The sequence below is a fragment of the Paracoccus alkanivorans genome (assembly GCF_003697785.1).
GTDB classification, from domain to species: domain Bacteria; phylum Pseudomonadota; class Alphaproteobacteria; order Rhodobacterales; family Rhodobacteraceae; genus Paracoccus; species Paracoccus alkanivorans.
On sequence record NZ_QOKZ01000003.1, the window covers coordinates 340,532 to 396,385 of the forward strand.

A 55,854-nucleotide genomic window follows, 5' to 3' on the forward strand; every position below is an offset into this window, starting at 1 on the left:
GTTTCGCGGTCGCCCGCCTGCTGACCCACTGGCCCGAGATCGCGGGCGAGCAACTGGCGCATGTCACCCGCCCGGTCCGCATCAGCCACAGTCGCGGCGGATTCGGTGCTACTCTCACCCTCCTGACCTCCGGTCCCGCAGCGCCCCTCGTGGAAATGCAGCTTCCGCAACTGCGTGAACGGATCAATGCCTGTTACGGCTATAATGCGATACAGAAGATCATGCTGACCCAGACCGCCGCCACGGGCTTTGCCGAGGGGCAGGCACGGTTCACCGCCGCACCGCTGCGCGAAAGCCCGGCCCCTGACCCGCAGGCACAGGCCAGAGCCCGTCAGGTCGCCGCGCAGTTCCAGGACCCGCAGCTGGCCGAGGCGATGGCCCGGCTGGCACTCAATCTCTCTTCCCGAACAAACCGAAAGGACCCTTGATGTTGATCCGCTCTGTTGCCGCCGCCCTGGCGCTATCGCTGGCCACACCTGCTCTGGCGCAGGACACTGCGGCGACCGAAGGCGCCGAATCCGAGGCCAGCGAAGCGCAAACCGTGCCCGATATCGCCCTCGGGGCCGAGGATGCGCCGCTGACCGTCATCGAATATGCCAGCTTCACCTGCGGGCATTGCGCCAATTTCCACGATCAGAACTGGCCGAAACTGAAATCCGAATATGTGGATACCGGCAGGGTCCGCTTCATCCAGCGCGACGTGTATTTCGATGCGGTCGGGCTTTGGGCGGGGATCCTCGCCCGCTGCGGCGGCGACGACAAGTATTACGCTGTCTCGGACATGCTGTTCGACGAACAGAAGAAATGGCTGGAGGGCGATTCGGGCGACCAGATCGCTGCTAACCTGCGCAAGATCGGCCTGAAGGCGGGCATGACCGAAGACCAGATGACCGCTTGCTGGGACGACAAAGCCAAGGCCGAAAGCCTGATCGCAACCTTCCAGCAGAACGCCACTGCGGATGAAATCGAGGCTACCCCAACCTTTATCATCGGCGGTGAAAAGGTGATGAACCAGCCTTGGGAAGATCTGAAGAAGATCATCGACGACAAGCTCGCCGAGGCGGAATAGCCTGAACAGGCCGGGTATCGTATTCACCGGCCCGAACAACTGACGTGACAGGAAAACGATCCGGCCGGCGCGGCGATAAGATGCCGCGCCGGTTTTCGTGCCTACACCGGGTTCCCCAAATCCCCGGCCATTGCGGATCACAATACTTGACAATTTTAATCACAATGATTAGCCGGCGGAGCAACTCATTCGGCGAAGCTCGGACAACGTCTGTTTTGCCAATTATTTCAAGGGAACCGCCCCATGAACCGATCCTTGATCGCCTGCCTGATGGCCAGCGCCTCTGTTCTGCCCGCCTTTGCACAAGACGCGCCTTTCGTGCTGCCCGAAATCACGCTGGAGGCAGAAAGCAATACTACGCTGGTCCAGGAGGGTTACGTCGCCCAGGTCAGCCGCGAAGCGACCAAGCTGGACACCCCGATCGGCAAGATCCCGCAGGCGCTGACGGTGATCACGCAGGACCAGATCGAGGATCAGGCGCCGCGGACGCTGAATGAGACGTTAAGCTATACCGCCACCGCGAACCCGAACAATTTCGGCTACGATACCCGCTTCGACGCTTTCACGCTGCGCGGCTTTCCGGCCTATTACAACGGCATGTTCCGCGACGGGCTGCGCCAGTACAATTCGCCGACGGCATTGTTCAAGACCGAGCCCTACGGGCTGGAAGGCATCGCCGTTCTGAAAGGGCCGAACTCGTCGCTTTACGGGGTCAGCGGGCCGGGCGGTATCATCAATCTCGTCACCAAGCGCCCAAAGGACGAAGCTTATCGCGAAATCGAGGCGACGACCGGTTCCAACGACCGGGCCCAGATCGCGGGTGACATTTCCGGGCCGCTCGGCGACAGCGGCGAATTCAGCTATCGCCTGACGGGGCTGGTGCGGCGCGCGAACACCGATCTGCCCGGCTATGCCGACGACAAGACCTATTTCGCCCCGGCATTGACATGGGATAACGGGGTCACCCGGATCACGGTGCTGGGCGAAGTCTCGAATTCGCTGACCGGGGGCACGGCGATTTACTACAATCCGGCCCCGGGAGAAATCTCGGACATCTACGAGGGTGATCCGGAGTATAACGATTTCGAGCAGGACCAGTGGCGTATCGGCTATGAAATCGAGCATGACCTGAACGACTCGGTAACACTGCGCCAGAATTTCCGTGCCGCCAGTGTGGATGTCGATCTGGAATATAGCGGTCACTACCCGCTGGGCACGGATCTGGCCCGTTACTGGGGACATTATCTGGAAAGCGTCGATACGCTGACATTGGATAACGGTCTGCGCTGGAACGTCGCGACCGGTCCGGTCGCACATGAGATTCTGGCCGGCATCGACATGACCCATGCCGATTACGATTCCCACAGCCTTGTTGCCTATGGCTCGGCCGAGGAAACCGCAAATACCCCCGTACCGTTCGCCGGAGCACAGAAAACCCGGCAGCTCGGGGTTTACCTGCACGACCAGATAAGCTGGGACAACTGGCAGGCCTTTGCCAGTGCGCGCTGGGATCATGTCGAAACCACCTCGACCGCGGCGAACGGCGACAAGAGCAGCCAGACCGATACAGGCAGGTCCGGGCGCCTCGCGCTCAGCTATGACTGGGGCGGCGGGGTTATGACCTATGGCAGTGTCTCTACCTCGTTCTCGCCAAATATCGGCTTTGTCTATGACAGTCCCGAGGATACCGAAGGCAGCCCGGCTCAGCCCACGCAATCGACCCAACGCGAAATTGGCATAAAATATGCGCCTGAAGGCACGAATCTGCTGCTGTCAGCCGCGCTGTTCGATATCGACCAGCGTGACGGCATCGTCCTGGACGCCACCTCTGGCGAGAACCAGCAGCGTCAGCTGGATCTGAACAGCCAGGGCATCGAGCTTGAAGCGCAGGCCAACTGGGACAATGGCTGGAGCATGATCGCCAGCTATGCCCATCAGCACGTCAAGATCGAGAAGGGACTTTCTGGGACCGATGGGAACGAACTGAACGCCACCCCGAACGATACCCTTTCATTATGGGGCAAATACCAGGTGCAATCAGGCCCGATGGAAGGCTTGGGGCTGGGTGCCGGGCTGCGCTATGTCGGCGAAAGCTATGGCGATGACCAGAACAGCATCCGAAATGACGACCGGACATTCGTCGATCTGGAGGTAAGCTATGATCTGCCACAGGCACCGGGCGTTCAGTTCCAGCTCAACGTGAAAAACGCCTTCAATCAGGAAAAGACAACCTGCACCGCCGGCCATTGCTACCGTGACGAGGGCCGCGTCTGGACCGCCAGCCTGCGTCGCCGCTTCTGATGTCAGGGGCGCCGAAAGGACAGTTCTCGATATTGTCCGGGCTTTGGGCAGCCTATGTCGCGCAAAGCGTCATCGGCGGCCTGACCTGGGGCGGACTGCCCGCAGTCTTGCGCGATCAGGGACTGCCGCTGGACCGGATCGGGCTGCTGTCGCTGCTGGTTGCGCCATGGGCGCTGAAATTCCTGTGGTCTCCGGCAGTCGAGCGCTGGCGATTGCCGCCGGGCCACCCTCCACGCAGCGCCGCGCTTGCCCTGTGTTTCGGCGCGGTTTCCGTTGCGGGACTTGTCGCCACAGGAGCGATCGGGCTGGTCCCGCTGATGCCCGTTCTGGCCTGCCTGATGCTTGTCGCCATCGCGACGGCCACGGTCGATATCGCAGTCGACGGTCATGCCGTTGGCGCCCTGGCCCGAAGCCAGCACGGTTGGGGCAATGCTGCGCAGGTCGGCGGCGCCTATGTCGGATCGGCGATCGGAGCCGGGTTGCTGCTGGTGATCGTCGCGCGATTCGGATGGGCTGGCGGTGTCTGGGTCATGGCCGGGCTGGTCGCGCTGATGCTGGCCTGGTTTTCCCTGACCGCATATGGCGGCGAACCCTCGCCCGCAGCAGCGCCTCAGCCCAGTCTGCGGCGCGCGTTGGCGCGGCCCGAGATCCGGCAAGGACTCATGCTCACGGCATTATTCGTGGTCGCGCAGAAGGCCGCATTGGGAATGCTGGGGCCTTTCCTGATCGATCTGGGCGTGCCCTTGGCAAAGGTTGGCCTGCTCAATGGCCTGGGCAGCCTCGGGCTTGGCCTGCTCGGGGCGCTTGCAGGCGGGGCCTCCGTGCGCCGGTGGGGAGTGCGCGCCACGCTGACCGGATCGCTGATCGCGCAGGCACTGCTCATCCTGCCGCTGGCCATCGGCGGAGCAGGAATACCGCTGCCCTTGCCATTGCTCATCGCTTCGGCCCTGCTGGCCGGATCGGGTTTGATGGCGATCGGCTTCACGGCACTCTATGCGCAGTTCATGCGCTGGTCGGATGTTGCGCAGGGAGGCGTGGACTTCACACTTTTCCAGTGCCTCGACGGAGCGATCAGCATGGGGCTCGGCATTGCCGCCGGCATCATTGCGGAACATGCGGGCTTTGGAGCCTTCTTTGCAATCTGCGCCGCCCTGCCGTTGATCTCCGCCGCTGCACTTGAACGGTTTTTCGGTGGCAGGACCCGACAGGCCGCGGGATAGACATCCGGTTCGAAGCGCGCCTATCCAAAAGCTATTGCAGACTATTTATCCGCGCCAATTCCCTTCTTCTTTGCACAAATACCTTGAAAGCAGCCTATCGCGCCGACGCCCGCTCCCGGTGAAAAACATAGACGCCGGAGCCAAGGATGATCGCGGTTCCCAGCCATGTAAGCGCATCGGGGAAGTCGCCGAAAACAAGCAATCCGACGACGGTCGCGCCAACGATTTCAAGATATTGGAACGGTGCCAGCAGGCTGGCCTCTACCTTGCTGAAGGCATGGGTGATCAGCAGGAAGGTCAGCGCCAGAAGTCCGCCCGCACAGATCAGTGCGGGAAACACCCACCGGGGAGCATCGGTCACGGATACGGCTTCACGCCCCAGCATGATGCTTCCGATGTTCAGGATCAGAAGCCCGATCGCCGCACAGAAAGTCGCCCCGATCTGCAATGTCAGCGCCGACCGGCGACGGCTGGCGCGGCGCAGCACGATCATGTTCAGCGCATAGGCAATGGCGGCCCCCACCGGAAACAGCGCGACAGGACCGAAAACCGCGAAATTCGGGCGGATTACGATCAGCGCACCGATCAGGCCCACGGCAACGGCCGCTATCCGGCGCGGTCCGGGACGTTCACCCAAAAACGGCCAGGCAAGCAGGCTCAGCACCAGGGGTTCAATGAAGAAGATTGCGATGGCGGTCGCGATGGGCATTTTCTGAAAGGCGCTGACCAGACAGATCATGACAGCGGCAAAGAGGGCGCCCGATATCACGGCGGGCCATGAAAGCAGGGATCCCGTCAGCCGATGCCTCCATATCACCGCGATGGGCAGGAAAAACAATGCCTGCATCGCGATGCGCCAGACGGTGACATCAAAGGGCGACGCGACCCCGGTCAACAACTTGGCGATGGCGTCGCCTACCGGCAACAATCCCATCGCGGCGATCATGGCCAGCATCCCGCCACGGGTATCCTCCGCGTTGCTGCTTGTTCTCATCCCGGTCATGAACCCTCCATGCCCGAGCGATAGCACAGGTATGCGGGAAGGTCAGGATCTACCTGACCCCATGATTTACACATTATAATCAATAGCATGAATTACATCGGGCGAATTTTCCCTTGCCGCGACGCAGCGCGGTCCGGTTGCCTTCCCCGCTCCCTCGTGCTACTCGGCAAATAATGGCCGAGAGAGATCATAGCAGCTCTCAAGTGCTCCAAGGCGCTTTCGCGCGGCAAGCTGCCGCGCCGGGTCTTGTGATATCCTCTTCCGACTGTTTCCACCGACCGGATCGCGGCAAGCCGCTCATGTCCGGCCATCAATATCACGACAAGCTGAAGGACTGATCATGCTCAGAATGACCTCGATCGCCGCGATTGCCGCGGCCGGATGCTTTTTCTCGTTGCCCGCCAATGCACAGGAGGGCGACAGCCAGTGTGGCGACGTATCCATTGCGCAAATGAACTGGGCGGCTGCCGAAATAACGACAGAAGTCGCCAAGTTCATGCTGGAGCAGGGCTATGGCTGCAAGGTCTCGCTGGTGAAGTCCGACACGATCCCCGCAATCACCTCGGTCGCAGAAAATGGCGAGCCCGACGTCGTCACCAATCTTTGGCTGAACTCGGCCGGCGACGCTTACAAGAAGCTTGAAGACGAGGGCAAGATGGAGCGTCTGGCCAGCGTTCTGGACCCCGGCGGAATCGAAGGCTGGTGGATCACCACCGCACTGGCCGAGGAACATCCCGAACTGACCACCATCGAAGGGATCATGGAGAATCCCGACCTGGTTGGCGGACGCTTCAACAACTGTCCGGATGGATGGGGTTGCCGCGTAGTGAGCGACAATCTGGTGCGCGCACTTAAACTTGAGGATGCGGGTATCGAAATATTCAATCACGGCTCGGGCGAGACGCTGGCATCCTCGATGGGTGCCGCCGCAACCGATGGCGAGCCCTGGTTCGGTTATTACTGGGGTCCGACAGTGCCGATGGGCAAATACGACATGACCCGCGTCAAGCTGGGCGAATATGACGAGGAAAAATTCGCCAATCTGCAGAATCCAGAGACACCCGAACCACAGGTTTCCGAGTTTCCTCCCGCGCCGATCCTGACTTCGGCCACGACCGAATTCGTGGAAAGCAATCCGGAAGTCACCGAGTTTTTCCGCAACATGAGCTTCAAGACCGACACCATGAACGCTCTGCTGGGGTGGCAGGACGAGAACTCGGCCACAGCCGAGGAGGTCGCGGTACATTACATTACCGAGAACCCCGACGAATGGCAGGGTTGGCTTTCGGACGCGGCGCGCGAGAAACTGTCGACGCTGCTTGAACAAAACTGATCGGGATCGCCCGGTGAGAAGTAAGGACGGCGCCGGGGGTCGGCGCCGTCCTTTGCAATCAGTCAAGGTGGACGGGCGGGCCGCCCGGGGGGTTCATGGCTACTTATGATGGCATGTTCGACAGTCTGGGACTGCGGGAATGGTGCGATGGTGGCGGAGAAGGCGGAGGGCCGATGTCGATGGCCGACCTGCTGGCCCGCACGAAAGGAGAATCCGGCGGCGGCGGTGGCGCTTCACTGTGGGATCTGCCGTTCCCGTCACTTGATGCATTGCATGACGCCTGCGGGGCAATACCGGAGTCACGAGACCTGACCCTTGGGCTGGAGCGGGGCTTCCTGTCGATCCGCGATGCGTTGCGGGTGGTGATCGATCCGGTGACACAGCCACTCAGCTGGATGCTGCGCGAAAGTCTTGCGGTAATGACCGGTACACCTTGGTGGATCATGATTCCACTGCTGCTGCTGGTCACGTGGCTGGTCAGCAAGTCATGGCGAGTCCTCGTCTTCGTCGCGATCTCTTTGGCATTGCTTGCGTTTGTCGATCACTATGTCGCGGCCATGCAGACGCTGGCCATCATTTTTGTCTGTGCCTTCATCTGCGTGCTGTTCGGCGTGCCCATCGGAATCGCGATGTCGCGCAGCGACCGGCTGCAACGGATCATCATCCCGATCCTCGACATGCTGCAGACGCTGCCGCCATTCGTCTACCTGATCCCGCTGATCTTCCTGTTCTCGGTGACCGAACCAAAGCTCTACGGTATCGCGATCATCCTTTATGCGATCGTGCCGGTTATCCGATTGACCGATCTGGGGATCAGGCTGGTCGACAAGGACGTGATCGAAGCCGCGGACGCCTTCGGCATGACCAATCGGCAGAAGCTGTTCGGCGTGCAGATACCGCTGGCACTGCCCAATATCATGGCGGGCGTAAACCAGACCATCATGATGAGCCTCGCCATGGTCGTCATCGCCTCTCTGGTCTCGGCCCCCGGGCTTGGTGTGCTGGTCCTGCGCGGTATTCGCAGCCTGGAGCTGGGCGTCGGCCTTGTGGCGGGCTTTGGCATCGTGCTGCTGGCAATCATGCTGGACCGGGTGACCAAGGCGTCACTGGCCCGCATCGACGCCAGCCAGGCCAGGCGGTAAGGAGGAATGGATATGAACGGTCAGGTCAAGATTTCCATCCGGAACCTCTACAAAATCTTCGGAGATACGCCACAGGCTGCGCTGACGGACGTGCAGGCGGGAATGGGCAAGCCGGAGTTGCTGGAAAAGCGCAACCACGTGCTGGGCCTCAGCGATATCAATGTTGATATCCACGAAAGCCGGATCACCGTCATCATGGGGCTGTCTGGCTCGGGCAAGTCCACCTTGATCCGACATCTGAACCGGCTGATCGAACCGACGGCAGGCGAGGTGCTGGTTGATGACGAAAATATCCTGGCATGGGACGAGACACGCCTGCGCAGGTTACGGCGCGAAACCATGTCGATGGTGTTCCAGAAATTCGCCCTGCTGCCGCACCGTACGGTGCTGGAGAATGCCGGAATGGCACTGGCCACACGAGGTATCTCGCGCAAGGAGTTCGAGGCCGACGCCAATCGCTGGCTGGATCGCGTCGGGCTGGATGGTTATGGCAACCATTACCCGCATCAGCTTTCCGGCGGGATGCAGCAACGGGTGGGAATCGCCCGCGCCCTGACCTCGAATTCCGGTATCATGCTGATGGACGAGGCGTTCTCGGCGCTCGATCCGCTGATCCGCACGGATATGCAGGATTTGCTGATCGAATTGCAGGCGGAACTGCACAAGACCATCGTCTTCATCACCCATGACCTGGACGAGGCTCTGAAACTGGCCGATCACCTGGTGATCCTGAAGGACGGGGCAGTCGTTCAGCAGGGCGAGCCGCAGCAAATCCTGCTGGAGCCAGCGGATCCCTATATCGAGGATTTCGTCAGCGATATTAACCGCGCACGCGTGCTGCGGGTGCGGTCCATCATGAAGGATGGTCTCGTCGAGGGTGAGTTCTCGGGCGAGATCGACCACAACGACAACCTCGAACACGTCATCGCCATGGCGGAGGGCGCGCTGGACCGGCGATACCGGGTCATGCGGGATGGTGAGCCGGTCGGTTCATTGGAAATGCCTGCAATCATGCGTGCGCTAGTTCCACGGCAAGCCTCGCGCGAGACAGCGCGGAACTGAGTTCGGCAAGCCGACCGCATCCCTGCTGTGACCGGGGGCTCTGCCCCCGGACCCCCGAGGTATTTGGACAAAGAAGAAGAGGCGATGCCTGTCGTTCCGTTTTTCAGGGTTTCCGGGACTTCAGGCTTGCAGGCTTCGGACCCCGACCTCTCCCTCTTCACGCGACTTGATGGCCGCAACCGCGGCGATGCTGCCAGCCGCAGTGGTGAAATAGGGGATTTTGTCATACAGCGCGACAGCGCGGATCTCGCGTGAATCGGCAATGGCCTGCGCGCCCTCGGTCGTGTTCAGGACCATCGCAATGTCACCGTTTTTCAACCGGTCCACGATATTCGGCCGCCCCTCGTAGACCTTGTTCACATTCTGAGCCTCGATGCCGCCGGCGGCGAGGAAATCCGCAGTGCCGCTGGTCGCAACGATCTGGAAGCCCATCGTCACCAGATCACGGGCGGCATTCGCCATTGCCTCGGTCTTGTCGGCATCCTTGATCGAGATAAAGACACGCCCCTCATGCGGCAGGTTGGTGCCCGCACCAAGCTGGGCCTTGAGGAAGGCGCGCGGGAAGTTGCGATCCCAGCCCATCACCTCACCCGTCGAACGCATCTCGGGACCAAGCAGCGTGTCGACGCCGGGGAAGCGGGCGAAGGGCATTACCGCCTCCTTGACCGAAAACCACGGTGTATTCGGATCGGCCAGTGTCAGCGGGTCGGCGAAGGGCAGATCGTCCTCAGGACCGACACCTTCGGGATAGGGGTCGCGGGTCGCAAAGTTCGACATCGGCTCTCCGGCCATCAGCCGGGCAGCGATGGAAGCGATGGCGCTGTCAGTCGCCTTGGCCACGAAAGGCACGGTGCGGGAGGCGCGCGGATTCACCTCCAGCACATAGATTTCGCCGTCCTTCAGCGCGAATTGCACATTCATCAGCCCGACAACATGAAGGGCGCGGGCCATCGCAATGGTCTGGCGTTTCAGCTCGGCAATCGTCGCGGCGTCAAGCGTATGCGGTGGTAGCGAGCAGGCCGAGTCGCCCGAGTGGACCCCGGCCTCTTCGATATGCTCCATGATACCGGCGACATGGACATTCTCGCCATCGCTGAGGGCATCCACATCGACCTCGATCGCGCCGGCCAGGTAACTGTCCAGCAGCACCGGGTTCTTGCCCGAAACCGATACGGCTTCGGTGATGTAGCGATTGAGGTGATCCATGTCCCGCACAATCTCCATGGCGCGGCCGCCAAGAACATAGGAGGGGCGAATCACCAGCGGGAAGCCGATCTTGCCGGCGATCGCGACGGCCTCGGCATCGCTATGTGCGATTCCATTGACGGGCTGCCTGAGGTTCAGATCGTTCAGAAGCCGTTGAAAACGTTCGCGGTCCTCGGCCAGATCGATGGCGTCCGGAGTTGTGCCAAGGATCGGAATCCCCTCGGCCTCCAGCGCATTGGCCAGTTTCAACGGGGTCTGGCCACCGAATTGCACGATCACACCGTGCAGGCTGCCATTCTTCCGCTCGACACGCAGGATTTCAAGAACATGTTCCAGCGTCAGCGGCTCGAAATAGAGGCGGTCCGATGTGTCGTAATCGGTACTGACCGTCTCGGGGTTGCAGTTGATCATGATGGTCTCGTAACCCGCACCGGTCAGCGCGAAACAGGCGTGACAGCAACAGTAATCGAATTCGATCCCCTGACCGATCCGATTCGGGCCGCCGCCAAGGATAACCACCTTCTTTGCCCCGCTCGGACGGGATTCGCACTCCGCCTCGCCCATCGCGGGGGCCTCGTAGGTGGAATACATGTAAGGGGTCTGCGCCTCGAACTCGGCCGCGCAGGTATCGATGCGCTTGAAAACCGGGCGGATATCCAACGCTTCCCGTGCATGACGGATATCGGCCTCGTCCCTGCCCGTCAGAACCCCGAGACGGGCATCGGTGAAGCCCATCATCTTCAGTGATCGCAGATCTTCTGCATCTTTGGGCAGGCCGGACTTGCGGATCGCGCTTTCAGTGTCGACAATCTCGCGCAGGCGCGCCAGGAACCAGGGATCGAAATGGGTGATGCGCTGGATCTCGTCATCTGACAAGCCGAAACGCATTGCCTCGGCGATGACGCGCAGACGATCGGGGGTCTGCCTGGAAAGCGCGGCAATGACGGCGGGTTTACCCTGCTCCGTCACCCCTTCGATGGCGACCTCGTCCAGGCCGGTCAGCCCGTTCTCCATTGAGGTCAATGCCTTTTGCAGTGATTCATGGAAACTGCGGCCGATGGCCATGACTTCGCCTACCGACTTCATCGCGGTGGTGAGTTCGGGCTTGGAACCGGGAAATTTCTCAAAGGCGAAGCGTGGGATCTTCGTCACGACATAATCTATGGAGGGCTCGAAGCTGGCTGGCGTCACCTTGGTGATATCGTTGTCCAGTTCGTCCAGCGTGTAACCAACCGCCAGCTTCGCGGCGATCTTGGCGATCGGAAATCCCGTGGCTTTCGATGCCAGCGCGGATGAGCGGCTGACCCGCGGGTTCATTTCGATCACCACCATTCGGCCATCCGCCGGATTGATCGCCCATTGCACATTGGAGCCGCCGGTCTCGACACCGATTTCGCGCAGCACCGCGATACTGCCGTTCCGCATCCGCTGATATTCACGGTCGGTCAGGGTCAGGGCCGGGGCGACGGTGATCGAGTCCCCGGTATGCACGCCCATCGGATCGACATTCTCGATCGAGCATACGATGATGGCGTTATCGTTGCGGTCGCGCACGACCTCCATCTCGTATTCCTTCCAGCCCAGCAGGCTTTCGTCGATCAGCACCTGAGCAACGGGCGAGGCATCGAGTCCGGACCGCACGATCCGCTCGTAGTCGTCACGATTATAGGCGACACCACCACCCGTGCCGCCCAAGGTATAGGCAGGGCGAATGATCGCAGGCAGGCCTATCTCTTCCAGCGCCTCCATCGCCGAATTGACGCCCGCAGAAACGTCATATTTACCGTTTGCCAGCTTGGGAGCAGCGACAATGGTCGCGCGGGGGTTTTCCAACCCGATCCTGTCCATCGCCTCACGGAACAGCTTGCGATCTTCGGCCATTTCGATGGCCGTTCGCTGCGCACCGATCAATTCGACGCCATAGCGGTTCAGCGCGCCCGAGTCGGCCAGCGCCAATGCCGTGTTCAGCCCGGTTTGCCCGCCCATCGTCGGCAAAAGAGCATCTGGACGTTCCTTGGCAATGATTTTCTCGACGATGTCGGGCGTGATCGGCTCGATATAGGTTGCGTCCGCCATCTCGGGATCTGTCATGATCGTGGCGGGGTTCGAGTTCACCAGGATGACCCGGTAGCCTTCCTCGCGCAGTGCCTTGCAGGCCTGTGCTCCGGAATAGTCGAATTCGCAAGCCTGCCCGATGACGATGGGTCCGGCGCCGATGATCAGGATCGACTTGATATCGGTTCTTTTTGGCATGGTCGTGCCCCCGGGCTTTTCATGGATTGGCGCAAATCGTCCGGGGTTATAGCCATGCGTGGCTCGGGCGCAAGGTCATATCCTTTCAGGTGCAGGGCTGTCCAACCAATCTCCTGTCATTGCGACAGCAGGGCCAATGCGGCACTGAAGCGGTTTTGACCTGTGATCGTGGCTATTTCAGACCGGACCAGAAAGTTGCGGATGAGCTTCTCGGTATTTTCAGGCTCCGCCATTGTTTTGAAGGAACTGCTGCCAATCAGCCGTTCCGCCCCCTTCATCATCTCCTTCAACTGGCGGTCGAGGGGAAGCTTGCCAAACTGGGTTCCATAACCAAAGGCGGTTTCAAATACCTTCCGCAAAGGAGGGCTTCCGAGAACTTCATACCACAGGGTCTTGTCACTCGAATCGCGAGTGCTGAACGATTCTATTTCGCGCTGTGCGTTCAAGGCTAGACGGAGAGATTCATCGCCAAGTCCGACACGGCGCTCGAATTCCCTGTCCAGAAAGGCGCTGGAGATCCGATCGGCGAGATCCGCCTTAGACGCCGGTTTTTTTGCGTCTTCCGGATGCTCTGTTTGTGCATCGCGGTCATGAAAACCAAAAGCTTCGGCAAGGCGGAGATAACGCTTGTCGGTAAGGCGATTTGCAAGGGATTTCCTGTCATCCAGGTCGGATTCCATTACCTTCTTGATGAATGCCTTGTTGCCGATGTCGTCATGCAAGCCAAAGGCCCCCAAAGCGACGCTCAACATCCGATAGTCACCGACAAGCTCCTCGGCTGTGCCGGTGATCTCCAACCGGTCACGGAAATGGTCGGTCTGGCGCTGTATGACTGGATCCTTGGCAAGGATTTCCTTTTGTCGTTCTTCCATACGCTGCAGGACTTTCCATCCCGCGATTCCTCCAAGCCCAAATGATATCGGTAAGGTCATTGTTCACTCGCTGCAAAAAGGCGTGCCTCGCGGGGAAGAAGTTTTTTCAGTTGCCGCAATGCCTGATAAGCATTCCCCGCAATTGCATGTTCGGTAGCCAAAGACAGGATCTTGCGGCTGTCGAAATCTTCAAACACCTGACTCAGCTGTTCGATGGCAAGCAAAAGCTATTTGCGACCCTTTTCGGGTTTCGCATCGCCGGACAGGATTAACTGCGCGATATAGCAGGTGCGGGCGACCGGCGTATTCACCATATCGGGATGGATGGCATCCCTTAGCCGCAACACATGTGCGTTCGGTGTCTTGATCGAGAATTTTGTCCTGCGGTCGCCGTTTTGAATGACCGCACCGTTGATCAGGACGCGTTCGTTCGGGCCAAGTTTCAGGATGAGTCCACTCATGCGCTGACCTCACCGCGTAATCCCTTCATGATGGACATGTTGATGTCGATCAGGGCGTTTGCGGTTGCCTTCTCGGCCAAAACCGCATGACCATGGCGAATAGAAAAAAGTGCCAGGGACAGCAGGCTGGCGCGGGTTTCAGGTAACAAAGCGTTATCTTCGTGAGCAAGATCCGTGGCGAGAATCGTCCAGAGCTTGTTGTTGCTGGATACCGCCTTTATCTCCAAGGTCCGATCCTGACAGCGAAGGGACTGCCGTAGCATCGATGTTACTCGTGAAAAGGCCTCGTATTCCGTATCGCGGGGGGTGCGCAAAGCGTTATCGCCATAAGCAGGTTTTCTGTCGGATACTGCCGCATACATAGAATTTGTGCCCTTATTCGGTGTTTATATCGAGCCGGGGCGGGCGAACCGCCCCGGCTACTGATTGGTCAGGCCGCGATCTTAGCGGAACAGCGACAGAACCGACTGCGGTGCCTGGTTGGCAATCGACAGGGCCTGAATGCCAAGCTGCTGCTGGGTTTGCAGGGCCTGCAGACGGGCCGACGCCTCTTCAAGATCCGCATCAACCATCGCACCGATGGCGGTGGTCAACGAGTCGGCGAGTCGGCCGACAGACTCCGTCTGCGACTGGATCCGAGCCTGCTTGGCACCAAGATAGGCCACCGCTTCCTTTGCAACGGCATGCAGGGATTCGATGGATTTGGAGATCAGGGCGTCACCGGCATATTCCGCTTCGTAGTCGGCGCGTTTTTCGATCTTCGTGCCCAGAACATCGGCACCTTTCACATCGCCAACCGTATATTTTGCTTCAAGCTCGGCTTTCCGCTCTGCGGTTGTGGTTGCGGTTGCGTAGATCGCCTGTTCCGACGCGTAGGTATCGAAATCAACCGGAGCACCGCTCGCGATACCGGTCTTGTCCGAGGTATATTCGGCCTTGAAACCGTCCGCGTCAGTAAAGGTTTTGCCCAGGATATCCTTACCTTTTACATTGCCGATCGTGTATTTTGCCTCGATGGCTGCCTTGGTCTCGTCGGTGGTGTCGGCATGGTTATAGACTGCCACTTCCTTATCGAAATCAGCTTTCACGTACTTGGGAACGTTCGGCACCTCACCCGAGATAAGGGCACGCGCTGCGTCAGAGGTTTCGATGGCTTTCCAAGACTCCAGCAGTTTCAGGACTTTTTCGGAAAGATCCGCAGATTCGACATTGATGACGGTTTGTTCCGTCGTCACCTTGCCATAGCTGCGATCAAGCGAGGCCAGAACGGTATAGGTGTTCTTGCCCGCGCCAATGCCGTCCTTTTTCAGCAGGTTCACCCCGCTGATCTGGGCATTGTTGATCTTGCCCTTGATGCCGTCGACCAGTTCCTTGATTTCATTCCAGTTCGTTTTTGCGTCCTGATCCGGGTTGAACGAGGCGCCAAGCCGTTGCTTGATCTTGTCCAGATCATCGACAATCTCTTTGGCGTTCGCACGCGCGGTGCTGACGACTTCGGTGGCGACGTTCAAGCCGTCCCCGATGACCTTGAACATGTCGCGGTCGGATTCCATGGTCTTGGCCACAGACCAGACTGCCGAACCATCGGCGGCAGTGTTGATTTTCTTGCCGGTCGAGATTTCATTCTGGGTTTTTGCCAGGTACTTGTTGGTCATCTTCAGGGTCTGAAGAGCAATAATCGCGCCGTTATTCGTCAGAATGCTGGTCATATAGACCTCCGTTTGATTGCGGCGGTTTTACGCCGCGGTTTCGTTCGATATGGCCTTCTGACCAGCGGGGAATTTCTATTCATACGCAGGGTTGCGTTCGTCACTTATGCCTGCGTGGAGTTGATAAAACACGAATGCCCAAAGGCTTACAAACAATGTTCGCCTTGCATTTTATTCAACTTGGGCACTTCGCCACGACCAAAGCGCAAGACAGCGTGTTCCTGCCGGTTCGCGGCAAGCAAATACTACCCGCCGCAGGCGCGGCGAGACAACGGTCAACCGTATCGTATCCGAGCGGATTTACAGATCGAAGCTGGCGAATACCGGCGCGTGGTCGCTTGGCTTTTCCCAGCCACGCGCATCGCGCAGCACCCGGCTGCCATGGCCCGCATTGGCAATATCGCTGCTGGCCCAGATATGATCCAGCCGCCGGCCCTTGTCAGCCGCATCCCAATCGCGCGCGCGATAGCTCCACCAGGAATAAAGCTGTCCCTCGGGGATGTCGTTGCGGGTGATATCGACCCATTCGCCCGCAGCCTGCGCATCCAGAAGATGCTCGACCTCGATAGGAGTGTGGCTGACGACCTTCAGCAATTGCTTGTGCGACCAGACGTCGTCCTCGCGGGGGGCGATGTTGAAATCGCCGACCATGATCGAGCGCTTGGGCCGGTCGGCGTGGAAAACATCGCGCATCTCAGCGACGAAATCCAGCTTCTGGCCGAATTTCTCGTTCAGTTCGCGGTCGGGGATGTCACCGCCCGCAGGGATATACATGTTGTGGATGACGATGCCGTTTTCCAGCCGTGCCGCGACATGGCGCGCATGTCCAAGCCTTGCGTAGTCGCGGTCACCCGCATCCTCGATCGGCAGTCGCGACAGGATAGCGACGCCGTTATACCCCTTTTGTCCTCGCGCGACGATATGTTCATAGCCAAGCTCCCGGAATGTCTCCATCGGGATCATCTCGACCGGGGACTTGCATTCCTGCAGGCAGAGGATATCGGGGCTTTCCTCGCGCAGAAGCCGGGCGACAAGGCCCTCGCGCAGGCGGACAGAGTTGATGTTCCAGGTGGCGAGTGTGAACATGGGCAGGCTCCTTTGTGGCGGAGCCTAGCCGCGACATCAGGGCATGTCGAGCCACACCGACCCCATGAAAACGTGTTTTTCGGCAATCCGCCGAATCGTGGAACTGCTGCCCGGATCCGCCTAACGCAAAGCCTCAACCCGATGGCGATCACGCCTCAGCGGCCAAAGCAGACCCAGGGCAAACCCGGCAATGATCCCGCCCAGATGGGCCTGCCACGCGATTTGCGGCACCAGCAGGGTCAGGGCGATATTCAGCCCGCCGACGATCAGCACGGCCCGCCATATCGGCCACATAGACATGCCGCGTACGCGGCGCCACTTGATCGCCTGCCCGAACAAGGCTCCGGCAAGGCCGAAGATCGCCCCCGAAGCCCCGACCATCGGACCCGGAGCCGGAGACATCAGCGCAAACAACAGGCCCGCGGCGATCTGCGATACCAGATAGACGACAAATAGCGGCCAGGGCCGCATGAATCTTGCAAGCTCCCTGCCAACCGCTGCGAGCGAGATCATGTTCATCGCCAAATGCATCAGTCCGCCATGCAACAGGCCATAGGTCAGAAACATCAGCAGGGGCTGGCCGGGATACAGTCCGCCACCGCGCGACAACAATGGCGACCAGAACCCTCCGGTCATGTTCGCCATTGGCCGCAGGACGCCGTATCCGAACATCGGGGCAAGCGAAAGAACCGCTTCGATCAGGCAGCACAGCAGGATCAGCGAGGTCATCCAAAAGGGAAGGCGGGGACGGATCATCGCGCCGTCAGTCCGCCTTGATCTGACGCGCTTCGTCGATCAGCATGATCGGGATACCCGCATGTATCGGAAAGGCGAGCCCGGCGGGTTTCGAAATCAGCTCTTGTCGTTCGGCATCGTAATGCAGCACGGCATGCGTTACCGGGCAAACCAGAGCCTCCAGCATATGGCGGTCGAATTGGGGTGTCGGGGCATCAGTCATTGCAAGGGCTCTTCGTTTTCACCGCCATGCAGCGCGTAGTCGATCAGCCCTTCCAGCAGGACGCGGCGTTCGGTAAGGGTTCGGGCTTCCAGTAAGGCCTGCTTTTCGCCGGATGAAAAGGGCAGCATCATCGAGAATGCGTTGATCAGGATTTCATCCGTGGCCTTGGCTGCCGCTTCCAGATCGGTTGAAAGCTGGTGTGTTTCGATATAGCGGCGCAGCCTGTCCAGAAATGCCGGGCGGTCAAGACCGGGATCGGTTTCCGGCCCCCTGAGATCCCTTTCGAAACCCGTCCAATCCACCTGGGCCTGCTGATAGGGCGCGAAGCCGTCCTCGATTCTGGTCAGGCGAAAGCGCGACACTGCCCGAAGCGAGATCATCATCCGCCCATCCTCACTTTCCGAGAACGCGATGACGCGCCCCGCGCTGCCGATACCGGCCACTGACCCGTCATCAGGCTGGATCATGCCAATCAGACGGTGATCGGTCTTGAGTGCGTCGTCCAGCAACTGCAGGTAACGCGGCTCGAAAATATGCAATGGCAGCTTGGCGCGAGGCAACATCACCACCTCGCACAGCGGAAACAAGGCGATCCGCGAGGGCAGATCGAAGCGGAAGCCCATCAGGCGAAAATCAGCGAGGACAGCCTCCGGCGGCCTTTCTGGCCGATCGGATCATTCGGCTTGAGGCTGTCGAAAATCGTCAGAAGCTGAGCCTTCGCAGCTCCGTCGTTCCAGTCCCGGTCGCGGCGGAAGCTGTCCAGCAGAACCTCGACCGCCGCCTCTACCTGCCCCGCAGCGTGAAGCGCCTGCGCATATTCAAGGCGCGTCTGCTGATCGTCCGGCTTCGCCTCGACCCTGGCCTGCAGATCGTCCAGAGGACCGGCACTCTCCGCCTGTTGGGCAAGTTGCAACTGTGCCCGCGCGGCCTCCACCGGTGCGGCTCCCGTAATCTGAGAAGGCACCTGCTGCAAGGTCGAGGCAGCCGCAGCAGTATCGCCCGCCGCCAGATGGGCGCGGATCAGCCCGCCCCAGGCCTCGGCGTTCTCGGCCTCCTCGCCGACGATAGCGGCAAAGGTTTCGATCGCGTCGGAGGCAGCACCCTCTTCCAGCATCGATTCGGCGGCAGCCAGGGCTTCGGACAGCCCGCCATCATCGCCGCCAAGCGCAACCAGCTTCTCGACGAACTGCTTGATCTGGCTTTGCGGAACCGCGCCCTGAAAGGCGTCCACCGGTCGGCCCTGGAAAAAGGCATAAACCGTGGGAACCGACTGCACCCGCAGCTGCGCCGCGATCATCTGGTTCTGGTCTATGTCGACCTTGGCCATGCGAACACGGCCCTTGTGTCGTGCAACCTCGGCCTCAAGCTGCGGCCCCAATGTCTTGCATGGGCCGCACCAAGGCGCCCAGAAATCCACGATGACCGGAACTTCCATGGATTTCTCGACTACCTCGGCCATGAAATCGGCTTCGGTCACATCACGGATGAAATCGCCAGTCTGCGGCGCATCCTGCGCGCCTTCGAACAGCATTGTCATATTGCCCCCAAACGGCTCGTATCAATTGTTGGTCGCAATATGGGGGGTCAGGCCCGTAAACGAAAGGGTTGATTGCCCCATCGGGTCAGAAGATCGGGTCCAGCGCAAAGGGATCAGGAGGAGTTTGCGTGGCGATGGTGCGTCCTGGCCCGTCAAGCGCGGCGATCTGTTGCGCAAGCTGGCTTATTGCCTGCGACATGGCCCTGGCTATAGCCGACGGCTGATTGCTGCTCATCGGCACGGATATATCGAAACTGCGAGCATGGTTGGTGCCTCCGCCGCTCTCTTCCGAGACAAAATAGCGACCGCTCAACCGATAGATACCGTCCGCCTGTGCCAGCGCCTTCTCTACCCGAACCTCCAACACACGCTGCGGGGGCTCGGCGAGCGGCCATGGTTCTCCGATGACGGTCGCTCCCGAGACATTGGATATCTCGCGCGCCAACGCCATGGTGAAGCCACGTTGAGGACTATCCGCCCATAAATTGTCGGGGTTGGAGCGAACTGCGCCGTCTTCGGTCTGCCACATCACTTCCTGATCCGCAGCATATTCCGGTAGTGATACATCCTTCAGCTCCGCCGTTCCCAGCCGGTTCGGCACCTGCGCCTGCACTGCGGGAGGGTCGATCAGGAAACGCCCGGTCTTTTCCGGGTTCGAACAGGCCGCGAGCGACAGCAACACGCCCAAAAGCAACGCGGCAGGGATTCGTTCGGCGGAAATGCGTTTAATGATCATGTCATCGTCCCAGAATGAAGGCGCGCGGATTACGTTCGATCATCCGTGCGAGCGAACCGAAGGACTCCGTCGCCCGGCGCAGCTCGCGCAGCATGTTGATTGCTTCGCTGTTGAAGGCGGAGCGGTTGCCATATGCGGCCAATACAGCATCGGCGCGCGCAGCGGTCGCCTGTAGCCGCGTGATCAGATCAGGCAGATCCTGCACTGCTTCGGCGATTTCATCCGCCGCTACACTTGCCGAATCCAGTGCGTTGTTCAGGCTGCCCGCCGCGTTGCCCTCACGCAGATCGTTCAACAGGCCGGCCGCCGCCTCCAACGTATCCGACAGGTTGCGCGGCAATGCCTCGGCATCCTCGCTGCCCAGCATCGCACGCAGGTCGGCCACGATACCCTCGACCTGGGTGCCGATTGCGGCAAAATCGATCTCCTTGACGCTGGCGGCAACCTCTTCGATATCGTCAACCATCGCCGGAACATCCTCGGCAGCCACCTGCACCGATTCAAAGGCGGCGGTCGCCTCGTCGATCATCTTACCCATATTGGCACCTGCACCGGATTGCTGGATTTCGGTCGCAAGCGTATCGATCTGTGACGCCGCGCTATCCAGGGTATCGACCAGGGAACTTATCTTGGCGGGCAGGGCCTCTGCCTCCGGCGTTCCGATCACGTCACGCAGATCCTGCAGGGTCGCATCCAGTTGCGCCCCGATCGAGGCGAAATCCACGTCCTGCACCGAGCCGGACGCTTTTTCCAGCGATTCGAGGATCGTGGGCAGGCGGTCTGCCGCCTTGTTCAACTTGTCGGCAATCTCGCTGGCAGATGCCAGCGCGGTGCCCGCGTTTTCGGTCGCGCCGGAATCGCGCAGTTCCTGAACCATCTCGCGGATATCGGTCAGTGTCGTCTGCGCCTCGTCAACCGTCTTGCGCAGACTTTCCGGAAGCGCCCGCGTGTCTTGCGAACTGGTCAAAGCGGTGATGCTGTTCATCATGTCCGTTGCGGATTTCAGCACTTCCTCTATCGGCAGTTCGCCGACACGGCTCATGAATCCCTCCGCCGTCTCGGTGAAATCCGAAATATCGCCTTCGACCGCCGGGATGATCGGATAGGGCTTGGCGTCCATGTCAATCTCCGCCTCGGGGGCGGTCGGAACGTTCACCAGTTCGATCATCAACGCGCTACCGAAGAAGCCAGTGCTGGCAACGCGCGCGCGCAGCCCCGATCTGACCGAATCCTGAAGGAAAGCCAGCGCGTCCTCCGCCGTGGCATCGCTTGCCAGCCCAAGGCGACTTGGGGATATGGCTATCGTCACTTGCTGCAGTGTGACAGGTTCGGGTTCTTCCTCGACGTAAACGGCAAGATCAGTGACGGTGCCGACCTTCAGCCCGAGAAACTCGACATCCGAGCCCTTGGCGAGTCCGCCCACGGAATTGTCGACCAGAACATTCAGGTGCAATTGCTTGGTCTCGTCCTCGACGAAAAGATTGCTCCGGGCCGTCTCCTCGTCCGGCTGAACCGTAAAGACTTGCCCTGTCTCGACCGGCTTGCCCCCGCTGACAAGCGTATCGAAGGCGACACCACCCTGCAGAAGCGATGAAAGAGAGTTCACATTGAAGGAAACCCCGCGCGTTCCGAGTGACAGGGAGAAGCCCGAAGTATCCCAGAACACGGTCGCGCTGCTCAGGCGTTCGTCATGCGGCGCCTCGATAAAGGCATTGGCCAATACCCGGTCTTCGTTCTCGGACAGGCGGATATTGTCCATTCGGCCCACCTGCACGCCGCGATAAAGAACCGGCGCGCCCTCGCTGAGACCGTCGGCGCTGTCCATCTGCAGCACGATCCAGCTTCCCTCGGCATCACTGCGAACAAGGGGGGGGCGTTCCAGCCCGGTGAATTTGGTCTGCTTGCCGCTGACCTCGGCATCCCAATAGCCCTCGATGAAAGCGCCGGTCAGCACCGTGTCCAGCCGTGTCACCCCCTGCGCGGTAACCTGGGGGCGGACAATCCAGAACGTTGCCTCGTTATCGATATATTTCGCAACATCGGGATCGACGCGCAGTTCAACACTGACCCTGGAAAGATCGGAGGTGAACTTCACCGACTCGACCTGTCCGACGGTGATCTCGCGAAAACGCAGTGTTGTTTCGCCCGGTGTGATGCCGGTCGCATCCGCGAATTCAACCTCGATCAGGGCTCCGCGATTGGCATAGGAATTCCATGCGACCGCAAGAGTCACGACCAGTGCCAGAATGGGCACCAGCCAGATCACGTTGACTCCGGCCTGTGCCGCTCTGGTCGCGGTCTTGCGGACTGGACTTGCCGGTTTCAGCGGCGGTTGGGTATCGCTCATTCTGCCTGTGATTCCTGCCCGTCGTTCTTGTTTTCGCGGCTACGCAACGGAAGCCCGCGCCAGATCAGTCTTGGATCGAAACTTTGCGCCGAAAGCATCGTGAAAGCAACTGACAGGGCAAAGGAAACCGCGGCAGGGCCTGGATGAATCGAGGCAACGAAACCCAATTGCACAAGCGCCGACAGGATCGCGACCACGAAAACGTCGATCATCGACCAGCGCCCGATGAATTCGACAACCTCGTAGACCTTCAGCCGGGTATGCGCCTGTTCGGCCGTGGCGGGCTTTCCCGCGACCAGCGCCAGCCAACTGATCGCCACGAACTTGGCTATCGGAACGATGATGGATGCGACGAACACGACTGCCGCGATATCATAGCTGCCGTGATGGATCAGTTCCACCACGCCTTCGAGAATGGTTGCTTCGGAACTACCCTGCAAACCGGCGAAGGTCTGCGTGCTCATCATCGGGAAGATATTGGCCGGGATATAGGTTATGATGCCCGCGCACAGCCAGGCCCAGACATATTGCAGCTTCCTCCGGTCCGGGGGGGACAGATGTTCGCCGCAGCGAGCGCAGGTTTTCTGTTCGGCCGGCCAGACCCGGCCGCAACTGTGGCAGCCAAGCAGTCCGGCGCGATGCGCGGTGAGGACGGGTCCACTGCCGCGCAGATCCGATGCGCCGCTCATGACCGCACCGTTTCGGGCTTCGGGGCCTCGACCAGTTCACGGCCATCCGTCTTGCCGCCGCTATCCTCGATCGCGTCCCAGATTGTCGCCTGGCACATGAATCCACGCGAGGCGAGGTTGACGAATATCAGGGCACAAAAGGCCCAGAATGCGGGACCGAGATGCACACTTGCCAGCCCCGCGACCTTAACCAGCGCAACCGAGGTGCCGATGACGAATATCTCGGCCATCGACCATGGGCGGAGATGTTCAGAGATACGAAAGGCCGTGGCTGCGTGACGATGTGCGGGTCTGCCCTGGGCAAGCGGCACCAGCGTATAAAGCAGCAGGAACGACCGCAGAACCGGCAGGCCGACGATCATGATCAGCACCGCCAGCACCAGCGGCAACAATATGCCTTCTGCAAAGGCCAGCGCTACACCGAACAGCGACGTCGCATTGCCAAAACCCATCCGCGATATTTCAAGGAAAGGGAAAAAGACCGCGCCCAGCATCAGCACCATCGACGTGAATGCCAGCGCGATAAGTTGCACGAATGCCCCGCTGCGCGGATTGGCCAGAACTGTCCCGCACCGGACACAACGCGCGGTTTCGCCTGCTGTGAGCTCTTTCTCGACATGCAGGGCATCGCAGCGCGGACAGGCTATCAGCCCCCTGCCGGTCCGAAGATCGTATGTACCCTCATGATCCATCATACTCATCAAAATAAACTGACCGCGCGCTTGTGCAACCATGCCTTGGGGACCGGGTCAAGTGTTTCCGGAGATGTCAGTGCCGCGCGCCGTCCCGCGCGGCCGACGTCAGCACTATTTTCTTGACATCCGGCTGAATATTCGGCTTGGGCGCCTCGATCCGGAAGGGCAAGCGCATCACGAATGTATTTCCCTCCTCTCCGAAACTGGCTTCACCTTCAAGCTGGGTCGAGAATGCCTCGATCAGCTGGCTGCCAAGGCCGGTTCCCTCGGCCTCGTTCTCTCGCCCGCCGATGGAGTTCACGATTTCCAGAACTCCCCTGTCCCTTTCGACCTTGGTCAGGCTTACCCGCACCCATGCCGCGCTTTCGCCATCGGGCTTGCCGGCATATTTCAGGGCATTTGTAAAAGCCTCGGTCGCCAGTAGCGACAACGGAACCGCCTGATCGGGAAGCAATGTCAGGGGTTCAAGCTTGGTATCGACCCTCAGATTCGATCCGGGTTCGACCGATACATTCACCATCTGGTTGATGATGTCACCCAGAAGCCGGTCTGCCTCGACCGCATCGAGATGCTCGGCCTGGTAGAGATTGCGATAGATCGTGGCAAGCGCCGCCACCCGATCCTGGACCGAGCGCAGAACGCGCTTGGCGTCGTTATCCTCGATAACGCGGCTTTGCATGTTTATGATCGAACCGATCAGCTGAAGATTGTTCTTCACCCGGTGATGAAGCTCTTTCAGCAGCACGGTCTTTTCGGTAACCGCAGCCTCCATCGCTTCTTCGTCGCGGATCAGGATGCGAGCCATGTTGTGGAATGTCTGGCTGACATCGGCGATCTCCGTCGGCGCGTCGGACAGAACCGGCGGGGCGATATTCCGGTTGCCGATCGCAAAACGGCGCATCTGGCCACGAAGCTCGCTGATATGGCGCAGGACGAGGCGGAATACCGCGAAATAGGCAACCGCAAGCGATACCAGCCACAGGGTAACGGGGAACAGAACCGCCCCGAAACGCGACAATTGCAGGACTCCGATCCCGGCTATTTTCGGGCTCCAGCTACCAAGCGCATAGACCAGGCCCGGCACAACCGGAACCACGGTAAAAACCCGTAATTCTCCTGAATTCGAGTAGTCTCGGAAGGTCGTCTCGGTCTTTGACAGCAGGCTGACCAAATCCGTTCCCTGCGGAAGGATGTCGGTGGCGCTGTCGCTAGAGCTGCTGTCTGCGGTCAGGATCTCGCCCCGATGGTTGAAGGTCGCGATCTTCGCGCCCTCCGTGCCGAAGCTGATCGAGTGGGTCGAGCGCAGAAGTTCATGAGTCAATGCTACGGCTATATATCCAAGCAATTCGCGATCGCGGTAAAGCGGCTGCATCACCTGGACCACGGAATAATCGCCGCCCGGTCCCGTATCCAGCGACGTAACCAGCGTTCCCGGTTCTGCAACGAATTTTTCATGGGCCGGGGAAAAACGCAGATCAGTGACGCCGGCGGAACCCGGGTTGGAATTACAGGTGCTAAGCCCGTTCATCGGCACGAAGCCCGCATAAACATAGGTTGCACTGCGTTCAATGAAGTTTCGCATGAGATCGGAGCAGCTTCGCTGCTGATCCATGGCGTCCAGCACGCCCGGACCCAGGGCATCGGCCGATCCCAGGGCACTTTGCAAAAGCGCCCGCTCACCTGCGGCTGCGGAAGCGGTCCGGCCCAGGATTGCGATCTCGGCGCTACGCTCCGCTTCGCGTGACAGGTTCAGGTTCTGGACCAGTGAAATCAGGCCAATCGGAAGAATCGCAACCGAAAGCAGCGTACCAAGGCGAAAGCCAAGCCGCTTGGTGAATTCCAGCCGTTCGGTCAGGCGTCGCAGGAGCACCGCTTGGCCAGCGTCAACGGCGCACGGGTTGATTCGGTGCCATCACGGCAAGAGTGACCTGATCATTCATGCTAAACTCTTCATTCTCTTCCAGATGCAGCAGTTCGGCCAATTTGCGCCGACCGCGATTTGCACGCGACTTCACGGTTCCGATAGCCACCCCGGTCATCTCGGCGACTTCCTCGTAAGAAAAACCCGAAGCACCTACGAGAATCAATGCCTCGCGCTGTTCGTCCGGCAGTTGCTCGAATGCCACACGGAAATCGCGTAGTGCAAGGCGTCCGTCATGTTCCGGGCGCTCCGAAAGCCGCGCAGCATGAATGCCGTCGCTGTCGCTGACCTCCCGCTTGGTCTTGCGGCGCGCGGAATAGAAAGTGTTGCGCAGGATCGTGAAAAGCCAAGCCCGCAGGTTGGTTCCGGCCTGGAATTTATCCATATTTGTCCAAGCCTTGACGATAGTGTCCTGCACAAGATCGTCCGCTGACGCACCTTCGCGGGTCAGCGACAGCGCAAAGGCGCGCAACGCGGGAAGATGATTGACCAGTTCATCGCGCGGATCGGACTGGGCGATGGCGTCTTTGCGCTCACCGCCGGATTTATCGGCAGGTACCATATGTTACTCCTGCTCGCGCAGCTTTTGCAGCAATTCAAGAAAACGATCGGGAATTTCGTCGGAGCTGTCCTGTTCATACACCCGTCGCAAGTTTTCATCGATCTGCTTCTGGATCGCGTCCCTGCGATTGTCTTCTCTCTTAGGTGTCATCTTTTCGTTAGCCCCGGTAATCTTGTGCGCCACCTCTCCAACATGTAGGGGTGGATGATGGTTCCGTGCAACCTGAGAAATTTGAGGATAGACGTCATGTCCGCTGCTAATCTTGCCCAATCCGTCGGGCGCGAGCTTCCGTATCTGCGCCGATATGCACGCGCATTGACCGGCAGTCAGAAGGCAGGCGACAACTATGCCGCCGCGACCCTTGAGGCCATACTTTCCGATCGCTCGGTACTCGACGGCGAGACCGACACGCGGATCGGCCTGTTCCGCGCCTTTCATGCAATCTGGCAGAGCTCCGGCCAGCCGGTCGAGGAAAGCGGGTTGTCGTCGCGGGAAAAAGGCGCCCAGGACCGTCTGCGCAAGCTCACCCCGAACTCCCGGGAAGCCCTGCTTTTGCGGACCATCGAAGAGCTGCGCTACGATCAGATCGCCCATATCATGGATATCGGCCAGCCCGAGGCGGAAGAACTGGTTCAAATCGCCCTGAACGAGATGAGCGATGCGATAGCGGGCCGGGTCATGGTGATCGAGGACGAAACCATCATCGCCATGGATCTCAAGGGCATCGTCCAGGCAATGGGGCATGACGTCACCGGTATCGCCCGCACCCATTCCGCCGCCATCGAACTGGCCGGAAACGAGCGTCCTGACCTGATACTTGCCGATATTCAGCTTGCCGACGGATCCTCGGGGATCGACGCGGTCAATGACCTGCTGCGAGATCTTGGAGAAGTGCCGGTGATCTTCATCACCGCTTTCCCGGATCGTCTGCTGACCGGGGACCGACCCGAGCCTGCTTTCCTTATCTCGAAGCCTTATAGCGAGGAACAGGTCCGCTCGGCCGTCTCCCAGGCAATGTTCTTTGCCACGACGGAAGGGCTGGAGGTCTAGGCGAATACAGGTTCAATCCGCATCGATGGACAGCCGCGCCTCGCGCACGGCAATCAGGCGTTTGCGATGGGCGAGTTCGATGTTGATCACCGCGCCCAGCAGCACTGAAAAGCCCGCGAGATAGAACCACATCAGCAATGCAACCACCGTGCCGATGGAGCCGTAGATTCGGTTATAGCTGTTGAAGCTGCCAAGATAGGCGGAAAAGCCGATGGAGGCCGCCGCCCATAGCAGCGCGGCAAACAACCCGCCCCAGGTCAGCAAAGGTGTTCGCCGCGCTCTCACATTCGGGCCGTAGCGGTAGATGATACCGATCCCCAGAATGACCAGCACAAACATCCCGGCCCAGGGCAATGCAGTCAGCAGCCAGGCCCTGATCGGCGCAAGAACCATGAAATTCAACAGGATCGGTACAATGACGATCGTGGCCATCCCGGCCAGCGATATTCCGACGATCGCCAATGTCAGAAGATATGCCCGGATAAAGGCAAAGATCGTCGAGCGCCGGCGTACGCCATGCGCGGCGTTCAGTCCACGTATCAATGCATCGACACCAGCGCGCGCTGAAATAGTGGCAATCAGGAATGAGATCAGGGAGGTCCATCCGATGGAGGTTCGTCCCGCCGCAGTCAGCGATCTTATCTGCGTGTCGATAATTTCCGCCGCACCATCCGGCAGGAATTCATGCGCGACCTCCACGTAAGTCATGATGACGTTCGGATCGAACCAGAGGCTCCAGAGCGCTATGATCGCGGCCAGACCCGGAAATACCGCGAACATGGCGTAGAAAGCCACTCCTGCAGCGATGAGGCCCATGTGGCTCCTGTCCATACGATCGAAGACCGCTCGCCAGAATAACCAGAACTCTCGGAACACATACAACATTGGCCTTTCCTCAAATTTGCGTCTGATGAGATCCGAAAACGGATCCGACGCGATCTCAATCTGAGTAACGCGCCCAGATCGATGCCTCGCCGAGTTTCGAAACGAATTCGGCATGCGCGGCTGCCTCTGCCTCGGTCAGACGAGAGGGGAGTGGTGCAGGGCGTGATAAAGGACGCGCCGTGATCGTGTCTGTCCGATCCTGGCTTTGCTTTTGGCTCGGTTGATCCAGCACGAGGTCGGGTTGCCGACCACCGATAAGTTCGAGATATACCTCTGCCAGAAGCTCGGAATCGAGCAAGGCACCGTGCAATTCACGCCCGGAATTATCCACGCCAAAGCGCCTGCAAAGCGCGTCCAGGGACGCGGGTGCGCCGGGAAATTTCTCGCGTGCCAGCGCCAGCGAATCGAGCGCCCGGCCCCACGGGAGCACGGGCAGACCTGCGCGTTTCAGCTCGGCATTCAGGAATTTCATGTCGAAGCTGGCGTTATGGATCACCAGTTTGGAATCGTCGCCCACGAAATCCAGAAAATCCTGCGCTATCTCGGAAAATTTCGGCTTGTCGCGCAGGAAGTCATCGCCGAGGCCGTGTACTTCAAAAGCCTCGGTCGGCATGGAGCGTTCCGGATTTATGTAGACGTGAAAGGTCCTGCCCGTGGGCAGGTGATTGAACAGTTCCAGTGCACCGATTTCGACGATGCGGTCGTCCTTTTCGGCGTCGAAGCCGGTGGTTTCGGTATCCAGAACAATCTCACGCATCAGTTACGATCTCGTTGCAAATTCGTTCCACTGCAGCGCGTGCGCTTTCCAGCGTATCGGTCGGGATAATCCAGTCCGCGCGCGCGCGTTTTTCCGCATCAGGCATCTGTCGGGCGTGGATCATCTCGAAATGCTTTTCCGTCATACCCGGCCGGGACAGCACCCGGTTACGTTGGGTATCCGCGTCAGTGGAAACAACCGCCACACCATCGAACTGCCATTCCGACCCTTTTTCGAAAAGCAGCGGAATGTCCAGCACCGCAAGCGGGCTATCACTATGTTTCTGCAAAAAATTTTCACGGTCCTTAGCCACCAGTGGATGAACGACAGCCTCCAGGCGCTCTATTGCTTCGGGGTCGTTGGCCAATGCCAGTTTCAACGCCTTGCGATCTATACCGCCATTATCGAGAGCAGTGGGGAACATCGCGGCTATGGGTGCAACTGCGGCGCCGCCTGACGCATATAGTCGATGCACAGCCTCATCAGCATCCCAGACCGGAAAACCCATATCCCGAAACATTCGGGCCGTCGTGGATTTTCCCATTCCTATGCTTCCTGTCAGACCGAGCTTATACGTCATTCAAGCAAAACCCGGCGTGTTTCGTCATCGATGGCCGGACGCTGGCCAAACCATCGTTCAAAACCCGGTGCGGCCTGATGCAGCAGCATGCCCAAGCCGTCCACCGTGCGGCATCCACGTATCTGCGCCTCAGCCAGAAAAGGCGTGACCAGAGGCGTATATACCAGGTCGGTTACCAGGGCGTCCGCGGACAATGCGTCAAGCGGAATCCGCAAGGGTTGCTTGCCCTGCATCCCCAGGGAAGTCGCGTTGACTACCGTAGTCGCGTTTTCCAGCATGTTGCCTGCCTGCGCCCAGTCATAAACAATCACACGCGCACCGAACTCTGCCCGGATCTGCTCGGAACGGACCCGTGTACGATTGGAGATCCTGAGTTCGGCCACGCCGCTATCCAGCAAGGATGCGACCACGGCACGAGCGGCGCCTCCGGCACCGATCACTGCGGCAGGTCCCTGATCCGGGTTCCATTCCGGGATGGAATGGCGCAGATTCGCAATGAAACCGTAGCCATCGGTATTGTCCGCATGAATCTTGCCATCCGGACGAAAAATCAGGGTATTCGCTGCACCGATCAATGCCGCGCGATCGGTGACCACATCGGCAAGCGTCAGTACCGCCTCCTTATGCGGAATGGTAACATTGACGCCCACAAATCCAAGCCGTGGAAGGGCACGCAAAGTCTCGGCCAGATTCTCCGGCAATACGGGCATCGGTATGTAGTGCCCATCGATGGAATAGCGTTTCAGCCAATACCCGTGAAGGATCGGTGATCTCGAATGCGCGATCGGCCAGCCGATCACACCAGCCAAGGGAGCATGCTGGATCTGGCTGACGGGCGAATCTTCGGTCATTGCTCGCTATGCCTTTGCCATCTGTCAGGGTTGTAACAGAGTATGATCCGATATCCTGGGAGAAAAGATCTTTCGCGAGAGACAGGGCGCCGTTGTGGCATGGCAGACTCACCCCTGTGGATGAAACCTTTGGATATCTTGAGGGGAAGCTGTTCATAGGCTGGGTTCTGCCGCGAACCATCCCTGGTTGCCCTGGGACGAAAGAGGAACGAGGCGGCGTTGTCCACAAGTGGATAACCCTGCTACGTTAACATTAAAATTGTTGATAAATTTAGCCACAGGCAACATTCCTTAAAGTTATTCACATACTAACATAATGTATTTAAATGATTTTTTGTGAAACTGTCGATTTCAAACATACTTGTCCACAGGTATGCGTTTCGTGGAAAAACATGTAGAGAAGCGGATGATCCTGTTCTCCCCAGCCCTTACAACAACAACATTTCTTTTTCTCTTCTTATTATTTAGAGCAGATCGCGCAGGGGAGAACCGATGACTGATCTGCTCACTACGATTTATCCTTACGTGAAGGCATTCCATGTGATGGCCGTGCTGTCCTGGATGGCGGGCCTGTTCTATCTGCCACGCCTGTTCGTCTATCATGCGGAACGAGGAACGGGTGAAGGTGAACCCGGCGACAGTCTTTCAATGATGGAAGACAAGCTTTTTCGTCTGATCATGCGCCCAGCAATGATAGCAACATGGGTCAGCGGAATATGTCTCGTGGTAACACCGGGTATCGTTGACTGGTCTTTACTCTGGCCATGGGTCAAAGCCGTCAGCGTGCTGATGATGACAGGATTTCATGGATGGTGCGCTGGTCAGCGGCGGGCCCTGATGAGGGGGGATGCGCTAAGCGGGCGGCGCTATCGCTTGATGAACGAAGTTCCGACACTACTTATGATCATCATTGTCTTGTCGGTGATTGTCAAATTCTGACCCTGGCGATTGACTCCAAGCCTGTTGGGGCTTATCTGACCCTCAAACCCGGCCGTCCGGTGCGGGATTCTCCATTATATTCTTAACTCCGCCATATCCTTTAGTGACTGGCGTTGACGAGGTCATAAAATGAGCGAAGAGCGTCTCAATCTGTCCGAACTTAAAGCCAAGAGTCCCGCCGATCTGCTGTCGATGGCGGAGGAATGGGAGATCGAAAACGCCTCGACCATGCGAAAGGGCGAGATGATGTTCTCGATCCTCAAGGAGCATGCCGAAGAGGGCTGGGATATCGGCGGTGAGGGTGTTCTTGAGGTCGTGCAGGACGGTTTCGGATTCTTGCGTTCGACCGAGGCTAACTATCTTCCCGGACCTGACGACATCTATGTCAGCCCGGATATGATCCGCCAGTTTTCCCTGCGCACTGGTGACACGGTCGAGGGTGTAATCCGTGCACCGGGTGAGAACGAGCGTTATTTTGCCCTGACAAAGGTCGAGCGGATCAATTTCGAGGATCCGGAGAAGGCCCGACACAAGGTTGCTTTTGACAACCTGACGCCACTGTATCCCAATCAGCGGCTGAATATGGAGATCGAGGATCCAACCATCAAGGATAGGAGCGCCCGGATCATCGATCTGGTTGCGCCGATCGGGAAGGGTCAGCGATCGTTGATCGTGGCACCTCCGCGGACGGGTAAGACGGTGCTGCTGCAAAACATTGCGCATTCCATCGAGCGCAATCATCCGGAATGCTACCTGATCGTTTTGCTGATTGATGAGCGTCCCGAGGAAGTCACGGATATGCAGCGTAGTGTTCGCGGTGAAGTGATTTCTTCGACCTTCGATGAACCTGCCAGCCGGCATGTTGCTGTAAGTGAAATGGTTATTGAAAAAGCTAAGCGTCTTGTCGAGCATAAGCGAGATGTTGTAATTCTTCTGGATTCAATCACAAGACTTGGTAGAGCGTATAATACTACCGTGCCAAGCTCGGGTAAGGTGCTGACAGGTGGCGTGGACGCTAACGCATTGCAGAGACCAAAGCGATTCTTTGGTGCCGCGCGCAACATTGAAGAAGGTGGATCTTTGACTATCATTGCTACTGCGTTGATCGATACTGGGTCGCGCATGGATGAGGTCATCTTTGAAGAATTCAAAGGCACCGGTAACAGCGAGATTGTTCTTGATCGGAAAGTGGCCGACAAGCGCGTATTCCCCGCAATGGACATTCTGAAGTCGGGCACTCGGAAAGAGGAACTTCTTGTTGAGGCGCGTGATTTGCAGAAAACCTATCTTCTGCGTCGGATTCTCAATCCGATGGGCACGACAGATGCTATCGAGTTCCTGATTTCGAAACTCAAGCAGACCAAGACGAATTCCGAATTTTTCGATTCGATGAACGCCTGAAGAGGCTACTATGGATCTCATTTTCGCTGAAGCCACCCCGCCTGGGCGGGGGGGCGTTTCGGTCATTAGATTGAGCGGGCATGGTGCACGAGCGGTGGTGGAGGATCTGGCAGGAAACCTGCCGAGTGCACGCCACGGATATCTGCGTTCCATCCAGGATGATGGAGAGGCATTGGATCAGGCACTGGTGGTCTGGTTCGAAGATGGCCGGAGTTTCACTGGAGAAGAAACCGCAGAGCTTCATTTGCATGGTGCTCCTGTTGTCATAAAGCGCGTAGCGAAAGCCCTGGAAAAACGTGGCGCGAGACAAGCTGTTGCGGGAGAGTTCACGCGCCGGGCATTTCAGTCCGGGCGGATGGATCTGGCCGAGGTTGAAGGTCTTGGCGATTTACTTGAGGCGGAAACGGAAGCGCAACGACAGTTGGCAATCCGAGCTGCCAGCGGAGAGCTGGGGCGAAAAGCGGAGACTTGGCGGGAACTTCTGATTCGAGCCGGTGCTCTTATTGAAGCCAGTGTCGACTTTGCCGATGAAGAGGTGCCGGATGATGTTCCTGACGAAGTGTTTTCCATTTTAGCTCGGCTTCGCAGCTATCTAGATGACGAGATAGGCGGGTTCCCTGCGGCAGAGTCCCTGCGAAAAGGATTCGAAATTGCCGTAATCGGGCCGCCGAACGCGGGCAAGTCGAGTTTGATCAATCGGATAGCACGCAGAGATGTGGCGCTGGTTTCCAACATTGCCGGAACAACGCGCGATGTCATCGAGATTCGCCTCGACCTGAATGGTTTGGCCGTGACATTGTTAGATACGGCTGGTTTACGCGTTTCTGCCGATGAGATCGAACAAATGGGTGTTGATCGCGCCAGGCAGAGGGCTTTGGCCGCAGATTTACGGCTTCATCTGTCAGAGACAGGGGAGACAGAACCAGATCTATGGCGGGATGGCGATATCCGCGTTGTGACCAAAGCTGATTTGGCCCATAAAAGCGCAAGTGAGTTATCTGTATCTTCGCTCACCGGTGATGGAATAGACAGGCTTCTTTCCGAACTCCACGAGCGACTGTCATCGCGCGTAGCCGGAGCGGGCGTGGTCAGTCATGAGCGACAGGTGAAAGCGCTAAGAGAGGCAAGGGAATCTCTGAAGGATATAAAGGAGCTTCCCCCTGAACTTTTGGCAGAGATGATCAGGCAAACTGCGGCTTCCCTGGATAGATTGCTTGGCAGAATCGGTGCGGAAGAGTATCTGGACGTAATCTTTACTTCATATTGTATCGGAAAGTGAGGATGTTTCACGTGAAACATTACGATGTGCTTGTCATCGGCGGAGGTCACGCTGGCATGGAAGCTGCTGCTGCTGCAGCCCGCATGGGTGCAGCAACGGCTTTGGTAACGATGCGCAAGGAGGACATCGGCACACTTTCTTGCAATCCGGCGATTGGAGGGCTTGGCAAAGGGCATTTGGTGCGCGAAATCGATGCACTTGATGGCCTGATGGGAAGATTTGCCGACAAGGCTGGCATACAGTTTCGCCTTTTGAACCGACGTAAGGGCCCGGCCGTCCAAGGGCCACGTGCCCAAATGGATCGCGCTACATACAGATATGTAGCCTATCGGGAACTAGCCACCACACCTGGGCTGGACATGGTTTTCGACAAAGTTCTTGGCCTTCTCGGGGATGCCAGACATGTTTCCGGTGTAAAGCTGGCTGAGGGTGGGCAAATTCATGCATCCGCAGTCATACTTACGACCGGGACGTTTCTGAATGGAGTAATCCATATTGGTGATGTCAACCGCCCAGCTGGCCGTTGGGAAGGCGATGCCTCTAACAGCTTGGCAGAATCGCTCAGGCGCTTTGATTTACCATTGGGACGGCTAAAAACCGGTACACCCCCTCGGATCGATGGAAGATCGATCAACTGGGAAATGTTACAGGAGCAACCGGGCGATGATGATCCGGTCATGTTCTCGTATCTAAGCGACGCGCCCGTTCTTCGGCAGGTATCTTGCTTCATTACGCATACCAATGCCCAAACGCATGACATTATTCGCGGTAATTTGAATCGTTCGGCCATGTATGGCGGTCGGATCTCGGGTAACGGCCCACGTTACTGCCCTTCGATAGAAGATAAAGTTGTGCGATTTTCGGACAAGCAATCGCATCAGATATTTCTCGAACCGGAGGGCTTAACCGATCATACCGTTTATCCGAACGGGATTTCTACATCACTACCAGCAGATATACAGTTGGCCTATGTCCGATCCATCCGCGGTTTGGAAAACGCTGAGATCATACAACCTGGCTATGCTGTCGAATATGATTATGTAGACCCACGCAGCCTTGAACCCAGCTTACGCGTAAAAAACGTCGACGGCCTATACCTCGCTGGACAGATCAACGGGACAACGGGTTATGAAGAAGCAGCGGCGCAAGGCTTGGTTGCGGGCGTTAACGCGGCTCTCGCTGTGGACGGCAGGGACTCCGTTTTGTTCAGCAGAACCGACAGTTATATAGGTGTAATGATTGATGATTTGGTTACTCGCGGGGTGACCGAGCCATATCGCATGTTCACATCGCGAGCGGAGTTCCGCCTGACATTGAGAGCGGATAATGCTGACCAGCGTATGACACCTATTGGCATGGCGATAGGTTGTATCAAAGAAGAGCGCAGCGCTGCTTTTACGGATCGCCAGGAACGCTATACTGCAGCCCGAAAGAGAGCAGAGGAGCAGCACCACTCTCCAACGGAGCTGCAGCGGGCTGGAATAGCGGTCCGTTTAGATGGACAACAACGGTCGGTGTTTTCGTTGCTTGGCATGGCGGATATACCCAAATCTAAGCTCTATGAGCTGGCGTCTTGGCTTGAAGGCTTGGAACCAGACACAATCCAACAGTTGGCCAACGATTCGCTATATCACCGATATATCGATCGCCAGAAACGCGATGCTGAGGCATTGAGGACAGACGAAGCTGTTACATTACCCAAAAATCTCGACTATCAGCGGATAGCTGGGCTTTCTTCTGAGCTACGCGCCAAGCTGTCGCAGAGCCGTCCGGCGACTCTGGCCGCTGCCGCAAAGATTGAAGGAATGACGCCTGCAGCACTTACATTACTGATTGCGACTGCCCGGACCATGGAGCGGAAACTCGCATGATTGGCGATGTTTCACGTGAAACAAAAGATTTGCTGAACGAGTATCAGGAGCTATTGGTTCGCTGGAACAAGAAAATTAACCTTGTGGCTCCTTCAACGATTTCGCAACTGAGAGCCCGCCATATAGACGATTGCCTGCAAATCTCCAGATATGCCGATCCTGAATGCGGGATTTGGGCCGATCTCGGCAGTGGAGGCGGGCTGCCGGGAATTGTTCTTGCGATATTCTTTGCTTCACGGCCGGTCCGTTTCATGCTTGTGGAAAGCGATCAGAGAAAGGCCGCATTCCTACGATCCGTGGCTCGCTCCCTAGACTTGCATAATGTCAATGTTCAGAACGATCGAATTGAAGCTATTAATCCGCTGAATGCTGCTCACATAAGTGCCCGAGCGCTTGCCCCGCTACCACGCCTTATGCCATATCTTGATCGACACATGGCAAAAGACGGGCAGGCATGGCTGATGAAGGGCGAGAAATGGCAGGCCGAAGTGGATGAAGCCCGGAAATACTGGAAATTCAATCTCACATCAATAGCTAGCAGCACTCAACCCGGTGCTGCCATCCTCAAGATAGGCGAGGTTTCGGATGCCTGACCACCACATCGTGGCAATTGCAAACCAGAAAGGTGGTGTCGGTAAAACCACCACAGCAATTAATCTTGGCGCGGCGTTGGCCTTTGGCGGCCATCAGACAATTCTGATAGACTTGGACCCACAGGGCAATGCGTCCACCGGTTTGGGCATAGATGCAGATAAGCGCACGCATACGGTCTATGATCTGTTGGTTGGCCCGGATTCGCTTGAAACGGTAGCGCAAGACACAAATATCGAGAATTTGCAGATTGTTCCGGCGACACCGGATCTCGCATCGGCGGATGTCGAATTGTCAAATGCTGCTGATCGCACCCGGCTTTTGCGTAGCAAGCTTCAAAAGGTGGAGTCGAACAAGATTATTCTCATCGATTGTCCCCCGGCGCTCGGCTTGCTGACCGTCAACGCCATGGTTGCGGCCAACAGTGTGCTTGTTCCGCTCCAGGCGGAGTTTTATGCATTGGAAGGTCTTTCCCAGCTTTTGACTTCGGTTCGCCAGGTCCGCCAGACGGCCAATCCGGGACTTCGTGTCAACGGTGTGCTGTTGACAATGTCCGATTATCGAAACAATTTGTCCCAGCAGGTCGAAGCGGATGCGCGTGCAACCTTGGGCGATTTGATCTATCCAACAGTTATCCCGCGTAACGTGCGCGTGTCTGAAGCACCGTCGCACGCCAAGCCAGTGCTTGTATATGATCCGCATTCGAAAGGCAGCGCTGCCTATCGGCAATTTGCGGTTGAATTCGCCGCTCGTCTCAATCTCAATTTGGAGGCCGCATGATGTCGGACAGCAAAACCGCAAAACGAGGCCTTGGCCGCGGACTTTCGGCGTTGATGGCAGATGTCGATCTCTCTACACCAGATCTCCCGGATCGCTCGATGATCCCCATTGAGCAAATCACGGCGAATCCCGATCAGCCCCGCCGCCAGTTCAAACCTGAAGCGTTAAGCGAGCTGGCCGATTCGCTCAAAAGCCGTGGTGTTCTACAGCCTTTGATCGTGCGGCCACATCCCAAGGACCAAGGGCTTTACCAGATTGTCGCCGGCGAACGTCGCTGGCGCGCGGCACAAATGGCTCAGCTTCATGAACTTCCGGTCATCATTCGGGATCTATCCGATGCGGAGGTATTGGAAGTTGCCATTATCGAAAACATTCAGCGCGCGGATTTGAATGCTATCGAAGAGGCAACATCGTTCCGTCAATTGATGGATCGTTTCGGGCACACTCAGGAAAAGCTCGCCGAGGCGCTCAACAAGAGCCGTAGCCATATCGCGAACCTCCTTCGCTTGCTAAACCTGCCTGATGCGGTGCAAGAACTGGTTAAAGGCGGGCAGCTTAGTGCTGGTCATGCGCGTGCATTGATAACGGCTCCGAATGCCGTGCAACTGGCGCGAAAAGTAGTAGAAAAAGGTCTTTCCGTGCGCGAAACCGAGGAATTGGTTCGCAAGCAAATGGAGACCGCAGAAAAGACCAGCAAGGGGGCATCTCGCAAGCAGGAGAAAGACGCGGATACCCGTGCTCTTGAAGCGGATCTTTCCGCGCATCTGCGCATGAAAGTAGCGATCAAGCATGTTGGGGTAGACGGTGGTCAACTCTCTGTCACCTATAAGGATCTCGACCAACTCGATAAGCTATGTCAGATTCTGGGCGGGAACAGGTAAGATCAATTTGCCCGGCACATGAGCAGAGCTGTGCCGGGCGATGATATCCGAAGGGAATCAGGCGTTCGGTCGCGTCACCACGTAAAGGCCGATCATCGAACAGATCGTCACCTGCATGACGATCAGCCACGTTGGAAGACCAAGCCAAATTGCAGCTGCAATACCAAAGACCATTGCAGCAACTGCCCATAGCTTTGCAATCCTGCCAACGGCACCACGTTCCTGCCATGCTCGAACATGTGGACCATAAACTTCGTGATCGAGGATTTTCTGCCGTAACCGAGGGGAAGACCGGGCAAAAGCCCAAGCGGCGACCAAAAGAAAAGGAACAGTCGGCATCACCGGCAAAGCAATGCCGATTACTGCTAGAGCTAGGGCTGTTATACCGATCACATACCAGATAATGCTCATCTACTAGGCCAGTTCCCTTAAAATAGCGTTTAAGATCGGCCGCCCTGCCGAACTAGTCCGCAACCGGCCCTCTGATCTTTCGATCATGCCCAATTCCTCCAGTCGAGCCACCGACCCCGCATCAAGCGATTTCCCGGCAAGTCTTGCAAATCGCTGCTCGTCCAGACCTTCTTGCAACCGCATCGCCATCAGCAGGTATTCCATCGCCTGTTCCCCTGGCGGCAGCAACGTCCTCGGTAGCTCTCCGGTTCCATCACGCTCTACGGCATCGAGCCAGATACCCGGAGCACGATGAGCCTCGGTTGCCATACGGCCATGGGGCAGGGTGATCCGCCCATGTGCACCGGGGCCCACTGCAGCCCAATCTCCCTGCCGCCAATAGATCAGATTGTGGCGGCTCTCAAACCCTACTGCGGCATGATTGGAAATCTCGTAACCCGGCATCCCGGCGGCCATGCAAACCTCATTGGTTTCCAGATACATGTCGGCAGACAGGTCGTCATCGGGAAGATCATGCAATTTCCCCGCAGCGGCGCGCGCTCCGAAAGCTGTCCCAGGTTCGATAGTCAGTTGGTAGAGCGAGAGGTGATCCACCGCCATTGACAAGGCTTCCCGGAGTTCTGCCCGCCATGCCTCGGCTGTCTGGCCTTGTCGCGCATAGATCAGGTCGAAACTGACCCGATCAAAGCACTCCCGTGCGACGTCGAAAGCTGTCCGGGCCTCAGTTACCGAATGCAGCCGTCCCAAGCGCCGCAAATCATCGTCGTTCAATGCCTGTATGCCCATCGATAACCGATTGACACCCGCATCGGCGTAACCGCGAAAGCGGCCTTTCTCGACGCTGGTCGGGTTTGCTTCCAAGCTGATCTCGATGTCATTGGCAAAGTTCCAGCTTGCTCTCGCCATACGGATTACGGCATCGACAGTCTCGGGAGTCATTAATGAAGGTGTTCCACCGCCAAAGAAAATACTTCCTAGAAGCCGGTCCGGCAGTTCCTCGGACAGCCGAGAGATTTCAGCGCATAGCGCTCTGGCCCAACGCGATTGTTCAACATGTGCAACAACATGGCTGTTGAAATCGCAATAAGGACATTTGGCGGCACAGAATGGCCAGTGAACATAAAGACCAAACCCTCCCGCACGCCAATCTTCTTCTTCACCAAAGGCGGCTCCACTCATGGCTGCATCCAGACCATGAGTGACAAGGAAGTGGATTTTCTATTGAAAACAGTCATTTATCATTTTCTTTACCGCCAGTGCCCGATGGCTGAGACGATTCTTCAGCTCGGGCGGCATCTCTCCCAGCGTCAGGTTGTACCCATCGGGCATGAAGATCGGATCATAACCATGTCCCTCAACGCCGCGAGGCGGCCAGATGACTTGTCCTGGCAGAACCCCCTCGAACACCTCGTCATGTCCATCTGGCCACATCAGCACAAGCGTGCAGCGAAACTGTGCATTGCGCGGCTTGGGAGCTTGCCGCTCCTCCAGGGCCTGCCAGGTTTTCTCCATCGCCAACCTGAAATCGCGGCCATTGCCGGTCTCGGCCCAGTCGGCTGTATAGACGCCGGGGGCACCATCCAGCGCATCGACGCTGATACCGCTGTCATCCGCAAGCACCGGCAGGCCTGTCGCCTCGACGGCGGCGCGAGCCTTGATGCGTGCGTTGCCCAGAAAACTGTCCTCGGTTTCGGCCGGCTCGCCAAGACCTTTTTCCGCTGCGCCTACGACCTCGACGCCATAGGGCGCCAGCAGAGCCCGCATCTCGCCCAGCTTGCCGGCATTATGCGTCGCCACCAACAGATATTTTTCGTCAAATCTCCTCATTTCAGCGCTGCTCTCTGCGCCGCCGTCAGTTCGGCTATACCAGCCTCGGCAAGATCGACGAGCTGTGCCATCTCATCGCGCGAGAAGGTCGCTCCTTCAGCTGACATCTGCACCTCGATAAGGCGACCCGTGCCCGTCATGACGAAGTTCCCGTCCGTGCCCGCCTCGCTGTCTTCGGCATAATCCAGATCAACCACCAATTGACCGGCATAAATTCCGCAACTTACCGCCGCCACGTGATCCACGATCGGATCCCTCGTAAGAGTCCCGGCTTCCAGAAGCTTGTTCACTGCCAGCCGCAGCGCTACCCAGCCCCCGGTAATCGAGGCGCAACGGGTGCCGCCATCCGCCTGGATAACATCGCAGTCTATCGTGATCTGCCGTTCTCCAAGCGCCACCCGATCCACCCCGGCCCGCAGGCTGCGCCCGATAAGCCGCTGAATCTCCTGCGTGCGGCCCGATTGTTTGCCCTGCGTTGCCTCTCGCCGGTTGCGCGTATTGGTGGCGCGCGGCAGCATCCCGTATTCCGCTGTCACCCAGCCAAGCCCCGTACCCTTAAGAAAACGCGGCGGGTTATCCTCGATCGAGGCGCTACACAGCACATGTGTATTACCGCAACGGATCAGGCACGACCCTTCGGCGTGCCGCATCACCCCGGTTTCGATTGAAATCGGGCGCATTTGGCTTAAGTTCCGGCCAGAAGGGCGCATGGGTTATCCTTTCCTTGATGATCAGGCTGCCCAATACCGCCCCGCGCCCCGGTCACGCAAGCCCGTGAAGGTCATGAGTCAGGAAACGCTGCTATCAGAACTGAACGAACGCTCCCGCGAAGTCTTTCGCCGGGTGGTCGAAACCTATCTTGAAACCGGGGAGCCCGTGGGTTCGCGCACTTTAACGCGGGCGATGTCCGAAAAGCTGAGTGCGGCTACCGTTCGCAATGTCATGCAGGATCTTGAATTCATGGGCCTGCTGGACAGTCCGCATGTCTCGGCGGGGCGCTTGCCGTCGCATATGGGTTTGCGGCTTTTTGTTGATGGCATGATGGAGGTCGATGCCGTCGATCCCGACGATCAGGCCATGATGGACCGCACACTCGGTAACGACGACTCGGATACGGGTGCAATGCTGGACCGGGTCAGCACCGCGCTCAGCTCGATCACGCATGGTGCCTCGCTGGTTCTGATGCCCAAGCACGAGGCGCCGATTCGCCATATCGAATTCGTCAGCCTCGCCCCGGACCGTGCTCTCGTGGTGCTGGTTTTTGCCGATGGGCATGTCGAAAATCGCATCTTCATCCCGCCGGAGGGACAGACCCCGTCCTCAATGCGCGAAGCGGGAAACTTTCTTAACGCGATGGCGGAGGGCAAGACCCTTGCGGAATTGCGCAGTCACATGACCCGCCAACTTGCCGAAAGACGCCGTGAACTGGACATCCTCGCTGCCGAGTTGGTGCAGTCCGGCCTGGCGCTCTGGGATACCGAAGCCACGGATCCGCGGCTGATCGTGCGGGGCAGGGCTAACCTTCTGGACAGTGAAGCCGCCGATCTCGATCGTATCCGGGTTCTGTTCGACGATCTCGAACGCAAGCGCGACATCGTCGAATTCCTCGAACTGGCCGAGCAGGGTGATGGTGTGCGTATTTTCATCGGCTCCGAAAACAAGCTTTTTTCACTTTCGGGTTCCGCTCTGGTGGTTTCACCCTATATGAATGCCGACCGAAAGATTGTAGGCGCGGTTGGCGTGATCGGACCGACCCGGTTGAATTATGGCCGCATCGTGCCGATCGTCGATTATACCGCGCAGCTGGTCGGGCGTGTGCTGTCCGGCCGGAAAGGATGAAAGTAGGAATGAACGAGCAGAACGAGCAACCGATCGAAGATGTCGTCGAGGATTCGCTGACCGAAATCGAGGATCAGGCCGAAGAGATTGCGCGCCTCACAGCCGAACGGGATGAATTCCGCGATAAGTTCATGCGCGCGCTTGCCGATGCGGAAAACTCTCGCAAACGTGCCGACAAGGATCGTCGCGATGCCGAACAATATGGCGGCTCGCGCCTGGCCCGAGACCTTCTGCCCGTGCATGACGCGCTGACCCGGGCCCTGAACGCTGTCGGGGAAGAGCAGCGGGCGGCCGCCAAGGCTCTGATCGAGGGTGTGGAACTGACCTTGCGCGAGTTGTCGAATGTGTTCGGCAAGCACGGAATCACCGTTATCACACCCGAACCGGGCGACAGATTCGATCCGACCTGGCATGAGGCGATGTTCGAGGCCGCTGTTCCCGGAACAAAGGCTGGAGAGATCATCCAGGTCATGGATAACGGCTTCCGCCTGCATGATCGCCTGCTCCGCCCTGCCAAGGTGGGCGTTTCCTCGACCCCCGCAAACTGAGGCGGATATCAGTGAAGCAAGGGGATCCGCCTGACTCTCGCCCGGCCTGATCGGCGGCGATCTTGCAGCTTCCCGTCACCGCGATGCTACAACCTTCCGCTGACTTGCCGATTCTTCCCGTCCGCGCGACGGTTGGGAAGGTATTCGGTCATCGGAGGAGGGGACCATGGCAAACACAGCAGGGGTGAAGATTCATCCTGCCGTCGATAACGGCGTCAAATCAGGAAACCCGAACTTTTCCGGTGGTACGCTCAGTTGTCACTGCGCCAGCAATCCGGTCAGGGTCAGGGTGGGCGCTCAGACCGCGCATAACCATGTCTGCGGCTGCACCAAGTGCTGGAAGCCGGACGGCGCTGTTTTCAGCCAGATCGCTGTTGTCTCGCGCGATGCGGTCGAGGTGCTGGAAAACGGCGATAAACTGGAGATCGTCAATGCCGATGCGCCGATCCAGCGCTATCGCTGCAGGGATTGCGGCGTGCACATGTATGGCCGGATCGAGAACAAGGATCATCCATTCTACGGTCTCGACTTCGTGCATACCGAGCTGTCCTCCGAGGACGGCTGGTCAGCACCGGAATTTGCCGCCTTCGTCAGTTCGATTATCGAATCAGGCGTCGATCCGTCGGAGATGGACGCGATCCGGTCGCGTCTGCGCGAGCTTGGGCTGGAACCCTATGACGCATTGTCGCCACCCCTTATGGACGCGATCGCGACCCATGTGGCAAAAAAATCCGGCGCGCTGCCCGCTTGACGGCAGCCCGGCCGGCTGAAAGCGAAACGCGAGAGGGCCGCAAGAGCCGGCCCTCTCGGTCATGACATGAAGCTGTTGAGATTGATAGGAGACTTGCGATGAAAACTCGTGCAGCCGTCGCCCTCGAGGCCGGCAAACCGCTGGAAGTGATGGAGGTCAATCTCGAAGGCCCGAAGGAAGGCGAGGTCATGGTCGAGATCAAGGCGACCGGCATCTGCCATACCGACGAATTCACCCGCTCGGGCGCCGATCCCGAGGGGTTGTTTCCCTCGATCCTGGGCCATGAGGGCGCCGGTATCGTGGTCGAGGTTGGTCCCGGCGTGACCTCCGTGAAACCCGGCGATCACGTGATCCCGCTCTATACCCCGGAATGCCGTGAATGCGCGTCCTGCCTGTCGGGCAAGACCAATCTCTGCACCCGGATCCGCGCGACCCAAGGACAGGGGTTGATGCCCGACGGAACGTCCCGTTTCAGCCTGCCCGACGGCACTCCGATCCATCATTACATGGGCTGCTCGACCTTCTCGAACTACACGGTGCTGCCCGAAATCGCCGTCGCCAAGGTTCGCGAGGACGCGCCTTTCGACAAGATTTGCTATATCGGCTGCGGCGTGACCACCGGGATCGGCGCGGTGATCAATACCGCCAAGGTCGAGATCGGCGCCAAGGCCGTGGTCTTCGGGCTGGGCGGTATCGGCCTGAACGTTATCCAGGGCCTTCGTCTGGCCGGGGCGGACATGATCATCGGCGTCGATCTGAACGACGACAAGAAGGAGATGGCCGAGCGTTTCGGCATGACTCATTTCGTCAACCCCAAGAATGTCGAGAATACCGTGCAGGAAATTGTCGAGCTGACCAAGACGCCCTTCGACCAGATCGGCGGCGCGGATTACAGCTTTGATGCCACCGGCAATGTCAAGGTGATGCGCGATGCGCTGGAATGCACCCATCGCGGTTGGGGCCAGTCGGTCATCATTGGTGTGGCACCTGCGGGTGCCGAGATCAGCACCCGACCGTTCCAGCTTGTCACCGGCCGGGTCTGGAAAGGCACCGCCTTTGGCGGCGCGCGCGGCCGCACCGATGTGCCGAAAATCGTAGACTGGTACATGGATGGCAAGATCGAGATCGACCCGATGATCACCCACACCATGCCGCTTGATGACATCAACAAGGGCTTCGACCTGATGCATCACGGCGAGTCGATTCGTTCGGTCGTGCTTTACTGATCCTTCACGGCTGCTTAGGTAATGGAACGGCGGGGCCACCGGTCCCGCCGTTGCCATGCGAATGAAGGAGAGCAGTCCCATGCGGCACCAATGGCTGGACGATGACGACGACGATCAGGAAGAGGACCAACCGCAAAAGGACGACAAGGAGGGGCTTGGCCTTCCCGAAGGCGACAATATCGGCAAGCTGTATTTCAAGTCGCGCACCGTGATCGTCGCGGGCACGATCACCGACAGGCTGGCGCAGCGCACCGTCGCGCATCTGCTGGCGCTGGCCGAGGATGGCGACGATCCGATAAACATGTTGATCAGTTCTCCCGGCGGGCATGTCGAATCGGGTGATATGATCCATGATGTCATCAAGTTCATCCGCCCCACAGTGCGCACCATCGGCTCTGGTTGGGTGGCAAGCGCCGGGGCGCTGATCTTCGTCGGTGCGCAGAAGGATAACCGTTTTTGCCTTCCCAACACTCGCTTCCTGTTGCATCAGCCTTCAGGCGGTATCGGCGGCACCTCTTCCGACATGATGATCCAGGCCGAGCAGATCCGTCAGATGCGTCAGCGCCTGAACGAGATCTTTGCCGAGGCGACGGGCCAGACGGCAGAGCGGATCGAGCAGGACACCAAGCGCGATTTCTGGCTGAACACGCAGGAGGCGCTTGAATACGGACTGCTGGGCAAGGTCATCCGCAGCGTGGATGAACTGAAATGAGTCCGCGCGGGGAGGTTGCAATCCGCCCCGCGCATGATGCCGATCGCGACGCCATCTGGGCGATCCTGGAACCGGTCTATCGCGCGGGAGAGACCTATTGCATTCCGCGCGACATCAGTCGCGAGGAAGCGCTGATCGATTGGTTCGCGCGGCCCTTTACCGCCTTCGTGGCGGAGATCGATGGCGACATTCTTGGCACCAGCCATATCGGCGCGAATCGGCCCGGAGGTGGAGCGCATGTCGCCAATGCCTCTTTTGCCACGCATCCACGGGCGCGCGGCAGGGGTGTCGCCCGGGCCTTGGCCGAGCATGCCAAGACATGGGCAACAGAGCAGGGTTTCCGTGCCATGCAGTTCAATTTCGTGGTTTCCACCAATGCCGATGCCGTCCATTTGTGGCAGAAAGTCGGATTCGAGATTGTAGGCCGCCTGCCGGGCGCGTTTCTTCACCCGCAGCAGGGACCGGTGGATGCGCTGGTCATGTTCCACGAACTGAAGGGAGAACCTTATGAGCCTTGAGACCGTATCCGAGAACCGCAGTTTTGGTGGCACGCAGGGTGTTTACCGTCATAAATCGCAGGCTACCGGAACCGATATGACCTTCGGCCTGTTCCTGCCGGAAGAGGCGCAACATGGCCGGGTGCCGGTGCTGTGGTATCTGTCGGGCCTGACCTGCACTCATGAGAACGCCATGACCAAGGCAGCGGCGCAGGAATGGTGTGCAGAAGCGGGCATTGCCATTGTCTTTCCAGACACCTCGCCCCGTGGCGACGATGTGGCGGATGACGAGGCCTATGATCTGGGCAAGGGCGCGGGCTTTTACGTGAATGCCACGCAGGATCCATGGAAGCCGCATTTCCAGATGTGGCATTATGTCGTGCATGAACTTCCCGAGCTGCTCAGCGATAATTTTGCCATCGACCGCGATGCGATGGGCATCACCGGTCATTCCATGGGCGGTCATGGTGCGCTGACCATCGCCATGACTCATTCCGAGCGCTACAAGTCCGTCTCGGCTTTTGCTCCGATCGCCAACCCGACCGAGTCGGATTGGGGGAAGAAACAATTGACTGCCTATCTGGGAGATGACCGTGCGGCGTGGCGCGCGCATGATTCGACCATCCTGATGACGGAAAGGGGTTTTCCCGGCGAGATCCTGATCGATCAGGGTAGCAGCGATCAGTTCCTTGATCTGCTCAAGCCCGAATCGCTGGCCCATGCGATGATGGCCCGGCGTCAGCCCGGTCAGTTTCGCATGCAACCCGGCTACGATCACAGTTATTTCTTTGTCCAGAGCTTTATGGCTGACCATGTCATGTGGCACGCCGAGCGGCTGGTCTGAAGGCTTTGTTCCGCGGAATGCGTCCTGACCGGCCTTGATCTCGGTGGAAACCGCCGGGTTACATTCCGCGATAACCTGGGCTTTGCCCGCCGCTGGCCGGTTCTCCAACCAGCGGCGGATCACTCGGTGACCCGGAGGTATTCGCATGAAAGAAGACCCGGATACTGGCCGGGCGTGGAAATAGTCCATGCAGAATTCTGGTAAAAACTGAAGTAACTTATATGATTGCCGATCATTCCCGGCCATTCTGCTAAATAGCCATCAGACTTTAGGGGCAATTGGCAGGGCGGCAGATTGACGCAGGCGGGTGTGCGTCCAAAACTGACTTCTGGACGAGCTGCGGAGGAGGACTTGACCGCAGCGGATGATCCACAAGCGGAGGAACACATCCATGAAGAAACTGTTAAACAGCGCTGCGGTCGCGCTGCTGCTTTCGGGCGCAGCAGCCTATGCGAATGACAGCGTCATTGCCGAGATGGAAAAAACCGGCCAATGGGCGATCCAGACCGGGGATTATGCCAATACCCGGTATTCCGAACTGGACCAGATCAACAAGGACAATGTCGGAGATTTGCGCGTCGCCTGGACCTTCTCGACCGGCGTGCTGCGTGGCCATGAGGGCGGCCCGCTGATCATCGACAATATCATGTATGTCCACACTCCTTTCCCGAACAACGTCTATGCGCTGGACCTGAACGATAACGGAAAGATCCTGTGGAAATACCAGCCTCAGCAGGATCCCGAAGTCATCGCGGTAATGTGCTGCGACACCGTAAGCCGGGGCGTGGCCTATGCCGACGGCCTGATCCTGCATCACCAGGCCGACACCACGCTGGTCGCGCTGGACGCCAAGACCGGCGAGGAAAAGTGGAAGGTCAAGACAGGCGATCCCTCGATCGGCGAAACGAATACCGCAACTGTGATGCCCGTGGGTGACAAGGTCATCGTCGGCGTGTCGGGCGGTGAATACGGTGTGCGCGGCCGGGTGACTGCCTATAGCCTCGCAGACGGCTCCGAAGTCTGGAAGGCCTATTCGACCGGCCCGGACGAGGAAATGCTGGTCGACCCCGAAAAGACCACGCATCTGGGCAAACCCATCGGTGCGGACAGTTCGATCAGCAGCTGGGAAGGCGATCAGTGGAAGATCGGCGGCGGCACGACCTGGGGATGGTATGCCTATGATCCCGAACTGAACCTGGTCTATTACGGCACCGGCAACCCTTCGACCTGGAACCCTTCGCAGCGTCCGGGCGACAACAAATGGTCGATGACCATCATGGCCCGCGATGCCGATACCGGCATGGCCAAGTGGTTCTACCAGATGACGCCGCATGACGAATGGGATTTCGACGGCGTGAACGAGATGATCCTGACCGATCAGGAAGTCGATGGCGAGATGCGCAAGCTTCTGACCCATTTCGACCGGAACGGTCTGGCTTATACCCTCGACCGTGAAACCGGCGAGTTGCTGGTGGCCGAGAAATACGACCCGGTGGTGAACTGGACGACCGGCGTTGACATGGATCCGGAATCCGAGAACTACGGCCGTCCCGCCGTGGTTGCCGAATACTCGACCGAGCAGAACGGCGAGGACACCAACACCACCGGCGTTTGCCCGGCGGCGCTTGGCACCAAGGACCAGCAGCCGGCAGCCTATTCACCGGATACCGGGTTGTTCTATGTGCCGACCAACCACGTTTGCATGGATTACGAGCCGTTCCGTGTGGCCTACACCGCCGGTCAACCCTATGTCGGTGCAACGCTGTCGATGTATCCCGCGCCCGAGAGCCATGGCGGTATGGGTAACTTCATTGCCTGGGATAACATCAACGGCGAGATCAAGTGGTCCCTGCCCGAGCAGTTCTCGGTCTGGTCGGGTGCTCTGGCAACCGCTGGCGGAGTGGTTTTCTACGGTACGCTCGAGGGTTACCTGAAGGCGGTCGATGCCGAGACGGGCGAGGAACTTTACAAGTTCAAGACCCCATCGGGCATCATCGGCAACGTCACGACCTACACGCATAACGACAAGCAATATATCGCCGTGTTGTCAGGTGTCGGCGGTTGGGCCGGGATCGGTCTGGCGGCTGGTCTTACAAACCCGAATGACGGTCTGGGCGCCGTGGGAGGTTATGCCTCGCTCAGCGACTATACCGAGCTTGGCGGTCAGCTGACAGTGTTCGAACTGCCGGGCGACGCTCCGGAAGGTGCGGCGACCGAAGAAGCGTCTGCCGAAGAAGCGCCAGCAGAAGAAGCTCCTGCGGAGGAGGCAGCCACTGAATAATCGAATGAAGGCTAATACTTTCGTTCCGATTGAGCAAAAGTGATCTGTGAAAGGGCCGCCCCAGCGATAGACTGGGGCGGTTCTGTCTGAGGAGAGCAGACATTGAAATGTGGAGGAAGACAGCAATGAAAGCCATCATCAGCCTCACGGCGCTGGTTCTTGGCGCGTCCCTGTCCAGCATGGCCATGGCGCAAGGCAAGGAAACGACCGAGGCCCCGGCCGATACAGGCGCGGAAGCGGCCGAAACTGCGGATGCCCCCGCTGCGGAGGAAGGAGCCGCCGCAGCCGAAACCAGCGATGAGCCGGTGGAACTGGCCGAGGGCGAGACGACGCTGCCCAATGGCATGGACATTACACCATCCGAGATGATGGACGGCCGCTGGTACAACGAAGAGGGGATCCCGACTTTCAAGATAGAGGAGGATGGCACGGTCGATTACGCCACTTTCTCGGGTTTCCGCCGTTATCATGCGGAATGCCATGTCTGCCACGGCCCGGACGGCGAGGGCTCGACCTATGCGCCGGCGCTCAAGAATTCGGTGCTGCGTATGGATTACTACGATTTCCAGGAAATAGCCGCGTCCGGCAAGCAGGAAGTCAGCAATTCGGCAAACCAGGTCATGCCCGCCTTTGGTACCAACAAGAATGTCTGGTGCTATATCGACGACATTTATGTCTATCTGCTTGCGCGCGGAACCGATTCCATTCCGCGTGGACGCCCTGCGAAGAAGGCGGAAAAGTCGGATGAATTCCTTGCGCAGGAAGATTCCTGCATGTCGATGTAGCATGCGGCACGCTGTCTTATCCGCTGTTATCATCTGGTTGTGCGTAACCGGATCGGCCACCTCGCAGGTGGCCGATCTGCGCTCGACTACGGAATTTCGCGTCTGCGCGGATCCCGCGAATGTGCCAATGTCGGTCAAGGATGGTTCCGGCTTTGAAAACCGGCTGGCGAAGCTGTTCGGTCAACTCATGGACAAGCCGGTGACCTACAGCTGGTTTCCTTCTGGCATGGGGTTCATTACCAAGACGCTGCGTGCGGGAACCTGTGACGTGGTGATGGGCTATGCGCAGGGTGATGAACTGGTGCAGAACACCAATCATTATTACACCTCTGTCTATGGGATCGTGACCCGCAAGGATGGTGATCTCGCTTCGGTCGATCAACTGACCGATCCAGCGTTGAAGGATCATCCGATCGGGGTGGTGGCGGGGACACCTCCGGCCACGATCATGGCGCGGGCCGGACTGGCCAAGGACATGAAAGGAGCGGATCTGTTCGTGGATCGTCGCGTCAAGGATCCGGTCGGGGAGTTGCTGGAAGGGGTGCGTGACGGCACCTTGCATGCCGCCGTGCTTTGGGGGCCTCTGGTCGGACCAAGGATCAAGGACGATCCTGCATTGCAATTCACACCGCTTCTTAAGGAAACCTCCGGTCCCAAGATGTTCTATCGCATCACCATGGGTGTGCGTCCGGACGAACAGGAATGGAAACGCGAACTCAACAGCCTGATCCGTCGCCACCAGGACGAGATCAACAAAATTCTGCATGAGGCGGGCGTGCCTCTTGTGGACGATTATGGCAAGGAACTTTTGCAATGATCCACTGGGTGGCCGCATTGATTCTCGTGGCCACCCCGCTTCTGGCCGAGGTGCCCGAGCCGGCGGATTACCGGGGAGAGCCCTACAAGGCCCCGGTTCCCGGAACACTCGCTGGGGCAGAGGTAATCGACGCCGAGCGAGCGATCGAGCTGCATGCGAAAGGGACCGCTTTTATCGACGTTCTGCCCCGCACCCGAAAACCCGCCAATCTGCCCGAGGATGTTATCTGGCGCGAACCAGGACACGACACGATCCCCGGCGCGATCTGGCTATGGGACACGGGATATCAGAACCTGTCACCTGCCGAGGAGGCCCGGCTGACAAAGGGACTGGAGCAGGCAACCGGCGGTGACAAGGCTGTTCCGGTCGTCATCTTCTGCCGCGCCGATTGCTGGATGAGCTGGAACGCGGCGAAACGGGCCGTATCACTCGGCTACAGCCGGGTCATCTGGTTTCCGGGCGGCACGGATGAATGGCTGGCAGCGATGGGCCCCGACCTGATCAGGGCTGAACCTGCCGCCCGGTGAACTGCCCAAAAGCGCGGGGACCCGCCGGCATTTCGACTTCGGCAATGATTTCGAGAGTTTGCGCATTGACCAAGGTAACCGTATCGGAATCCCAGTTGGCGACCACGACACCACCGCCTTCCGGTAAAGTGGCTATACCCTCTGGATAGTCTCCGACCTTTACTTCGCCGATAACCTTAAGGCTTTTGATATCGAATACGGTCAAGGTGCTGTCATACTGATTGGTGACGAAGCCGCGCCCTTCGGTGAAGGCGATACCATAGGGATGGCTGCCCGTTTTGACCTCGCCGACAAGCTGTCCACCGATCGGATCGATGACCGATACGACATCGCTCATCACATCGGCAGTCCATAACCGCCCATCATGGAACTTTACGGCAAAAGGATGCTTGCCCGCAGTTTCGATCCTGCGGATCAGGCGACCTGTCCCGCTGTCGAAAATGCTGACCTGATTATCGTCGCGATCGGCGGTGGCGACCAGCAGGCCGTCGTTGCTGACAGCGACTCCGGCCGGAGCAGCCCCTGTTTCGGCAATCCAGGCCTGATTGAGTTCGCCGTCGAGGCGCATCAGTTTTCCGTTGAACCAGTCGGTGACGAATACTCCGCCATTTGGTGCGACCGCTATGCCAAAGGCACCTTCGCCCAACTCCTTGCGGTTTATGATGCGGGCCTGCTCGTCCAGCACGCTGAGCCGTCCGGTATCGGCGGAAATGACATAGGCGCGCCGGGAGCGCGGATCATAGGCGACCGGGGCTGGAGCGCCGTCCAGAGGTGTCTGGGCGATGATTTCATGGCTGTGCAGATCGAGAATGGAAACGGCGTTGCCGTTTTGCGAGGTGATGAAGGCGAGATCCGCAGCAACAGCGGGGGTGAGCTGCAAAAACGGGGCCAGCAGAAGAAAGAGAGCCTTTCGCATCCACGATATCGACAAGTTGTCCTTTGCGGCAGCCGAAGGCACCTTGCCTCGCCGATCCTCGCCCGAAGCAACACCGCACCAGCCAGAGACAATGGAATGTATTTGCACAAAGAAGAGGAAACGCGGGTAGTTCCAACCTATCCTGTTGGCACGGTTTCGGATATGGCCCAAGCAGACCCGCTGCAACAAACATCCCGGTGCTTGATGCCCAGGTACTGATTGTGCACGTTTTGTGCGCGCGCAATATGCGGATGCCAAAGCCAAATTCCCAACGATTGTCTCTCAAGAACGGTTTGCTAGTGCATCCGCCGCGCGGGCGCAACGCGGGGTGGCGCTGCACCGCCGATGGGATCTACTCGACCTTGCCAAATCTTTCGGCCAATGCGCCGATGCCGGCTTGGTAAATACCCTCGACCGCCGCGATCGCTGCCTCGTCATTCAGCTCGGCCGGAGGGTTGTTGTTCGGAAAACCACGATAGAAACCCGCTTTCCAGATCACCTCGGCCTTGCCGTCCTTGTCCTTGACCTGCAGCGTCGAGGAGTAATTCGTCACCGGCAGAACCTCCACCGCAACATCGGTGATCATGTATTTGTACATGCGCTTTTCGGGATCCAGCCCGATCAACTGTTCGGTAATTGTCGGGTCGCCTTCATCGGCCTTCAGATGCAGCACGCGCGTGGATTCATCAGGAACATCGGCGGGCGCACCCTCGGGCGTCATTTCGGTCGAGGCGACGGCGGGATGCCAGCTCATGTCGTCGAAATGTCCGATCACCTCCCAGACTTCGTCGGGGCTGGCATCCAGCGTCACGCTCATCTGGGTTTTTTGCCGCGATGGACCATGCGCATTTGCCAGCCCCGCGAACGCCAGAACCGCGGCGAGGGCGGCGGCAAACAGTTTCAACTTCATATTTTCTGTTCCTCCCGGAAAAACCCGTGTTTCGAATGGGCGTCTTGATGAAGCAAACATGCCCCGTGCGGCTTTGCCGCGTCTATCAGACGAAAGCTGTAGGCAAATCTTCCCGCCCGGACCGGGAAGATAAACCGGGTTGCCGCGAAGCGTCATGACACTCAACATATGGCTTGGGAGAGGAAAGAAATGTTCAAGAGAATCATAGTACTTTTGGCTGGTATCTGGTTGATCGCCGGTCCGGCGCCCGCGCAGGAACAGCCGGAGCCCACGCTGATCCGTGCCGCCGTTTTGCGGGTGGACAGGCCCGGGCTGCCGCCGATCTCCCGGCTTGAACTGCCGGAGGAGGATCTGGGCTTTGCCGGTGCGCGCCTCGCAATCGAGGATAACGATACGACTGGCCGCTTCATGGGGCAGGATTTCGAGGCCGAAGAGGTTCTCGCAACGCCGGAGACCGCCGCGGATGAACTGGAGCGCCTGATCGGCGAGGAAGTCGAGTTCATCGTGGTTCTGGCCGACGACGCGACCATGCTGGCGCTTGCCGATCAGGCGGGTGATCACGCGATGCTGTTCAATGCCGGTGCCCGGGGTGACAATCTGCGCGGCAAGGATTGCCGGGCGAACACTATTCATGTCGCACCCAGCCATGCCATGCTTGCCGATGGTTTGGCGCAGTTCCTGATGTGGAAGAAGTGGTCCCGCTGGTTTCTGATCGAGGGAAGCCATCCCGAGGATACAGTTTTCGCCAATGCCCTGAAGCGGTCCGCCACGAAATTCGGCGCGAAGATCGTGGAAGAGCGTCTCTATGAGGATACCGGCGGTGCCCGCCGAACCGATTCCGGCCATGTGCAGGTGCAAAAGCAGATGCCGGTCTTTACCCAAAGCGCACCCGACCATGACGTGGTCGTTGCCGCTGACGAGGCGGGTATTTTCGCCGCTTACCTGCCTTACCAGACCTGGGATCCCCGCCCGGTGACCGGTTCGGCGGGCCTGGTGCCGCGCACATGGCATCCGGCGATGGAAGCCTGGGGCGCCAGTCAGTTCCAGAACCGCTTTGAGGATCTGGCCAACCGCCCGATGCGAGAGGAGGATTACCAGACATGGCTGGCGCTGCGCATGATCGGTGAAGCGGCAACGCGCAGCCAATCCGCCGATCCTGAGACCCTTAAGGAATTCATGCTGTCCGAAAATTTCGAGGTGGCGGGCTTCAAGGGGCAGAAACTGACGATGCGTGACTGGGATCATCAGCTTCGCCAGCCCATCCTGCTGACCACGGGGTTGCTGATGGCGTCGGTCAGTCCGCAGGAGCAATATCTGCATCAGGTCAGCCAGCTTGACACCCTGGGGATAGACCGTCCCGAAACCGAGTGTAAATTCTGAGAGGTGCCATGAAACATATCCTGACCATCGCCCTGTGCCTTGCCGCCACGCCCGTTCTGGCCAATCGCGTCTTCGTCAGTAATGAAAAAGGCAATGACGTCACCGTTCTGGACAGCGAGACGCTGGAGGTGATCGGCACCTATCCGGTTGGCAACCGTCCACGCGGCATCACCATCAGTCCCGATGGGAAAGAGCTGTATGTCTGCGCCTCGGATGACGATCTGGTGCGGGTGTTCGATCCCGAAACCATGGAGGAGCTGCACACGCTGCCATCCGGGCCGGACCCGGAACTGTTCGTGCTGCATCCTTCGGGAAATCCACTTTATATCGCCAACGAGGACGACAACCTGGTCACAGTGGTGGATACCGAGACCCATCAGGTGCTGGCCGAGATCCCCGTGGGCGTGGAACCCGAGGGCATGGGTGTCAGTCCTGATGGCAAGGTGGTCATCAACACCTCTGAAACCACCAATATGGCGCATTTCATCGATAGCGAGACCTTCGAGATCTTTGCCAATGTGCTGGTCGATTCGCGTCCGCGCTTTGCCGAATACAACCATGATGGCAGCAAACTTTACGTCAGTTCCGAGATCGGTGGGACCGTCAGCGTGATCGATCCCGCGACGCAGGAGATCGTTCACAAGATCAACTTCGAGATCCCCGGTGTCCTGCCCGAGGCGATCCAGCCCGTCGGGGTGCGCGTAACATCGGATGGAAAAAGGGTCTTCGTGGCTCTCGGCCCTGCGAATCGCGTTGCCGTCATCGATGGCGAGACGGATGAGGTGCTCGATTATCTTCTGGTCGGGCAACGCGTCTGGCAGATGGCCTTCACGCCGGATGAGAAATACCTGTTCACCACGAACGGCAATTCGAACGATGTCTCTGTGATCGATGTCGAGGCCGCCGAAGTGGTGAAATCAGTGCCCGTGGGCCAACAGCCCTGGGGTGTCGTTGTGGCGCCTGAATAAGTGCCGATTTACAGAATTCGAGGAGGAAAGAGATGATTCGTTTGCTGACGATCCTGATGCTTATGGCCGGTATGACCGTGCCCGCTGCCGCGCAAGAGACCGCCACCGACGATGCGGCCAAGTCCGAAGCCGCGGAAACCGAGGCTCCCGCGGCCGAAGAGGATGACGATGAGGAAGAAGAGGAAGCCGGTGGCGGTGAAGGCGTCTATGAAGCTGCGGGCAAGTATGACTACGGATTCGCGGGTGTGCTGGCGCGAGACAACCGGACCGATCTGGCGCCGCTGACGCTGGCCTCTGGCCAGCCCGTCGCGGGCGGCGAATATACACTGAAATCTGGTGGTTATTACCGTATCGACATCAATGCCGACGGCAGTCAGGAGCTTGCGCTGTCCGGGGGCGATTTTTTTCGGGCGGTCTGGATCAACGAGATCGTCATCAATGATATCGAGATTCGGCCCATGGGTGTTCACAGTCTCGAATTCGATGATGCCGGCACCGCCAGCATGAGTTTCATCGCCGTCGTTCCGGGTCGTTACACCTTGTCGGTCCCCGGTTCTTCGGGTGAAACTCAGCAAGCCGTGTTCAACA

Annotated in this window: 56 protein-coding genes and 1 pseudogene (2 of these 57 only partly in view); 29 read left to right on the forward strand and 28 right to left on the reverse strand. The window is 58.6% G+C overall.

The genetic code is table 11. From position 1 onward, the window contains the following. The 4 genes from C9E81_RS09835 to C9E81_RS09850 all read left to right on the forward strand — a co-directional run. Positions 1-428, forward strand: the 3' portion of a protein-coding gene (locus C9E81_RS09835; protein ID WP_122112146.1) for a DUF721 domain-containing protein. The gene continues 112 nt to the left of window position 1, outside the view; the window shows 428 of its 540 coding nt (coding positions 113-540); its start codon lies off the left edge, out of view; its stop codon occupies positions 426-428. Further along, positions 428-1,069, forward strand: coding sequence for a DsbA family protein (locus tag C9E81_RS09840; protein ID WP_122112147.1), 642 nt, complete (start codon positions 428-430; stop codon positions 1,067-1,069). Before C9E81_RS09835 ends, C9E81_RS09840 begins: the two co-directional genes overlap by 1 nt. A gap of 243 nt (positions 1,070-1,312) precedes the next feature. Further along, positions 1,313-3,370 (forward strand): TonB-dependent siderophore receptor, encoded by a 2,058-nt coding sequence (locus tag C9E81_RS09845; RefSeq protein WP_122112148.1) that lies wholly within the window; start codon positions 1,313-1,315, stop codon positions 3,368-3,370. 32 nt (positions 3,371-3,402) lie between these two features. Next, positions 3,403-4,590, forward strand: a complete 1,188-nt coding sequence (locus C9E81_RS09850; protein ID WP_208021146.1) for an MFS transporter — start codon at positions 3,403-3,405, stop codon at positions 4,588-4,590. Between the two features lie 94 nt (positions 4,591-4,684). Here the strand turns inward: C9E81_RS09850 and C9E81_RS09855 are convergent, their stop codons facing one another. Continuing rightward, positions 4,685-5,593: a DMT family transporter gene (locus C9E81_RS09855; RefSeq protein ID WP_243698593.1), complete on the reverse strand. Its 909-nt coding sequence runs from the start codon at positions 5,591-5,593 to the stop codon at positions 4,685-4,687. A 340-nt stretch (positions 5,594-5,933) separates the two neighbouring features. Between C9E81_RS09855 and C9E81_RS09860 the strand changes: the two genes are divergently transcribed. The 3 genes from C9E81_RS09860 to C9E81_RS09870 all read left to right on the forward strand — a co-directional run bounded on the left by C9E81_RS09860 (position 5,934) and on the right by C9E81_RS09870 (position 9,130). Further along, a complete protein-coding gene (locus tag C9E81_RS09860; protein WP_122112150.1) occupies positions 5,934-6,926 on the forward strand; it encodes an ABC transporter substrate-binding protein in 993 nt (330 codons plus the stop codon). A 95-nt stretch (positions 6,927-7,021) separates the two neighbouring features. Then, positions 7,022-8,068 (forward strand): ABC transporter permease, encoded by a 1,047-nt coding sequence (locus C9E81_RS09865; RefSeq protein ID WP_122112151.1) that lies wholly within the window; start codon positions 7,022-7,024, stop codon positions 8,066-8,068. Positions 8,069-8,080: 12 nt separating this feature from the next. Then, on the forward strand, positions 8,081-9,130 hold the full coding sequence (locus C9E81_RS09870; RefSeq protein WP_122112415.1) for a quaternary amine ABC transporter ATP-binding protein: 1,050 nt from the start codon (positions 8,081-8,083) through the stop codon (positions 9,128-9,130). A 120-nt stretch (positions 9,131-9,250) separates the two neighbouring features. Here the strand turns inward: C9E81_RS09870 and carB are convergent, their stop codons facing one another. The 17 genes and pseudogenes from carB to C9E81_RS09955 all read right to left on the reverse strand — a co-directional run bounded on the left by carB (position 9,251) and on the right by C9E81_RS09955 (position 26,345). Beyond that, on the reverse strand, positions 9,251-12,589 hold the full coding sequence (gene carB / locus C9E81_RS09875; protein WP_122112152.1) for a carbamoyl-phosphate synthase large subunit: 3,339 nt from the start codon (positions 12,587-12,589) through the stop codon (positions 9,251-9,253). A 116-nt stretch (positions 12,590-12,705) separates the two neighbouring features. Next, positions 12,706-13,521 carry a DUF1217 domain-containing protein gene (locus C9E81_RS09880; protein WP_122112153.1) on the reverse strand — a complete coding sequence of 272 codons (816 nt, stop codon included), beginning with the start codon at positions 13,519-13,521 and terminating at the stop codon, positions 12,706-12,708. Continuing rightward, positions 13,518-13,922 (reverse strand): annotated as a pseudogene (gene flbT, locus C9E81_RS09885) (flagellar biosynthesis repressor FlbT). Before flbT ends, C9E81_RS09880 begins: the two are co-directional and overlap by 4 nt. Then, a complete protein-coding gene (gene flaF / locus C9E81_RS09890; protein WP_122112154.1) occupies positions 13,919-14,284 on the reverse strand; it encodes a flagellar biosynthesis regulator FlaF in 366 nt (121 codons plus the stop codon). The pseudogene flbT and the gene flaF overlap by 4 nt, the downstream one beginning before the upstream one ends. Positions 14,285-14,365: 81 nt before the next feature. Beyond that, a complete protein-coding gene (locus C9E81_RS23535; RefSeq protein ID WP_122112155.1) occupies positions 14,366-15,631 on the reverse strand; it encodes a flagellin in 1,266 nt (421 codons plus the stop codon). 300 nt (positions 15,632-15,931) lie between these two features. Continuing rightward, the gene (locus C9E81_RS09900) at positions 15,932-16,717 is read right to left on the reverse strand and encodes an exodeoxyribonuclease III (protein ID WP_122112156.1); all 786 of its coding nucleotides are present in this window, start codon (positions 16,715-16,717) and stop codon (positions 15,932-15,934) included. Positions 16,718-16,837: 120 nt separating this feature from the next. Beyond that, a complete protein-coding gene (locus C9E81_RS09905; RefSeq protein WP_122112157.1) occupies positions 16,838-17,473 on the reverse strand; it encodes a rhomboid family intramembrane serine protease in 636 nt (211 codons plus the stop codon). Positions 17,474-17,480: 7 nt separating this feature from the next. Then, on the reverse strand, positions 17,481-17,675 hold the full coding sequence (locus C9E81_RS09910; protein WP_122112158.1) for a Trm112 family protein: 195 nt from the start codon (positions 17,673-17,675) through the stop codon (positions 17,481-17,483). Then, on the reverse strand, positions 17,672-18,298 hold the full coding sequence (locus C9E81_RS09915; protein ID WP_122112159.1) for an LON peptidase substrate-binding domain-containing protein: 627 nt from the start codon (positions 18,296-18,298) through the stop codon (positions 17,672-17,674). The genes C9E81_RS09910 and C9E81_RS09915 overlap by 4 nt, the downstream gene beginning before the upstream one ends. Then, a complete protein-coding gene (locus C9E81_RS09920; protein ID WP_425010635.1) occupies positions 18,298-19,212 on the reverse strand; it encodes a tetratricopeptide repeat protein in 915 nt (304 codons plus the stop codon). Before C9E81_RS09920 ends, C9E81_RS09915 begins: the two co-directional genes overlap by 1 nt. A gap of 85 nt (positions 19,213-19,297) precedes the next feature. Further along, complete coding sequence (locus tag C9E81_RS09925; protein WP_122112161.1) at positions 19,298-19,948, reverse strand: PqiC family protein; 651 nt, start codon at positions 19,946-19,948, stop codon at positions 19,298-19,300. A gap of 1 nt (position 19,949) precedes the next feature. Then, entirely contained in the window at positions 19,950-22,295 is a 2,346-nt protein-coding gene (locus C9E81_RS09930) for an MlaD family protein (RefSeq protein WP_122112162.1), read from the reverse strand. Next, positions 22,292-22,984, reverse strand: coding sequence for a paraquat-inducible protein A (locus C9E81_RS09935; RefSeq protein ID WP_122112163.1), 693 nt, complete (start codon positions 22,982-22,984; stop codon positions 22,292-22,294). The genes C9E81_RS09930 and C9E81_RS09935 overlap by 4 nt, the downstream gene beginning before the upstream one ends. Beyond that, the gene (locus C9E81_RS09940) at positions 22,981-23,676 is read right to left on the reverse strand and encodes a paraquat-inducible protein A (protein WP_122112416.1); all 696 of its coding nucleotides are present in this window, start codon (positions 23,674-23,676) and stop codon (positions 22,981-22,983) included. Before C9E81_RS09940 ends, C9E81_RS09935 begins: the two co-directional genes overlap by 4 nt. Positions 23,677-23,752: 76 nt before the next feature. Beyond that, positions 23,753-25,549 carry a sensor histidine kinase gene (locus C9E81_RS09945; protein ID WP_122112164.1) on the reverse strand — a complete coding sequence of 599 codons (1,797 nt, stop codon included), beginning with the start codon at positions 25,547-25,549 and terminating at the stop codon, positions 23,753-23,755. 13 nt (positions 25,550-25,562) lie between these two features. Continuing rightward, positions 25,563-26,162 (reverse strand): RNA polymerase sigma factor, encoded by a 600-nt coding sequence (locus C9E81_RS09950; protein WP_122112165.1) that lies wholly within the window; start codon positions 26,160-26,162, stop codon positions 25,563-25,565. 3 nt (positions 26,163-26,165) lie between these two features. Next, positions 26,166-26,345: a NepR family anti-sigma factor gene (locus tag C9E81_RS09955; protein ID WP_243698594.1), complete on the reverse strand. Its 180-nt coding sequence runs from the start codon at positions 26,343-26,345 to the stop codon at positions 26,166-26,168. Positions 26,346-26,408: 63 nt separating this feature from the next. Between C9E81_RS09955 and C9E81_RS09960 the strand changes: the two genes are divergently transcribed. Continuing rightward, positions 26,409-27,212 carry a response regulator gene (locus C9E81_RS09960; protein WP_122112166.1) on the forward strand — a complete coding sequence of 268 codons (804 nt, stop codon included), beginning with the start codon at positions 26,409-26,411 and terminating at the stop codon, positions 27,210-27,212. A 12-nt stretch (positions 27,213-27,224) separates the two neighbouring features. Here C9E81_RS09960 and C9E81_RS09965 read toward each other — a convergent pair whose 3' ends face one another. Genes C9E81_RS09965 through C9E81_RS09980 form a run of 4 tightly spaced genes read right to left on the reverse strand, consistent with a single transcriptional unit; the run spans position 27,225 to position 30,285 of the window. Further along, complete coding sequence (locus tag C9E81_RS09965) at positions 27,225-28,097, reverse strand: YihY/virulence factor BrkB family protein (RefSeq protein ID WP_122112167.1); 873 nt, start codon at positions 28,095-28,097, stop codon at positions 27,225-27,227. A gap of 55 nt (positions 28,098-28,152) precedes the next feature. Next, on the reverse strand, positions 28,153-28,854 hold the full coding sequence (gene dnaQ / locus C9E81_RS09970; protein ID WP_122112168.1) for a DNA polymerase III subunit epsilon: 702 nt from the start codon (positions 28,852-28,854) through the stop codon (positions 28,153-28,155). Next, complete coding sequence (coaE, locus tag C9E81_RS09975; RefSeq protein ID WP_122112169.1) at positions 28,847-29,434, reverse strand: dephospho-CoA kinase; 588 nt, start codon at positions 29,432-29,434, stop codon at positions 28,847-28,849. Before coaE ends, dnaQ begins: the two co-directional genes overlap by 8 nt. Continuing rightward, entirely contained in the window at positions 29,431-30,285 is an 855-nt protein-coding gene (locus tag C9E81_RS09980; protein ID WP_122112170.1) for a shikimate dehydrogenase, read from the reverse strand. Before C9E81_RS09980 ends, coaE begins: the two co-directional genes overlap by 4 nt. A gap of 492 nt (positions 30,286-30,777) precedes the next feature. Here C9E81_RS09980 and C9E81_RS09985 point away from each other — a divergent pair, with 492 nt between their 5' ends. The 7 genes from C9E81_RS09985 (at position 30,778) to C9E81_RS10015 (ending at position 38,027) form a co-directional block, all read left to right on the forward strand. After that, positions 30,778-31,224, forward strand: a complete 447-nt coding sequence (locus C9E81_RS09985) for a CopD family protein (RefSeq protein ID WP_122112171.1) — start codon at positions 30,778-30,780, stop codon at positions 31,222-31,224. 129 nt (positions 31,225-31,353) lie between these two features. Then, a complete protein-coding gene (gene rho, locus C9E81_RS09990) occupies positions 31,354-32,625 on the forward strand; it encodes a transcription termination factor Rho (protein ID WP_122112172.1) in 1,272 nt (423 codons plus the stop codon). A gap of 10 nt (positions 32,626-32,635) precedes the next feature. Beyond that, a complete protein-coding gene (gene mnmE / locus C9E81_RS09995) occupies positions 32,636-33,904 on the forward strand; it encodes a tRNA uridine-5-carboxymethylaminomethyl(34) synthesis GTPase MnmE (RefSeq protein WP_122112173.1) in 1,269 nt (422 codons plus the stop codon). A 2-nt stretch (positions 33,905-33,906) separates the two neighbouring features. Next, positions 33,907-35,775 (forward strand): tRNA uridine-5-carboxymethylaminomethyl(34) synthesis enzyme MnmG, encoded by a 1,869-nt coding sequence (gene mnmG / locus C9E81_RS10000; protein ID WP_208021147.1) that lies wholly within the window; start codon positions 33,907-33,909, stop codon positions 35,773-35,775. After that, the gene (gene rsmG, locus C9E81_RS10005; protein WP_122112174.1) at positions 35,772-36,368 is read left to right on the forward strand and encodes a 16S rRNA (guanine(527)-N(7))-methyltransferase RsmG; all 597 of its coding nucleotides are present in this window, start codon (positions 35,772-35,774) and stop codon (positions 36,366-36,368) included. The genes mnmG and rsmG overlap by 4 nt, the downstream gene beginning before the upstream one ends. Next, positions 36,361-37,146, forward strand: a complete 786-nt coding sequence (locus C9E81_RS10010) for a ParA family protein (RefSeq protein ID WP_122112175.1) — start codon at positions 36,361-36,363, stop codon at positions 37,144-37,146. Before rsmG ends, C9E81_RS10010 begins: the two co-directional genes overlap by 8 nt. After that, positions 37,146-38,027 carry a ParB/RepB/Spo0J family partition protein gene (locus C9E81_RS10015; RefSeq protein ID WP_122112176.1) on the forward strand — a complete coding sequence of 294 codons (882 nt, stop codon included), beginning with the start codon at positions 37,146-37,148 and terminating at the stop codon, positions 38,025-38,027. Before C9E81_RS10010 ends, C9E81_RS10015 begins: the two co-directional genes overlap by 1 nt. A gap of 57 nt (positions 38,028-38,084) precedes the next feature. Here the strand turns inward: C9E81_RS10015 and C9E81_RS10020 are convergent, their stop codons facing one another. Genes C9E81_RS10020 through rph form a run of 4 tightly spaced genes read right to left on the reverse strand, consistent with a single transcriptional unit; the run spans position 38,085 to position 40,975 of the window. After that, entirely contained in the window at positions 38,085-38,438 is a 354-nt protein-coding gene (locus C9E81_RS10020) for a YbaN family protein (protein ID WP_122112177.1), read from the reverse strand. 3 nt (positions 38,439-38,441) lie between these two features. Continuing rightward, positions 38,442-39,617, reverse strand: coding sequence for a radical SAM family heme chaperone HemW (gene hemW, locus C9E81_RS10025; RefSeq protein ID WP_122112178.1), 1,176 nt, complete (start codon positions 39,615-39,617; stop codon positions 38,442-38,444). A 39-nt stretch (positions 39,618-39,656) separates the two neighbouring features. Continuing rightward, the gene (gene rdgB, locus C9E81_RS10030) at positions 39,657-40,265 is read right to left on the reverse strand and encodes an RdgB/HAM1 family non-canonical purine NTP pyrophosphatase (RefSeq protein ID WP_122112179.1); all 609 of its coding nucleotides are present in this window, start codon (positions 40,263-40,265) and stop codon (positions 39,657-39,659) included. Beyond that, the gene (rph, locus tag C9E81_RS10035; protein WP_122112180.1) at positions 40,262-40,975 is read right to left on the reverse strand and encodes a ribonuclease PH; all 714 of its coding nucleotides are present in this window, start codon (positions 40,973-40,975) and stop codon (positions 40,262-40,264) included. The genes rdgB and rph overlap by 4 nt, the downstream gene beginning before the upstream one ends. A gap of 73 nt (positions 40,976-41,048) precedes the next feature. Here rph and hrcA point away from each other — a divergent pair, with 73 nt between their 5' ends. From hrcA to C9E81_RS10090, 11 genes are all read left to right on the forward strand, one after another. Next, entirely contained in the window at positions 41,049-42,104 is a 1,056-nt protein-coding gene (gene hrcA / locus C9E81_RS10040; RefSeq protein ID WP_122112418.1) for a heat-inducible transcriptional repressor HrcA, read from the forward strand. An 8-nt stretch (positions 42,105-42,112) separates the two neighbouring features. Next, positions 42,113-42,652, forward strand: coding sequence for a nucleotide exchange factor GrpE (locus C9E81_RS10045; protein ID WP_122112181.1), 540 nt, complete (start codon positions 42,113-42,115; stop codon positions 42,650-42,652). 166 nt (positions 42,653-42,818) lie between these two features. After that, positions 42,819-43,403, forward strand: a complete 585-nt coding sequence (gene gfa, locus C9E81_RS10050; RefSeq protein ID WP_122112182.1) for an S-(hydroxymethyl)glutathione synthase — start codon at positions 42,819-42,821, stop codon at positions 43,401-43,403. Positions 43,404-43,501: 98 nt separating this feature from the next. After that, positions 43,502-44,629 (forward strand): S-(hydroxymethyl)glutathione dehydrogenase/class III alcohol dehydrogenase, encoded by a 1,128-nt coding sequence (locus C9E81_RS10055; protein WP_122112183.1) that lies wholly within the window; start codon positions 43,502-43,504, stop codon positions 44,627-44,629. 79 nt (positions 44,630-44,708) lie between these two features. After that, positions 44,709-45,341: an ATP-dependent Clp protease proteolytic subunit gene (locus C9E81_RS10060; protein WP_122112184.1), complete on the forward strand. Its 633-nt coding sequence runs from the start codon at positions 44,709-44,711 to the stop codon at positions 45,339-45,341. After that, complete coding sequence (locus tag C9E81_RS10065) at positions 45,338-45,859, forward strand: GNAT family N-acetyltransferase (protein WP_122112185.1); 522 nt, start codon at positions 45,338-45,340, stop codon at positions 45,857-45,859. Before C9E81_RS10060 ends, C9E81_RS10065 begins: the two co-directional genes overlap by 4 nt. Further along, a complete protein-coding gene (gene fghA, locus C9E81_RS10070) occupies positions 45,849-46,682 on the forward strand; it encodes an S-formylglutathione hydrolase (RefSeq protein ID WP_122112186.1) in 834 nt (277 codons plus the stop codon). Before C9E81_RS10065 ends, fghA begins: the two co-directional genes overlap by 11 nt. 391 nt (positions 46,683-47,073) lie before the next feature. After that, entirely contained in the window at positions 47,074-48,963 is a 1,890-nt protein-coding gene (locus tag C9E81_RS10075) for a methanol/ethanol family PQQ-dependent dehydrogenase (protein ID WP_122112187.1), read from the forward strand. Between the two features lie 125 nt (positions 48,964-49,088). Further along, positions 49,089-49,748 carry a c-type cytochrome, methanol metabolism-related gene (locus C9E81_RS10080; RefSeq protein WP_243698596.1) on the forward strand — a complete coding sequence of 220 codons (660 nt, stop codon included), beginning with the start codon at positions 49,089-49,091 and terminating at the stop codon, positions 49,746-49,748. Position 49,749: 1 nt separating this feature from the next. Next, a complete protein-coding gene (locus C9E81_RS10085; protein ID WP_122112189.1) occupies positions 49,750-50,565 on the forward strand; it encodes a substrate-binding domain-containing protein in 816 nt (271 codons plus the stop codon). Further along, entirely contained in the window at positions 50,562-51,092 is a 531-nt protein-coding gene (locus C9E81_RS10090) for a PQQ-dependent catabolism-associated CXXCW motif protein (RefSeq protein ID WP_122112190.1), read from the forward strand. The genes C9E81_RS10085 and C9E81_RS10090 overlap by 4 nt, the downstream gene beginning before the upstream one ends. Here C9E81_RS10090 and C9E81_RS10095 read toward each other — a convergent pair. Together C9E81_RS10095 and C9E81_RS10100 are read right to left on the reverse strand one after the other, a co-directional pair. Then, entirely contained in the window at positions 51,067-52,266 is a 1,200-nt protein-coding gene (locus C9E81_RS10095) for a YncE family protein (protein WP_147457584.1), read from the reverse strand. The genes C9E81_RS10090 and C9E81_RS10095 overlap by 26 nt on opposite strands. Before the next feature lie 94 nt (positions 52,267-52,360). Next, the gene (locus C9E81_RS10100; RefSeq protein ID WP_122112192.1) at positions 52,361-52,918 is read right to left on the reverse strand and encodes an SRPBCC family protein; all 558 of its coding nucleotides are present in this window, start codon (positions 52,916-52,918) and stop codon (positions 52,361-52,363) included. Between the two features lie 189 nt (positions 52,919-53,107). On the opposite strand from C9E81_RS10100, the gene C9E81_RS10105 reads away from it, so the two are divergent. The 3 genes in view from C9E81_RS10105 to C9E81_RS10115 are tightly spaced (at most 32 nt apart) and all read left to right on the forward strand, a layout consistent with a single transcriptional unit that may run on beyond the window. Continuing rightward, positions 53,108-54,298 (forward strand): ABC transporter substrate-binding protein, encoded by a 1,191-nt coding sequence (locus C9E81_RS10105; protein ID WP_122112193.1) that lies wholly within the window; start codon positions 53,108-53,110, stop codon positions 54,296-54,298. An 8-nt stretch (positions 54,299-54,306) separates the two neighbouring features. Beyond that, positions 54,307-55,266 (forward strand): YVTN family beta-propeller repeat protein, encoded by a 960-nt coding sequence (locus tag C9E81_RS10110; RefSeq protein ID WP_166461871.1) that lies wholly within the window; start codon positions 54,307-54,309, stop codon positions 55,264-55,266. Positions 55,267-55,298: 32 nt separating this feature from the next. Next, a protein-coding gene (locus C9E81_RS10115) for a cupredoxin domain-containing protein (RefSeq protein ID WP_122112195.1) crosses the window boundary here: on the forward strand, positions 55,299-55,854 show its 5' portion. 8 nt of this gene lie beyond the right edge of the window; the window shows 556 of its 564 coding nt (coding positions 1-556); its start codon is at positions 55,299-55,301; the stop codon falls past the right edge of the window.

What these genes read in the sequence shown, in the direction of transcription:
- C9E81_RS09840 (WP_122112147.1), top strand. Translation starts at nt 428, where the DNA reads ATGTTGATCCGCTCTGTTGCCGCCGCCCTGGCGCTATCGCTGGCCACA.
- C9E81_RS09845 (WP_122112148.1), top strand. Translation starts at nt 1,313, where the DNA reads ATGAACCGATCCTTGATCGCCTGCCTGATGGCCAGCGCCTCTGTTCTG.
- C9E81_RS09855 (WP_243698593.1), bottom strand. Translation starts at nt 5,593, where the DNA reads ATGACCGGGATGAGAACAAGCAGCAACGCGGAGGATACCCGTGGCGGG.
- C9E81_RS09860 (WP_122112150.1), top strand. Translation starts at nt 5,934, where the DNA reads ATGCTCAGAATGACCTCGATCGCCGCGATTGCCGCGGCCGGATGCTTT.
- C9E81_RS09865 (WP_122112151.1), top strand. Translation starts at nt 7,022, where the DNA reads ATGGCTACTTATGATGGCATGTTCGACAGTCTGGGACTGCGGGAATGG.
- C9E81_RS09870 (WP_122112415.1), top strand. Translation starts at nt 8,081, where the DNA reads ATGAACGGTCAGGTCAAGATTTCCATCCGGAACCTCTACAAAATCTTC.
- carB (WP_122112152.1), bottom strand. Translation starts at nt 12,589, where the DNA reads ATGCCAAAAAGAACCGATATCAAGTCGATCCTGATCATCGGCGCCGGA.
- C9E81_RS09880 (WP_122112153.1), bottom strand. Translation starts at nt 13,521, where the DNA reads ATGACCTTACCGATATCATTTGGGCTTGGAGGAATCGCGGGATGGAAA.
- flaF (WP_122112154.1), bottom strand. Translation starts at nt 14,284, where the DNA reads ATGTATGCGGCAGTATCCGACAGAAAACCTGCTTATGGCGATAACGCT.
- C9E81_RS23535 (WP_122112155.1), bottom strand. Translation starts at nt 15,631, where the DNA reads ATGACCAGCATTCTGACGAATAACGGCGCGATTATTGCTCTTCAGACC.
- C9E81_RS09900 (WP_122112156.1), bottom strand. Translation starts at nt 16,717, where the DNA reads ATGTTCACACTCGCCACCTGGAACATCAACTCTGTCCGCCTGCGCGAG.
- C9E81_RS09905 (WP_122112157.1), bottom strand. Translation starts at nt 17,473, where the DNA reads ATGATCCGTCCCCGCCTTCCCTTTTGGATGACCTCGCTGATCCTGCTG.
- C9E81_RS09910 (WP_122112158.1), bottom strand. Translation starts at nt 17,675, where the DNA reads ATGACTGATGCCCCGACACCCCAATTCGACCGCCATATGCTGGAGGCT.
- C9E81_RS09915 (WP_122112159.1), bottom strand. Translation starts at nt 18,298, where the DNA reads ATGGGCTTCCGCTTCGATCTGCCCTCGCGGATCGCCTTGTTTCCGCTG.
- C9E81_RS09920 (WP_425010635.1), bottom strand. Translation starts at nt 19,212, where the DNA reads ATGACAATGCTGTTCGAAGGCGCGCAGGATGCGCCGCAGACTGGCGAT.
- C9E81_RS09925 (WP_122112161.1), bottom strand. Translation starts at nt 19,948, where the DNA reads ATGATCATTAAACGCATTTCCGCCGAACGAATCCCTGCCGCGTTGCTT.
- C9E81_RS09930 (WP_122112162.1), bottom strand. Translation starts at nt 22,295, where the DNA reads ATGAGCGATACCCAACCGCCGCTGAAACCGGCAAGTCCAGTCCGCAAG.
- C9E81_RS09935 (WP_122112163.1), bottom strand. Translation starts at nt 22,984, where the DNA reads ATGAGCGGCGCATCGGATCTGCGCGGCAGTGGACCCGTCCTCACCGCG.
- C9E81_RS09940 (WP_122112416.1), bottom strand. Translation starts at nt 23,676, where the DNA reads ATGGATCATGAGGGTACATACGATCTTCGGACCGGCAGGGGGCTGATA.
- C9E81_RS09950 (WP_122112165.1), bottom strand. Translation starts at nt 26,162, where the DNA reads ATGGTACCTGCCGATAAATCCGGCGGTGAGCGCAAAGACGCCATCGCC.
- C9E81_RS09960 (WP_122112166.1), top strand. Translation starts at nt 26,409, where the DNA reads ATGTCCGCTGCTAATCTTGCCCAATCCGTCGGGCGCGAGCTTCCGTAT.
- C9E81_RS09965 (WP_122112167.1), bottom strand. Translation starts at nt 28,097, where the DNA reads ATGTTGTATGTGTTCCGAGAGTTCTGGTTATTCTGGCGAGCGGTCTTC.
- dnaQ (WP_122112168.1), bottom strand. Translation starts at nt 28,854, where the DNA reads ATGCGTGAGATTGTTCTGGATACCGAAACCACCGGCTTCGACGCCGAA.
- coaE (WP_122112169.1), bottom strand. Translation starts at nt 29,434, where the DNA reads ATGACGTATAAGCTCGGTCTGACAGGAAGCATAGGAATGGGAAAATCC.
- C9E81_RS09980 (WP_122112170.1), bottom strand. Translation starts at nt 30,285, where the DNA reads ATGACCGAAGATTCGCCCGTCAGCCAGATCCAGCATGCTCCCTTGGCT.
- C9E81_RS09985 (WP_122112171.1), top strand. Translation starts at nt 30,778, where the DNA reads ATGACTGATCTGCTCACTACGATTTATCCTTACGTGAAGGCATTCCAT.
- rho (WP_122112172.1), top strand. Translation starts at nt 31,354, where the DNA reads ATGAGCGAAGAGCGTCTCAATCTGTCCGAACTTAAAGCCAAGAGTCCC.
- mnmE (WP_122112173.1), top strand. Translation starts at nt 32,636, where the DNA reads ATGGATCTCATTTTCGCTGAAGCCACCCCGCCTGGGCGGGGGGGCGTT.
- mnmG (WP_208021147.1), top strand. Translation starts at nt 33,907, where the DNA reads ATGTTTCACGTGAAACATTACGATGTGCTTGTCATCGGCGGAGGTCAC.
- rsmG (WP_122112174.1), top strand. Translation starts at nt 35,772, where the DNA reads ATGATTGGCGATGTTTCACGTGAAACAAAAGATTTGCTGAACGAGTAT.
- C9E81_RS10010 (WP_122112175.1), top strand. Translation starts at nt 36,361, where the DNA reads ATGCCTGACCACCACATCGTGGCAATTGCAAACCAGAAAGGTGGTGTC.
- C9E81_RS10015 (WP_122112176.1), top strand. Translation starts at nt 37,146, where the DNA reads ATGTCGGACAGCAAAACCGCAAAACGAGGCCTTGGCCGCGGACTTTCG.
- C9E81_RS10020 (WP_122112177.1), bottom strand. Translation starts at nt 38,438, where the DNA reads ATGAGCATTATCTGGTATGTGATCGGTATAACAGCCCTAGCTCTAGCA.
- hemW (WP_122112178.1), bottom strand. Translation starts at nt 39,617, where the DNA reads ATGAGTGGAGCCGCCTTTGGTGAAGAAGAAGATTGGCGTGCGGGAGGG.
- rdgB (WP_122112179.1), bottom strand. Translation starts at nt 40,265, where the DNA reads ATGAGGAGATTTGACGAAAAATATCTGTTGGTGGCGACGCATAATGCC.
- rph (WP_122112180.1), bottom strand. Translation starts at nt 40,975, where the DNA reads ATGCGCCCTTCTGGCCGGAACTTAAGCCAAATGCGCCCGATTTCAATC.
- hrcA (WP_122112418.1), top strand. Translation starts at nt 41,049, where the DNA reads ATGAGTCAGGAAACGCTGCTATCAGAACTGAACGAACGCTCCCGCGAA.
- C9E81_RS10045 (WP_122112181.1), top strand. Translation starts at nt 42,113, where the DNA reads ATGAACGAGCAGAACGAGCAACCGATCGAAGATGTCGTCGAGGATTCG.
- gfa (WP_122112182.1), top strand. Translation starts at nt 42,819, where the DNA reads ATGGCAAACACAGCAGGGGTGAAGATTCATCCTGCCGTCGATAACGGC.
- C9E81_RS10055 (WP_122112183.1), top strand. Translation starts at nt 43,502, where the DNA reads ATGAAAACTCGTGCAGCCGTCGCCCTCGAGGCCGGCAAACCGCTGGAA.
- C9E81_RS10060 (WP_122112184.1), top strand. Translation starts at nt 44,709, where the DNA reads ATGCGGCACCAATGGCTGGACGATGACGACGACGATCAGGAAGAGGAC.
- C9E81_RS10065 (WP_122112185.1), top strand. Translation starts at nt 45,338, where the DNA reads ATGAGTCCGCGCGGGGAGGTTGCAATCCGCCCCGCGCATGATGCCGAT.
- fghA (WP_122112186.1), top strand. Translation starts at nt 45,849, where the DNA reads ATGAGCCTTGAGACCGTATCCGAGAACCGCAGTTTTGGTGGCACGCAG.
- C9E81_RS10075 (WP_122112187.1), top strand. Translation starts at nt 47,074, where the DNA reads ATGAAGAAACTGTTAAACAGCGCTGCGGTCGCGCTGCTGCTTTCGGGC.
- C9E81_RS10080 (WP_243698596.1), top strand. Translation starts at nt 49,089, where the DNA reads ATGAAAGCCATCATCAGCCTCACGGCGCTGGTTCTTGGCGCGTCCCTG.
- C9E81_RS10085 (WP_122112189.1), top strand. Translation starts at nt 49,750, where the DNA reads ATGCGGCACGCTGTCTTATCCGCTGTTATCATCTGGTTGTGCGTAACC.
- C9E81_RS10090 (WP_122112190.1), top strand. Translation starts at nt 50,562, where the DNA reads ATGATCCACTGGGTGGCCGCATTGATTCTCGTGGCCACCCCGCTTCTG.
- C9E81_RS10100 (WP_122112192.1), bottom strand. Translation starts at nt 52,918, where the DNA reads ATGAAGTTGAAACTGTTTGCCGCCGCCCTCGCCGCGGTTCTGGCGTTC.
- C9E81_RS10105 (WP_122112193.1), top strand. Translation starts at nt 53,108, where the DNA reads ATGTTCAAGAGAATCATAGTACTTTTGGCTGGTATCTGGTTGATCGCC.
- C9E81_RS10110 (WP_166461871.1), top strand. Translation starts at nt 54,307, where the DNA reads ATGAAACATATCCTGACCATCGCCCTGTGCCTTGCCGCCACGCCCGTT.